The organism is Profundibacter sp. (genome assembly GCF_965277155.1).
Lineage (GTDB): Bacteria > Pseudomonadota > Alphaproteobacteria > Rhodobacterales > Rhodobacteraceae > Profundibacter.
The window spans coordinates 171,159-226,452 of record NZ_CBDIBV010000014.1; the positions used below are offsets into that span (position 1 = coordinate 171,159).

At 56.9% G+C, this 55,294-nt stretch carries 59 protein-coding genes, 1 tRNA gene, 1 pseudogene and 1 riboswitch (1 of these 62 running past the window's edge); of the genes and pseudogenes, 33 read left to right on the plus strand and 28 right to left on the minus strand.

The window, feature by feature from the left end:
• Positions 1–11 precede the first annotated feature (11 nt).
• On the minus strand, positions 12–1,055 hold the full coding sequence (locus ACQY4M_RS21680; RefSeq protein WP_428539221.1) for an IS5 family transposase: 1,044 nt from the start codon (positions 1,053–1,055) through the stop codon (positions 12–14).
• A 60-nt stretch (positions 1,056–1,115) separates the two neighbouring features.
• Here ACQY4M_RS21680 and ACQY4M_RS21685 point away from each other — a divergent pair, with 60 nt between their 5' ends.
• Together ACQY4M_RS21685 and dacB are read left to right on the plus strand one after the other, a co-directional pair.
• Entirely contained in the window at positions 1,116–1,397 is a 282-nt protein-coding gene (locus ACQY4M_RS21685; protein ID WP_428548684.1) for a plastocyanin/azurin family copper-binding protein, read from the plus strand.
• A gap of 190 nt (positions 1,398–1,587) precedes the next feature.
• Entirely contained in the window at positions 1,588–3,039 is a 1,452-nt protein-coding gene (gene dacB / locus ACQY4M_RS21690; protein ID WP_428548687.1) for a D-alanyl-D-alanine carboxypeptidase/D-alanyl-D-alanine endopeptidase, read from the plus strand.
• 2 nt (positions 3,040–3,041) lie between these two features.
• Here dacB and ACQY4M_RS21695 read toward each other — a convergent pair whose 3' ends face one another.
• On the minus strand, positions 3,042–3,413 hold the full coding sequence (locus ACQY4M_RS21695; protein WP_428549047.1) for a tellurite resistance TerB family protein: 372 nt from the start codon (positions 3,411–3,413) through the stop codon (positions 3,042–3,044).
• A 173-nt stretch (positions 3,414–3,586) separates the two neighbouring features.
• On the opposite strand from ACQY4M_RS21695, the gene ACQY4M_RS21700 reads away from it, so the two are divergent.
• The 5 genes from ACQY4M_RS21700 (at position 3,587) to ACQY4M_RS21720 (ending at position 9,324) form a co-directional block, all read left to right on the plus strand.
• Complete coding sequence (locus ACQY4M_RS21700) at positions 3,587–5,164, plus strand: lysine--tRNA ligase (RefSeq protein ID WP_428548690.1); 1,578 nt, start codon at positions 3,587–3,589, stop codon at positions 5,162–5,164.
• A gap of 10 nt (positions 5,165–5,174) precedes the next feature.
• Positions 5,175–5,765, plus strand: a complete 591-nt coding sequence (locus ACQY4M_RS21705; RefSeq protein WP_428548693.1) for a class I SAM-dependent methyltransferase — start codon at positions 5,175–5,177, stop codon at positions 5,763–5,765.
• Positions 5,766–5,961: 196 nt separating this feature from the next.
• Positions 5,962–8,253: a glycosyl hydrolase family 28-related protein gene (locus tag ACQY4M_RS21710; RefSeq protein WP_428548696.1), complete on the plus strand. Its 2,292-nt coding sequence runs from the start codon at positions 5,962–5,964 to the stop codon at positions 8,251–8,253.
• A 123-nt stretch (positions 8,254–8,376) separates the two neighbouring features.
• Positions 8,377–8,982 (plus strand): rhodanese-like domain-containing protein, encoded by a 606-nt coding sequence (locus ACQY4M_RS21715; RefSeq protein WP_428548699.1) that lies wholly within the window; start codon positions 8,377–8,379, stop codon positions 8,980–8,982.
• Between the two features lie 21 nt (positions 8,983–9,003).
• Positions 9,004–9,324, plus strand: a complete 321-nt coding sequence (locus tag ACQY4M_RS21720) for an antibiotic biosynthesis monooxygenase family protein (RefSeq protein WP_428548702.1) — start codon at positions 9,004–9,006, stop codon at positions 9,322–9,324.
• On the opposite strand, the gene ACQY4M_RS21725 is transcribed toward ACQY4M_RS21720, so the two are convergent.
• Complete coding sequence (locus ACQY4M_RS21725) at positions 9,315–10,019, minus strand: hypothetical protein (protein WP_428548705.1); 705 nt, start codon at positions 10,017–10,019, stop codon at positions 9,315–9,317. The genes ACQY4M_RS21720 and ACQY4M_RS21725 overlap by 10 nt on opposite strands.
• Before the next feature lie 58 nt (positions 10,020–10,077).
• Entirely contained in the window at positions 10,078–10,746 is a 669-nt protein-coding gene (locus tag ACQY4M_RS21730) for a hypothetical protein (protein ID WP_428548707.1), read from the minus strand.
• Positions 10,747–10,839: 93 nt separating this feature from the next.
• On the opposite strand from ACQY4M_RS21730, the gene ACQY4M_RS21735 reads away from it, so the two are divergent.
• The 3 genes from ACQY4M_RS21735 to ACQY4M_RS21745 all read left to right on the plus strand — a co-directional run bounded on the left by ACQY4M_RS21735 (position 10,840) and on the right by ACQY4M_RS21745 (position 12,619).
• Positions 10,840–11,883, plus strand: coding sequence for an IS5 family transposase (locus ACQY4M_RS21735; RefSeq protein ID WP_428539263.1), 1,044 nt, complete (start codon positions 10,840–10,842; stop codon positions 11,881–11,883).
• A 65-nt stretch (positions 11,884–11,948) separates the two neighbouring features.
• A complete protein-coding gene (locus tag ACQY4M_RS21740) occupies positions 11,949–12,110 on the plus strand; it encodes a hypothetical protein (RefSeq protein ID WP_428548710.1) in 162 nt (53 codons plus the stop codon).
• Between the two features lie 101 nt (positions 12,111–12,211).
• Entirely contained in the window at positions 12,212–12,619 is a 408-nt protein-coding gene (locus ACQY4M_RS21745; RefSeq protein ID WP_428548713.1) for a universal stress protein, read from the plus strand.
• Positions 12,620–12,683: 64 nt separating this feature from the next.
• Here the strand turns inward: ACQY4M_RS21745 and ACQY4M_RS21750 are convergent, their stop codons facing one another.
• Entirely contained in the window at positions 12,684–13,058 is a 375-nt protein-coding gene (locus ACQY4M_RS21750; protein ID WP_428548716.1) for a hypothetical protein, read from the minus strand.
• 141 nt (positions 13,059–13,199) lie between these two features.
• Positions 13,200–15,338 carry an excinuclease ABC subunit UvrB gene (gene uvrB, locus ACQY4M_RS21755; RefSeq protein ID WP_428548718.1) on the minus strand — a complete coding sequence of 713 codons (2,139 nt, stop codon included), beginning with the start codon at positions 15,336–15,338 and terminating at the stop codon, positions 13,200–13,202.
• 452 nt (positions 15,339–15,790) lie between these two features.
• On the opposite strand from uvrB, the gene ACQY4M_RS21760 reads away from it, so the two are divergent.
• From ACQY4M_RS21760 to ACQY4M_RS21770, 3 genes are all read left to right on the plus strand, one after another.
• A complete protein-coding gene (locus ACQY4M_RS21760; RefSeq protein WP_428548721.1) occupies positions 15,791–16,102 on the plus strand; it encodes an ETC complex I subunit in 312 nt (103 codons plus the stop codon).
• A 43-nt stretch (positions 16,103–16,145) separates the two neighbouring features.
• A tRNA-Arg gene (locus ACQY4M_RS21765) sits at positions 16,146–16,222 on the plus strand.
• A gap of 25 nt (positions 16,223–16,247) precedes the next feature.
• Positions 16,248–16,946, plus strand: a complete 699-nt coding sequence (locus ACQY4M_RS21770; RefSeq protein WP_428548724.1) for a phosphatase PAP2 family protein — start codon at positions 16,248–16,250, stop codon at positions 16,944–16,946.
• On the opposite strand, the gene ACQY4M_RS21775 is transcribed toward ACQY4M_RS21770, so the two are convergent.
• The 3 genes from ACQY4M_RS21775 to ACQY4M_RS21785 all read right to left on the minus strand — a co-directional run bounded on the left by ACQY4M_RS21775 (position 16,925) and on the right by ACQY4M_RS21785 (position 19,199).
• Complete coding sequence (locus ACQY4M_RS21775; RefSeq protein WP_428548727.1) at positions 16,925–17,971, minus strand: YeeE/YedE family protein; 1,047 nt, start codon at positions 17,969–17,971, stop codon at positions 16,925–16,927. The two genes, ACQY4M_RS21770 and ACQY4M_RS21775, sit on opposite strands and share 22 nt — an antisense overlap.
• Positions 17,972–18,291: 320 nt before the next feature.
• Positions 18,292–18,648 carry an ArsR/SmtB family transcription factor gene (locus ACQY4M_RS21780; protein ID WP_428548730.1) on the minus strand — a complete coding sequence of 119 codons (357 nt, stop codon included), beginning with the start codon at positions 18,646–18,648 and terminating at the stop codon, positions 18,292–18,294.
• Positions 18,649–18,812: 164 nt separating this feature from the next.
• Positions 18,813–19,199, minus strand: a complete 387-nt coding sequence (locus ACQY4M_RS21785; RefSeq protein WP_428548733.1) for a hypothetical protein — start codon at positions 19,197–19,199, stop codon at positions 18,813–18,815.
• Between the two features lie 118 nt (positions 19,200–19,317).
• Here ACQY4M_RS21785 and ACQY4M_RS21790 point away from each other — a divergent pair, with 118 nt between their 5' ends.
• From ACQY4M_RS21790 to ACQY4M_RS21835, 10 genes and pseudogenes are all read left to right on the plus strand, one after another.
• A complete protein-coding gene (locus tag ACQY4M_RS21790) occupies positions 19,318–20,361 on the plus strand; it encodes an IS5 family transposase (protein ID WP_428539227.1) in 1,044 nt (347 codons plus the stop codon).
• Between the two features lie 194 nt (positions 20,362–20,555).
• Positions 20,556–21,293, plus strand: coding sequence for a cytochrome c biogenesis CcdA family protein (locus ACQY4M_RS21795; protein ID WP_428548736.1), 738 nt, complete (start codon positions 20,556–20,558; stop codon positions 21,291–21,293).
• Between the two features lie 17 nt (positions 21,294–21,310).
• Complete coding sequence (locus tag ACQY4M_RS21800; RefSeq protein WP_428548739.1) at positions 21,311–21,880, plus strand: thioredoxin family protein; 570 nt, start codon at positions 21,311–21,313, stop codon at positions 21,878–21,880.
• A gap of 169 nt (positions 21,881–22,049) precedes the next feature.
• Positions 22,050–22,523 (plus strand): sulfur oxidation c-type cytochrome SoxX, encoded by a 474-nt coding sequence (soxX, locus tag ACQY4M_RS21805; protein ID WP_428548742.1) that lies wholly within the window; start codon positions 22,050–22,052, stop codon positions 22,521–22,523.
• Positions 22,524–22,560: 37 nt separating this feature from the next.
• Positions 22,561–22,977: pseudogene (soxY, locus tag ACQY4M_RS21810) on the plus strand (thiosulfate oxidation carrier protein SoxY); the annotation flags it as partial.
• A gap of 19 nt (positions 22,978–22,996) precedes the next feature.
• Positions 22,997–23,326 carry a thiosulfate oxidation carrier complex protein SoxZ gene (gene soxZ / locus ACQY4M_RS21815; protein ID WP_428548745.1) on the plus strand — a complete coding sequence of 110 codons (330 nt, stop codon included), beginning with the start codon at positions 22,997–22,999 and terminating at the stop codon, positions 23,324–23,326.
• Between the two features lie 30 nt (positions 23,327–23,356).
• Positions 23,357–24,229, plus strand: coding sequence for a sulfur oxidation c-type cytochrome SoxA (soxA, locus tag ACQY4M_RS21820; RefSeq protein ID WP_428548748.1), 873 nt, complete (start codon positions 23,357–23,359; stop codon positions 24,227–24,229).
• 134 nt (positions 24,230–24,363) lie between these two features.
• On the plus strand, positions 24,364–26,061 hold the full coding sequence (gene soxB, locus ACQY4M_RS21825; RefSeq protein ID WP_428548751.1) for a thiosulfohydrolase SoxB: 1,698 nt from the start codon (positions 24,364–24,366) through the stop codon (positions 26,059–26,061).
• Positions 26,054–27,280, plus strand: coding sequence for a sulfite dehydrogenase (gene soxC, locus ACQY4M_RS21830; RefSeq protein ID WP_428548754.1), 1,227 nt, complete (start codon positions 26,054–26,056; stop codon positions 27,278–27,280). Before soxB ends, soxC begins: the two co-directional genes overlap by 8 nt.
• Complete coding sequence (locus ACQY4M_RS21835; protein WP_428548757.1) at positions 27,264–27,869, plus strand: c-type cytochrome; 606 nt, start codon at positions 27,264–27,266, stop codon at positions 27,867–27,869. The genes soxC and ACQY4M_RS21835 overlap by 17 nt, the downstream gene beginning before the upstream one ends.
• Positions 27,870–27,872: 3 nt before the next feature.
• On the opposite strand, the gene ACQY4M_RS21840 is transcribed toward ACQY4M_RS21835, so the two are convergent.
• The 12 genes from ACQY4M_RS21840 to ACQY4M_RS21895 all read right to left on the minus strand — a co-directional run bounded on the left by ACQY4M_RS21840 (position 27,873) and on the right by ACQY4M_RS21895 (position 38,903).
• Positions 27,873–28,166, minus strand: a complete 294-nt coding sequence (locus tag ACQY4M_RS21840) for an ArsR/SmtB family transcription factor (RefSeq protein ID WP_428549050.1) — start codon at positions 28,164–28,166, stop codon at positions 27,873–27,875.
• A gap of 166 nt (positions 28,167–28,332) precedes the next feature.
• Positions 28,333–29,418 (minus strand): Zn-dependent alcohol dehydrogenase, encoded by a 1,086-nt coding sequence (locus ACQY4M_RS21845; protein ID WP_428548760.1) that lies wholly within the window; start codon positions 29,416–29,418, stop codon positions 28,333–28,335.
• Between the two features lie 45 nt (positions 29,419–29,463).
• On the minus strand, positions 29,464–30,687 hold the full coding sequence (locus tag ACQY4M_RS21850; RefSeq protein WP_428548763.1) for a TCR/Tet family MFS transporter: 1,224 nt from the start codon (positions 30,685–30,687) through the stop codon (positions 29,464–29,466).
• Positions 30,688–30,742: 55 nt separating this feature from the next.
• Entirely contained in the window at positions 30,743–32,065 is a 1,323-nt protein-coding gene (locus tag ACQY4M_RS21855) for a class-II fumarase/aspartase family protein (RefSeq protein ID WP_428548766.1), read from the minus strand.
• Positions 32,066–32,893 (minus strand): 3-keto-5-aminohexanoate cleavage protein, encoded by an 828-nt coding sequence (locus tag ACQY4M_RS21860; RefSeq protein ID WP_428548769.1) that lies wholly within the window; start codon positions 32,891–32,893, stop codon positions 32,066–32,068.
• Positions 32,894–32,896: 3 nt separating this feature from the next.
• Positions 32,897–33,499, minus strand: coding sequence for a protocatechuate 3,4-dioxygenase subunit alpha (gene pcaG, locus ACQY4M_RS21865; RefSeq protein WP_428548772.1), 603 nt, complete (start codon positions 33,497–33,499; stop codon positions 32,897–32,899).
• Positions 33,499–34,221, minus strand: coding sequence for a protocatechuate 3,4-dioxygenase subunit beta (gene pcaH, locus ACQY4M_RS21870; protein WP_428548775.1), 723 nt, complete (start codon positions 34,219–34,221; stop codon positions 33,499–33,501). Before pcaH ends, pcaG begins: the two co-directional genes overlap by 1 nt.
• A complete protein-coding gene (gene pcaC / locus ACQY4M_RS21875; protein ID WP_428548778.1) occupies positions 34,218–34,598 on the minus strand; it encodes a 4-carboxymuconolactone decarboxylase in 381 nt (126 codons plus the stop codon). Before pcaC ends, pcaH begins: the two co-directional genes overlap by 4 nt.
• Positions 34,591–35,385: a 3-oxoadipate enol-lactonase gene (gene pcaD / locus ACQY4M_RS21880; RefSeq protein WP_428548781.1), complete on the minus strand. Its 795-nt coding sequence runs from the start codon at positions 35,383–35,385 to the stop codon at positions 34,591–34,593. Before pcaD ends, pcaC begins: the two co-directional genes overlap by 8 nt.
• Complete coding sequence (gene pobA, locus ACQY4M_RS21885) at positions 35,385–36,554, minus strand: 4-hydroxybenzoate 3-monooxygenase (RefSeq protein WP_428548784.1); 1,170 nt, start codon at positions 36,552–36,554, stop codon at positions 35,385–35,387. Before pobA ends, pcaD begins: the two co-directional genes overlap by 1 nt.
• Positions 36,555–36,726: 172 nt before the next feature.
• The gene (locus ACQY4M_RS21890; protein WP_428548787.1) at positions 36,727–37,923 is read right to left on the minus strand and encodes an endonuclease/exonuclease/phosphatase family protein; all 1,197 of its coding nucleotides are present in this window, start codon (positions 37,921–37,923) and stop codon (positions 36,727–36,729) included.
• A 5-nt stretch (positions 37,924–37,928) separates the two neighbouring features.
• A complete protein-coding gene (locus ACQY4M_RS21895) occupies positions 37,929–38,903 on the minus strand; it encodes a threonine ammonia-lyase (RefSeq protein WP_428548790.1) in 975 nt (324 codons plus the stop codon).
• 165 nt (positions 38,904–39,068) lie between these two features.
• On the opposite strand from ACQY4M_RS21895, the gene ACQY4M_RS21900 reads away from it, so the two are divergent.
• Complete coding sequence (locus ACQY4M_RS21900) at positions 39,069–39,800, plus strand: substrate-binding domain-containing protein (RefSeq protein WP_428549053.1); 732 nt, start codon at positions 39,069–39,071, stop codon at positions 39,798–39,800.
• A gap of 156 nt (positions 39,801–39,956) precedes the next feature.
• Here the strand turns inward: ACQY4M_RS21900 and ACQY4M_RS21905 are convergent, their stop codons facing one another.
• From ACQY4M_RS21905 to fabA, 5 genes are all read right to left on the minus strand, one after another.
• Positions 39,957–40,646: a haloacid dehalogenase type II gene (locus ACQY4M_RS21905; RefSeq protein WP_428548793.1), complete on the minus strand. Its 690-nt coding sequence runs from the start codon at positions 40,644–40,646 to the stop codon at positions 39,957–39,959.
• Between the two features lie 110 nt (positions 40,647–40,756).
• Positions 40,757–41,551, minus strand: a complete 795-nt coding sequence (ppk2, locus tag ACQY4M_RS21910) for a polyphosphate kinase 2 (RefSeq protein ID WP_428548796.1) — start codon at positions 41,549–41,551, stop codon at positions 40,757–40,759.
• A gap of 154 nt (positions 41,552–41,705) precedes the next feature.
• The gene (locus ACQY4M_RS21915; RefSeq protein ID WP_428548799.1) at positions 41,706–42,494 is read right to left on the minus strand and encodes an enoyl-ACP reductase FabI; all 789 of its coding nucleotides are present in this window, start codon (positions 42,492–42,494) and stop codon (positions 41,706–41,708) included.
• A gap of 6 nt (positions 42,495–42,500) precedes the next feature.
• Entirely contained in the window at positions 42,501–43,727 is a 1,227-nt protein-coding gene (gene fabB, locus ACQY4M_RS21920) for a beta-ketoacyl-ACP synthase I (protein WP_428548802.1), read from the minus strand.
• 10 nt (positions 43,728–43,737) lie between these two features.
• On the minus strand, positions 43,738–44,250 hold the full coding sequence (gene fabA / locus ACQY4M_RS21925; RefSeq protein ID WP_428548805.1) for a bifunctional 3-hydroxydecanoyl-ACP dehydratase/trans-2-decenoyl-ACP isomerase: 513 nt from the start codon (positions 44,248–44,250) through the stop codon (positions 43,738–43,740).
• Positions 44,251–44,425: 175 nt separating this feature from the next.
• Between fabA and irrA the strand changes: the two genes are divergently transcribed.
• Positions 44,426–44,842: an iron response transcriptional regulator IrrA gene (gene irrA, locus ACQY4M_RS21930; RefSeq protein WP_428548808.1), complete on the plus strand. Its 417-nt coding sequence runs from the start codon at positions 44,426–44,428 to the stop codon at positions 44,840–44,842.
• A gap of 103 nt (positions 44,843–44,945) precedes the next feature.
• Here the strand turns inward: irrA and ACQY4M_RS21935 are convergent, their stop codons facing one another.
• Positions 44,946–45,611, minus strand: a complete 666-nt coding sequence (locus tag ACQY4M_RS21935) for an NnrU family protein (protein WP_428548811.1) — start codon at positions 45,609–45,611, stop codon at positions 44,946–44,948.
• A gap of 184 nt (positions 45,612–45,795) precedes the next feature.
• Here ACQY4M_RS21935 and ACQY4M_RS21940 point away from each other — a divergent pair, with 184 nt between their 5' ends.
• Positions 45,796–46,641: a universal stress protein gene (locus ACQY4M_RS21940; protein ID WP_428548814.1), complete on the plus strand. Its 846-nt coding sequence runs from the start codon at positions 45,796–45,798 to the stop codon at positions 46,639–46,641.
• 17 nt (positions 46,642–46,658) lie between these two features.
• Here the strand turns inward: ACQY4M_RS21940 and ACQY4M_RS21945 are convergent, their stop codons facing one another.
• Positions 46,659–47,528 (minus strand): hypothetical protein, encoded by an 870-nt coding sequence (locus tag ACQY4M_RS21945; RefSeq protein WP_428548817.1) that lies wholly within the window; start codon positions 47,526–47,528, stop codon positions 46,659–46,661.
• A 115-nt stretch (positions 47,529–47,643) separates the two neighbouring features.
• Between ACQY4M_RS21945 and miaB the strand changes: the two genes are divergently transcribed.
• From miaB to ACQY4M_RS21980, 7 genes are all read left to right on the plus strand, one after another.
• Positions 47,644–48,951, plus strand: a complete 1,308-nt coding sequence (miaB, locus tag ACQY4M_RS21950; protein WP_428548820.1) for a tRNA (N6-isopentenyl adenosine(37)-C2)-methylthiotransferase MiaB — start codon at positions 47,644–47,646, stop codon at positions 48,949–48,951.
• A gap of 101 nt (positions 48,952–49,052) precedes the next feature.
• Positions 49,053–50,054, plus strand: a complete 1,002-nt coding sequence (locus ACQY4M_RS21955) for a PhoH family protein (RefSeq protein ID WP_428548823.1) — start codon at positions 49,053–49,055, stop codon at positions 50,052–50,054.
• A complete protein-coding gene (gene ybeY / locus ACQY4M_RS21960; protein ID WP_428548826.1) occupies positions 50,044–50,559 on the plus strand; it encodes an rRNA maturation RNase YbeY in 516 nt (171 codons plus the stop codon). Before ACQY4M_RS21955 ends, ybeY begins: the two co-directional genes overlap by 11 nt.
• A 24-nt stretch (positions 50,560–50,583) precedes the next feature.
• Positions 50,584–51,465, plus strand: a complete 882-nt coding sequence (locus ACQY4M_RS21965) for a hemolysin family protein (protein WP_428548829.1) — start codon at positions 50,584–50,586, stop codon at positions 51,463–51,465.
• Positions 51,449–52,975 carry an apolipoprotein N-acyltransferase gene (lnt, locus tag ACQY4M_RS21970; RefSeq protein WP_428548832.1) on the plus strand — a complete coding sequence of 509 codons (1,527 nt, stop codon included), beginning with the start codon at positions 51,449–51,451 and terminating at the stop codon, positions 52,973–52,975. Before ACQY4M_RS21965 ends, lnt begins: the two co-directional genes overlap by 17 nt.
• A gap of 34 nt (positions 52,976–53,009) precedes the next feature.
• A riboswitch (SAM-SAH riboswitch) is annotated at positions 53,010–53,060 on the plus strand.
• Between the two features lie 6 nt (positions 53,061–53,066).
• Positions 53,067–54,248: a methionine adenosyltransferase gene (gene metK, locus ACQY4M_RS21975; RefSeq protein WP_428548835.1), complete on the plus strand. Its 1,182-nt coding sequence runs from the start codon at positions 53,067–53,069 to the stop codon at positions 54,246–54,248.
• Positions 54,249–54,465: 217 nt separating this feature from the next.
• Positions 54,466–55,294, plus strand: the 5' portion of a protein-coding gene (locus ACQY4M_RS21980; protein WP_428548838.1) for a cytochrome b/b6 domain-containing protein. Its footprint extends 89 nt past the window's final position; 829 of the gene's 918 nt are visible here — the first part of the coding sequence; the start codon lies at positions 54,466–54,468; the stop codon falls past the right edge of the window.

Genomic DNA, 55,294 nt, shown 5'->3' on the forward strand with positions numbered 1-55,294 from the left:
GGGGTTTGGGGCTATGCGATTGCGGGGGTTTGCGGGTTGAGGGTGATCCTGTTTGCGGCCTTGAGCAGGTTTTGCGCGATGGCGGCCATGACCATCTGGGCATGCACCCTGGCGCGCCCGAAATATCTCGCCCGCTGCAGGCCGAAGAGGCGTTTCATCGTGCCGAAAGTCTGCTCGATGCGGAAGCGGCGTTTCGAAATCAGCCGGTTGAAGCGTTTCTCCGATTGCCGCAGGGGGCGGCCGCGCGCTGCCTTGCGCAGGATGCCGTCGCGGTATTTGCCGCGCAGCATCTGGCGGTTGGCCTTGCTCGCATAGGCCTTGTCGGCCAGCACCCGCTGCGCCTTTGCGCCCGCGATCATGGTGGCGAATTCGGGGCTTTCGGCGGCATTGGCGGGCGTGGTGTGCACCTTGTCGATAAAGCCCTCTTCGTCGCAGCGGGCAAAGCCCTTGTAGCCGAGCGTGCTCTTGCGGCCCTTCTTGACCCAGCGGGCATCAGGGTCGGCGCTGAAATGCAGCTGTGCCCCGTCGGGTGAGACCTCGGGCGGATCATCCGGCGTCCCTTCCCTTGCCCCGTCCTCTGCCCGGTCCTGCGGGGCGTCGATATGGGTGCGCGGGCGCGCCGCCGCCGCGATCAGGGTCGCATCAATGATCGCCGCCTCAGCCTCTTTCAGCTTCAGCCCATGCGCCTCGATCTGGCGGCAGACCTCGGCCAGCAGCTCATCGTAAACGCCACCCCGGACCAGCGCATTGCGGAACCGGCAGTGGGTCGTCTCATCCGGCACCGACGCGTGCAGATCGAGCCCGCAGAACAGCATGAAATCCAGCCGCACCTTCAAGGCCCGCTCCAGCTTCGGGTCGCTCAGCCCGTGCCACTGGCCAACCAGAAGACACTTGAACAGAACCAGCGGATCATAGCCCTGAGGCCCGATCCCCGAGCGCCCCAGACCGCGCCGCAGGATCGGCAAAAACGAGTTCCAATCCATCAGCGCGTCGATCTTCGACAGAACGTCATCCGCGCCGATCCGTGCCGCCGCTTCGTGCAGGAAAAGGTCCATCTATTCACCCCAGAGATTTCCCGGCTAGCTTACCAAAACGGCCAACCCGGGGGAATCCCGATGTTATGCAGAGGTCTTTTTGATGTTATTAACGCTTCTACAGATTCCGAGCATGAAATGGTTGTGACCAAGCTGTCAGGGCCTGACGGGACTTTGCCTTATGATACCGATGCAATGCGTGTGGATGAAGAAGCCGCGGGCAGCAAAGGTGAAGTATCGGAACTGCCGGCAGGTGAAAAAGGCGCGTTGACGGTGACGCTGGAACCGGGAACATATGTTCTGTATTGCAACATTGCTGGCCATTATGCCGCCGGTATGTGGACGGAAATTACTGTAAAGTAGACCGCTCACTAAACAATCGCGGCGGATGCTTCGCCGCGATTGCAGTTTAATAGCAAAGTATTTTGCAAAAACCTCTTTGTTTTTGGACACTTAATCACCGTAACGCAAATCTGTATTGTTCTTGGTATGAGGGTTTGTTTATATCCCCTTTATGAAGGGTCAATTTTCAAGACGGTTTATTCTGGGGGCTTTGCTGGCCAGTGCAGCGGATGTGGCATGGGGGGGTGCGCCCAGGGTTTCGATCCGGCCAACAGCACGGGCCGGGGATTTTCATAAACGGGCGGTGAAGGGGGCCGACGCCCTGATCGCGGCGGCGCGGTTGGGGGGCAAAGTTGCCTTTGTGGTGGCAGATGCCAAGACGGGGTTGATTTTGGAAGCCGCCAATCCGGTGCTGCCGCAACCGCCTGCCTGTGTGACCAAGACGATTACATCGCTTTATGCGCTGGATACGCTGGGCGCTGGTTTTCGGTTCAAGACGCGGTTGATGGCGACAGGGCCGGTGGTGAACGGGCGCCTGAAAGGGGATCTGGTGCTGGTGGGCGGGGGTGACCCGACGCTGGACACAGATGATCTGGCAGATATGGCGGCGGCGTTGAAACAGGCGGGGGTGCACGAGGTTTCGGGCAAGTTCAAGGTGAATTCCAGCGCGCTGCCCTTTATCAAGCAGATTGACAAAAGCCAGCCGGATTATCTGGGATACAATCCGGCGGTTTGCGGGTTGAACCTGAATTTCAACCGTGTGCATTTTGAATGGAAACGCAGCGCCAGCGGCTATGATGTAGCGATGGATGCGCGGACCAAGAAATATCGCCCCAGCGTGCGGATTGCCAAAATGCGTGTGGTGGATCGGGATTTGCCGATCTACACCTACAAGGATTCCGGCGGGGTAGACAATTGGACCGTGGCACGGCGCGCGTTGGGGCGCAATGGCAGCCGCTGGTTGCCTGTGCGAAAACCACACCTGTATGCGGCCGAGGTTTTTCAGACCATGGCGCGGTCGCAGGGGATAAGCCTGCCGCGTGCGGTTGAGGCCAAGGGAGCCACCAAAGGCACGGTTCTGGTGGAACACAAAAGCGACGAGTTGCAAGTTTTGCTGAAAGCTTTGCTGAAGTTTTCAAACAATATGACAGCCGAAGCGATTGGCATGACCGCAAGTGCGGCGCGCGGGGGCACTGGTGGGTCGCTAAAAGCATCGGCCAAGAAGATGACGGATTGGACGGTCAGCCATACAGGGGCGCGCAAATCCAAGTTTGTGGACCATTCCGGATTGGGCACGGGTTCGCGGCTGACGGCGGGGGATATGGTGTCGGCGCTGGTGCGGCAGGGGCCGAACGGGTCACTGGCGCATTTGCTGAAACCGATTGCGTTGCGGGATGCGAACGGGCGGGTGATCAAGGAGCACCCGATCAAGGTGCATGCCAAAACGGGGACACTGAATTTTGTGTCGAACCTGGCGGGCTATGTGACCGCGCCGGATGGCACACAACTGGCATTTGCAATGTTCATGGCCGACGAAAGACGCCGCGCAGGGGTGGCCAAATCGGACCGCGAGGCGCCGCAAGGGGCCAAGTCGTGGAACAAGGCGGCCAAGCGATTGCAGCAGGCGCTGATTGAAAGATGGGCGACTTTGTACGGGACGTAAGGTTACGGCATCACATGCCGCGCGCGGGCACCGCGCTCGATCGCGGCGGCGTGCAGGCGGTCGATGTTGAATTCGTAGCGGATTTCCTCGAGCAGGCGCAGTTCGGCCTCTTTCAGTTGCCCGTCGGCGGCGGCCACATCGCAGGCCAGCGCATAGGCGGTTTCATACAGCCGTTCGGGCAGGTCATTGCGGATCAGGCCGAACAGGGCATCCAGTCCGTCTTCTTCGCCAAACAGGTCGAACACGGTTTGCGAGACCGTTTTCACGCGATCCATATCATAGCCCGCAAACACCGGCAGGTGGTTGACGATGGCCTGAATGGTCACAAGTTCCGAGGTGCGGATGTTTTCATCCGAGGCCGATACGGCGATCATCACGGCGACAAGGCAATCCTGCGGGGTCAGCGAATGTGGGATCTGGTTCACGATATAATCCTAAATATGGGGTATTCTGCGGGGTCAGAATATTGACGCGGGCGGGGCAGGGCAATAGGGACGTTTGCAAAGACGGGTGTAATTGCCCAAAACCTGCCGAGAAAGTGAAACAAATGTCCGAACTGCGTGAAGCCGCGATGAATTCCAAAGCCTGGCCCTTTGAAGAGGCACGCCGCGTTTTGAAACGGCTGAACGGCAAGACGCCGGAAAAGGGGTTTGTTTTGTTCCAGACCGGCTATGGTCCGTCGGGGCTGCCGCATATCGGCACCTTTGGCGAAGTGGCGCGCACAACGATGGTGCGCCGCGCGTTCGAGGCGTTAAGCGATATACCAACCAAGCTGATCTGTTTTTCCGACGATATGGACGGGTTTCGCAAGGTGCCCGGTAATCTGCCCAATCAGGAAATGCTGGCCGAGGATCTGAACCTGCCGCTGACCAGGGTGCGCGATCCGTTTGGCACGCACGAGGGGTTTGCCCAGCACAACAACGCGCGGCTGTGTGCATTTCTGGATGGTTTCGGGTTTGAGTATGAATTTGCATCGTCCACGGATTATTACACAAGCGGCAAGTTTGACGAAGCTCTGCTGACAGCATTGGAGCGGTTTGACAAGATCATGGAGATCATGTTGCCGACACTGGGGGCCGAGCGGCAGGCGACCTATTCGCCGTTCCTGCCGATTTCGCCCAAGACCGGCCATGTGCTGCAGGTGCCGACGCTGGAGCGCAATGTGGAAAAAGGCACAATTGTTTATGAGGAACCGGATGGAGAGCGGGTCGAAGTGCCCGTGACCGGCGGCCATGTGAAATTGCAGTGGAAGCCTGACTGGGGCATGCGCTGGGCCGCGCTGGGGGTCGATTACGAAATGTCGGGCAAGGATCTGATCGACAGTGTGACGCAATCCAGCAAGATTTGTGCGGCACTGGGCGGGCGGCCTCCTGTCAGCTTGTCGTATGAATTGTTCAACGACGAGCAGGGCCAGAAGATTTCCAAATCCAAGGGCAATGGTCTGACGATGGAAGAATGGCTGGCCTATGCGCCGCCCGAATCCTTGCAGTATTTCATGTATCTGAAACCGAAAACCGCCAAGCGGCTGTATTTCGATGTGATCCCCAAAGCGGTAGATGAGTATCACCAGCAGTTGCGGGCCTATCCGGCGCAGGATCTGAAGGCGCAGTTGAACAATCCTGTCTGGCATTTGCACGAGGGCAATCCGCCCGAAAGCAAAATGGTGGTGCCCTTTGCGATGTTGCTGAATCTGGCCAGCGTTGCCGCGGCCGAGGACAAGGACGCCCTGTGGGGGTTTATCAAGCGCTATGCGCCGGATGCCAGCCCAAAAACCCATGCCGATCTGGATGCCGCAGCGGGCTATGCAGTGAAGTATTACAACGACTTTGTGAAGCCGCAGAAAACCTATCGTCTGCCCGACGATAAGGAACGCGCCGCGATGCAGGATTTGCTGGAGCGTCTGAAGGCGTGGGACGGTGGTCTGGATGGCGATGCGCTGCAATCCATGGTGTTTGCGGTGGGCAAGGAACACGGATTCGAGCCGCTGCGCGACTGGTTCAAGGCGCTATACGAGGTGCTTCTGGGGGCGTCCCAAGGGCCGCGTTTTGGCGGGTTCATCGCGTTATACGGTGTGGATGAAACTGTGGTGCTGATTGAAAAGGCGCTGGCGGGCGGATTGGTTTAGGGCTGCGTAAATGGCACAAGAAGACCGGCTGAAGTGGGACGCGAAATATAGCAATGGTGATCACCTGATTGAAAAGGGTGAAGCCAGCTTCATGCTGAAGCATTTCTATGACAAGGCACCGGAAAAGCGGGCGCTGGATGTGGCCTGTGGCACAGGGCGCAATGCGCTGTTTCTGGCGGAACACGGGTTTATGGTGGATGCGCTGGATATTTCACCGGTGGGGTTGCAGCGGTTACAGGACCATGCGGAGCAGATTTCAGGGGTTGGTAAGGTAAATTGCCAAGCTGTTGATCTTGAGGATTATTCCCCGCCTAAAGAAAATTATGGTTTGATTGTTGTCACCAATTATCTGAATCGCCCACTGATCCCGAAACTGGCACAGGCTTTGCGCGGTGACGGGATACTGGTGATTGATACTTTCATGGCCGACCCCCGGAATGGGTCACAGGATTTCAACCCTAATTATCTGTTGCGACCGGGGGAACTGCCTGAATATTTTGACAGCAGTTATGAAGTTTTGGCATTCGAGGACGCTCGGGAAGGTCAATGTAATAATGCTTTGCTGAAACAGGCAATTGCGGTGCGGAAAATTCCGAGCTGATCCTGCAATTGCACCCTACCGAACGCAATGGTTAAGGCTGATTAACCCTGCTTTGATACATCTATCCCCAATTCGGGCCAAAGGGTCCGGACTTTCAAGAAACAACTGAAATTTGAGCGGATTGATGGCGGCCAGTGGCCCCATTCGCGGTGCTGTATGTCAGCGCGCGCTTCCGGATATGTGGAAAGGGGTTAGGATGAACAAAGCGATCACCGACGGGTTGGTTTTTACACCGCCAGAGTTTGCCAGCGGGTTGAATGTCTGGTCCAGTCAGGACGGGCTGGCGGGGCAGGATACATATGCGGGGGCGGCCAATGCGGCCTTTGTGCCAGCGGATGCTGATTTTTCCGGCTGTCTGGAGCTGGAGAAAACCACGGCCACACAAAAGCTGCGCTATATGGGGCAGACGCCGATCCTGCCGGGGTGCTATTTGCGCATCACCGTCAAGGTCAAGGCGATGAGCGGCAACCTGATGGATGTGCGCATAGCCGGTTGGGCCGGGGATGCGGCTGACAATCATGTGCCGGGACTGGTCGAGGTCGGGCCAAGTGTGACGCTGACCTCTTATGGCGAGGTGGTGACCGTTTCGGCGATTGTCGGCACGGGTGCGCGCAACGGTGTGGACATGCAATGGGGCAGCGCGCCGGTTTACGGGCATTTCGGGCTGGATTTGACGGGGCCGACCGGCGGGGTGATCCGCATTGACGATTTCCAGATCGAGGACATCACCGGCGCGTTCCTGCGCGATATGATGGATTGGGTCGACGTCAAGGATTACGGGGCGATTGGTGACGGCGTGACCGACGATCAGGCCGCGTTCGAGGCGGCGGATGCGGCTGCGAACGGGCGGCGTGTATTGATTTCTGCGGGCACCTATTATCTGGCGGATCACGTGACCTTTGAAAACCCTGTGCGGTTTGAAGGCACGGTGACGATGCCGGTTGCCAAGCGGCTGGTGCTGCGCAAGAATTTCGATCTGCCAACTTATATAAACGCCTTTGGTGACGAGGAACTGGCGATCAAGAAAGCGCTGCAAACGCTGCTAAACTATTCCGACCATGAATCTTTGGATATGGGCGGGCGTCGGGTGGAGCTGACCGCGCCGATTGATGTGCAGGCGGCGGTGGCCAACCGCGATACCTTTGAATCGCGTCGGGTGCTGCATAACGGGCAGTTCAATATCATTGCCGGACCTGCGTGGGATACGGATGTGGTGACGTCAACCGCGACCTATTCTGCGGCGGATCCAAAAACCCTGACAGCGGTTGCGAATGTGGCCAATATCAAGGTCGGCTCACTGGTGGAAGGTGCTGGTGTCGGCCGCGAGGTTTATGTGCGTGCTGTGAATATCGGCGCGGGCACTGTGACGCTGAACCATGCATTATTCGGGGCGGCGGGGACGCAGACCTATACGTTCAAGCGGTTCAAATACGCGCTGGATTTTGGCGGGTTCGTCAAGATGAGCCGGTTTGAATTGGAAGAGGTTGAACTGCTGTGCAATGGCGATGCCAGCGGGGTTATGCTGCCGATGGATGGCCGGATGTTCCAGATCCGCAGCAGTAGTATTTCGCGACCGAAGGACCGGGGGATTACCTCGGCGGGGATTGGTTGTCAGGATATTCACATTGATGGCAACCAGTTTTTGTCGAACGAAATGGGATTGCGGGCACAGGATCGCACCACGGTGATGCTGAATGTGAACAAGAACGACGCGAAAATCCGCAACAATCAGGTGCACCGTTTCGCCCATTTCGCGGTGATTGGGGGCACTGGCACGATCATGACCGGCAACCACTGGTATCAGGGCGACAATGAAACCGCCGGTCTGCGCACCGCCGGGGTGGTGTTTACCAGCCGGACTGTGAATACGATTGTCGATGGCAATTATGTCGACAACGCATTTATCGAGATGACGAACGAACATGATGCCAACCCCGATCTGGTATCCGGGTATTCCTTTGGCGGGCTGACGGTTACAGACAATATTTTCATGGCCAGTGATGCGGCCAACTGGTTTAGCTGGATTGTGGTTACCCCTTACGGAACAGGCCACACAATCGACGGGCTTACCATCACAGGCAATTCGTTCCGTTCCGTTGCGGGGACGATCACGCGGGCGGACAGGGTGGATACGACGCATGCCGATCTGGATTACTGGTCATTCCGCAATATCCTGTTTGATGGCAATACGTTTCACGGTGTGAACGAACGGGTGCAAAGCCCGACCACGGTCGAGTTCAGCCAGAACACCAATGCGACGACATGGAAGGTGCCCTTTGCCCCGCATCTGCCGTTTGGCGGATTGGCGCGGCGGGTGACTGCTATTGTGGCGGATGGGCAGATTACCTCGGGCACGGCAACGCGGGTGGATGTGATGCCTTATTCCGAGCGTACCAAAGGGGCCAATTTTGACGAGGTTTGGCTGAATTGGCCGGTGGCCTGTCGTGGCAAGGTTCAGGTAACAGCGCGGGTGGACCGGCCTTTGTAATTCCAAAGGTATTTTTTGACTTTGCAAGCGGGGCACAGAAATGTGCCCCGTTTTCATGTGTTTGCTTGACCTGATTGCCCGACTGGCGCAGCTTTGTGGCGCGTGGATAATTTGGAGGATGATATGCGGGTATTGAAGGGGATGGTTCTGGGGGCGGTAATGGCCTTGCCAGCGGTCGCGATGGCGGGGGGCAAGCCGGTGAATATCCGGCCTGATGTTGCTACGGTCACGGTTGAAACCGGTGCCGGTGCGGTGGAAATCGGCCGTGTTCAGGATAATGACAATCATCTAACCGGTGATTGGGCCAAGACATCCCGCCCATGCCCTTTGTTTTGCATCCAGCCAATATCACCCGCCGAAGGGGTGGCAACCATTGGCGAGTTGGAGATCATGAATATGCTGCAACGCGATGACGCGGTTGTTGTCGATAGTCGTGTTGCCAAATGGTATTATAACGGCACCATCCCGGGCGCACTGCATATTCCCTATACGGAAATATCCGACCGGCTGGATGAACTGGGATGCGAGCCGGATTTCGACGGATGGATTTGTGATGATGCCAAACCTGTGGCATTGTTCTGTAATGGGCCGTGGTGCGGGCAATCCCCGACAGCGATCCGTGCGATGATTGGGGCGGGGTATCCGGCTGATAAGATATTTTACTATCGCGGCGGGATGCAGGTTTGGCGTATGCTGGGTTTGACCGTGATCGAACCAAAAGATGGATAACCCTTAGGCGGAGGAATACATATGCCAAATATTACCAAAGGCGGCGCGCCGCAAACTGTGATCACCACATTCGATGTCACCCCGGGAACCTGTGCCGATTTGCAGGAATTGCTGCAGGAAGCCTATGACGAGGTGATCCGCAAACAGCACGGATTTATTGGCGGGGCGATCCATGTGAACGACGCCGAGACCCGCATCTGCAGTTATTCCCAATGGCAAAACCGCGAGGATTTTCAGGCCATGTTGCGCACCCCCGAAATGCGGCGGCGTAATCGCAAGATCAACGAGCTGTGCAAAGGGTTCGAGCCGGTGATGTATGACGTGGTGGCGTCCTACGATTGAGACCGTTTAAGCGAGCGCAGGGCCAGATCGGCCTTGCCCTTGGTCAGCCATGAAAAGGCAAAGGCCCAGATGCCTATCGCCTCGATCCAGAAGATGATTTTCCAGTCAGAGACCAGGCTTTGCATTTCAGGGCTACCTTTTAGTTTGAAATAGGAAAAGAGCAAAATCAGCACGGTGGAAACGGCTATGATATGACCGCACCAGATGTATATCCGGCGGCGCACGGGTCTGGCGGTTTTCGGGAATTGCACATAGCAGAATATGGCTAGACAGACGAAAAACACCGTTGCGCTGGAATAGTGGAACAGCGGGCTGATATTCAGTCCCAGTGCCTGTTGGGAAACGGTTTCAATGGCATCGCTTTCATTCGGAAACAGCGCAACACCAAAGGCGGCAATACCTGCGGTTGTCGCAACCAGATCATCCGAAACCCGCTCGTTCGGCCTGCGTTTATACCCTTTGTAGGACACCAGAAAGATACCGATGGCAAACAGGCAACCGACAAAGATGTCGCGCAGTTTTGTGTGGTAGAAATCACTGATGGACGGTTCCAGTCGCGCATTTGACAGCAAGCCCCCGATGATCAGCATCAGTGGCAATAACACCCCCAATATCCCCAGCGCACGGCGCACCCTGTGGTATGACAACACAAGGTCATGGTTGTTGTTGGTCGATGTGTCGGGTGCCTCTGGCATGGGCTGGACCTGCTGAAAAACCTGATTTCTAGCGTTCCCAGCCCGTCATTTCAAGGTTTCAAAACCGTTTCCAGAACCCCAGCTTCAGGTTTTGGCTGTCATCCCCTGTCAAACCGTAAACAAACCCGATCTCGATATGCGTCCCTTTTTGACGCCGCATCTGCCATATCAGCGAGGGCGAGAATTTGGCGTAGGCAGAGGCATCGGGGACCTTGCCGGTTTGCAACTGCCAGATCAGCATGATACGCTCGGATGGTTTCATCCCCCATGTAAAATCAGCCTTGTAGGTGGCGCCGGATTGTCCGGGCACGGTGATTGAACTGTCCAGAACCCAGGCCGCCGACATGTCGACTGCCAGCCAGCCCCGTTGCAACCCGCGCCCCCAAGAGGCACCTATTTTGGCCAGTTTCTGATTGGTTGTGGTGCCCCAAGGGTTCGGGATGCTTTTCACCCCCAGCCCGAAACTGACCGCCAGACGGGCAGGGCGATCGGCCTTGCCCAGCGGGGTGCGCAGGAACAGATACCCCTCGGACGGGGTGCCGGTTGCCCCCAGGGTTCCGTCAAACCCGACCGTCAGCCGATCGGTCAGCCCGTATTCGGCATATAGGGATGTTCCGGTTGCATAGCGGGTTTGCGGGGCTGTTGATATTTCGTTTGCGAAGGACAGGAACAGCTCGCCTTTGTCGCGGGGCCAGGCCCCTGCATGGGCAAGGGTCGGCAGAAACAAAATAAAGGGAACCTCTAAAAATCCCCCAAAATCCGGCCTGACGGGGTAGAATCGTCATCAGGATGAAAATGATTCGACCGACGGGGTTTTGTCATGGGTCATATGGGATTTTTTGATCTTTCCAGCCGATACGCGGGACTGGACAAATCTGGTGATCCGCTGGTGTTGCTCAACGACATGGTGCCGTTCGAGGATTACCGGGACGAGCTGAAGGCCATATGGCGCACGCCGCCCGAACAGCGCAAATCCAACGCTGGCCGCCCGCCTTGGGATGAGGTGCTGATATTCAAGACGATGGTTTTGCAGCAGCTCTACAACCTCTCTGACGATCAGATCGAGTATCAGATCCGCGACCGCCTGTCGTTCATGCGGTTTCTCGGCCTTGGCATTGAAGACAGCGTACCTGACGCCAAGACCATCTGGGCCTACCGTGAAAGGCTGGCCGGGGCCGGGAAGATGAAGGAGCTGTTTGACAAGTTCGATGCCTTTCTGCGCGAAAAGGGCTATCTGGCGATGGGCGGGCAGATTGTTGATGCGAGCATCGTTCCGGCGCCGCGCCAGCACAACAAAAGGGACGAGAACGAGAAAATCAAGGCGGGCGAAACGCCTGAAGAGTGGGAGGAAAAACCCCACAAGAAGCGCCAGAAGGACGTGGATGCGCGCTGGACGAAGAAGCACGGCAAGAGCTATTACGGCTACAAGAACCACATCAATGTCGACCGGCGGCACAAATTCATCCGCGCTTATGATGTCACCGATGCCGCCGTGCATGACAGCCAGGCGCTTGCCGGTCTGATTGATGCGAGCAACACCTCATCGGACCTGTGGGCCGACAGCGCCTATCGCTCGCAAAAGATCGAAAGCGAGCTGGAAGAGCGGGGGCTTCACAGCCATATCCATCACAAGGGCAGGCGCGGCAAGCCGCTTGGCGAGCGCCAGCAAAAGGCCAACCGGAGGCGCTCGAAAGTGCGGGTCCGGGTCGAGCATGTATTCGCTTTTCAGGAGCGCTCCATGGGCGGCAAGCTGATCCGCTCCATCGGCCTGAAGCGGGCGCGATTTCGCATCGGGATGATGAACCTGGTCTACAACATGAAGCGCTTCGTCCAGTTCGAATGCGGCCTGGCGGCGCCGGGATAAGGGTTCATGGGGTGAGGTGTGCCTGAAATACCCAAAACCGGCTTGAAACCGGTGAAAATGGGTTTATGATCCGAAGCAATCAGGCGGGACAGGCGAAAAACCGTCCACCCCGCCGCGAAGAAGGCGAAAACGGGAATTTACAGAGGTTCCCTAAATATCAACAAGATACGCATTTATTAACCCTCGCTCTGATCCGCCCCGCCGACAGGGTGCCGCGAAAATGGTAAACAAGGTGTTAATCCGGACGGGATTCACGGTTGATGTGCATCATGGCAACAGGATGTGGCGGATTGCTATAATGCGGGCGAACAATAAAGGAGACGTCCTCATGTATAAAAACATCATCGTACCCGTCGCACTTGACCACGGCCATGATCCGGCCGAGGCCATTGGCATTGCCAAAGCCCTGCTGGCCGATGGCGGCAAGATTACCCTGCTCAGTGTGATCGAGCCGATCCCCGGTTATATTGCAACCTATATGCCCGAGGGGCAATTGGAGAAGAACCGGCAGGAAACTCTGGAAAATCTGCAATCGGATGCCGGTGGGGACGAAAGCATTGATACCCGTGTGATCATGGGCCACCCGGGCAGCGCGATTGTGGACCATGCCAATAGCAACAATGTCGATCTGATCGTTATCGCTTCGCATAAACCGGGGTTGCAGGATTTCTTCCTTGGCTCGACCGCTGCACGGGTTGTGCGGTATTCCAAATGTGCGGTGCATGTGCTGCGATAGGGCGGGATGATAAGGTAGCGGTGGGCGAACCTGCGGCTTTGCCGCAGAACCGCCCACCCTACGGTTATTCCGGAAACTGGATGCGGCAGTTCGCGATTGCCGCGTCCATCTTGCGCCTTTCGGCGGGCAGGCGGCGTTTCAATTGCGCCAGTTTGCGCCGTTCCTCGGCCACGTCGATGGTGACGGGGGTTTCTTTGGTGCGGTATTCGGTGTGGAAGCAATTGTAGGGTTTGCCATCCGCATCATAGCAGGTATCGATCACCTCGTAGGGTTCCTGACTGCGATGGATGGCATAGCCGCGGGCGATGTTGCCTTGGGTGGTGCTGATCAGGGTTTGCATCGTGCGCACCTGACTGCTGGCGGTGTTGATACACTGTTCCTGCGGGGTGGCGCAGGCGGCAAGGATAGCAAGGGCGGGAAGGGCGAGGTATTTGAGCATTGGGTATCGTCCGGTTGGGGTGTGCGTCCGAGCGAGAGTATTGGGGATTTGGCGGGGGATGTCAAATGGTGGGGTGGTGGGCGAACCTGTGGTGGGCGAACTGCAGCTGCGCCGCAGAACCGCCCACCCTACACCAGTGCTCTACCTCTTCCCCCACTTCCGGCTACTCCCCGCCTTACCCGCCGTTGACCGCCCTCCGGCTGCGCTTGCGGCCTCGACAGCGGATTGCCGCGCTAGCGGGTCGTCGGCGATGGCCAGTTCCACCGCTTCCAGACGGCGCACTTCGTCGCGCAGGCGGGCAGCTTCTTCGAACTCCAGATTTTCAGCGGCTTTGCGCATGTCGCTCCGCAATGCCTCCAGATGGGTTGCAAGGTTCTCGCCGATCAGCGGTTTGTCCACGGTCGCGGTGATTCGGGACATGTCGGTGTCGCCGTCATACAGCCCTGACAACACGTCGCCGATATTCTTTTTCACCGTCGCGGGCGTGATGCCGTGTTCTTCGTTATAGGCGATCTGGCGGGCGCGGCGGCGTTCGGTTTCCTTCATCGCACGCTCCATGCTGCCGGTGATCCGGTCGGCATACATGATCACGCGCCCCTCGACATTTCGTGCCGCACGCCCGATGGTCTGTACCAGCGAGGTTTCCGAGCGCAAGAAGCCCTCTTTGTCCGCATCCAGAATGGCGACCAGACCACATTCGGGTATATCCAGACCTTCACGCAGCAGGTTGATGCCGACCAGCACGTCGAAGGCGCCCAGCCGCAGGTCACGCAGGATTTCGATGCGTTCCAGCGTGTCGATGTCACTGTGCATGTAACGCACGCGGATGCCCTGTTCGTGCAGGTATTCGGTCAGGTCTTCGGCCATGCGCTTGGTCAGGGTGGTGACCAGCGTGCGCATGCCCTTGGCCGCGACTTTGCGCACCTCGTCCAGCAGATCATCGACCTGCATTTCCACGGGGCGGATTTCAATCACGGGCTCCAGCAGGCCGGTGGGGCGGATCACCTGTTCGACAAACACGCCGCCTGATTGTTCCAGCTCCCAGTTTTGCGGGGTGGCGGATACAAAGATGGATTGCGAACGCATCGCATCCCATTCCTCGAATTTCAGCGGCCGGTTGTCCATGCAGGACGGCAGGCGAAAGCCGTGTTCGGACAGGGTGAATTTACGCCGGTAGTCGCCTTTGTACATGCCGCCGATCTGGGGCACGGAAACGTGGCTTTCGTCGGCGAAAACGATGGCGTTGTCGGGGATGTATTCAAACAGGGTGGGGGGCGGTTCACCCGGGGCGCGGCCGGTCAGGTAGCGGGAGTAGTTTTCGATACCGGCGCAAAAGCCCGAGGCTTCCAGCATTTCCAGATCGAACCGCGTGCGTTGCTCCAGCCGCTGCGCTTCCAGCAGCTTGCCTTCGGCGTTGAAATGCTCCAGCCGCACGCGCAGTTCTTCCTTGATGTGTTTGATGGCCTGAAGCAAGGTCGGGCGCGGGGTGACGTAATGCGAATTGGCGTAAACCCGCACCTTGTCCAGCGTGGCGGTTTTGGCGCCGGTCAGGGTGTCGAATTCGGTGATCCCTTCCAACTCATCGCCAAAGAAGGATAGCCGCCAGCCGCGATCCTCAAGGTGGCTGGGCCAGATTTCAAGGCTGTCACCGCGCATACGAAAGGTGCCGCGGGCAAAGGCGTTATCATTGCGTTTGTATTGCTGGGCGATCAGCCCCTGCATGATTTCGCGCTGGTCGTATTCTTCGCCAGTCACCAGATCCTGCGTCATGGCGGTATAGGTTTCGGGCGAGCCGATGCCGTAGATGCAGGACACGGATGCCACGATGATCACATCATCGCGTTCCAGCAGGGCGCGGGTGGCGGAATGGCGCATCCTGTCGATTTGTTCGTTAATGGCGCTGTCTTTTTCGATGAAGGTATCGGTGCGGGGCACATAGGCCTCGGGTTGATAATAGTCATAAAAGGACACGAAATATTCGACCGAGTTTTCAGGGAAGAATCCCTTCATTTCGCCATACAGCTGCGCGGCAAGGGTTTTGTTCGGGGCAAGGATGATCGCGGGGCGCTGTGTTTCCTCGATCACCTTGGCCATGGTGAAGGTTTTGCCGGTACCGGTCGCGCCCAGCAGCACCTGATTGCGTTCGCCCGAATTGATGGCTTCGCTCAATTCCCTGATCGCGGTTGGCTGATCGCCGGCTGGTTCAAACTCGGTATGCATGACAAAGCGTTTGCCGCCTTCGAGTTTTTTGCGGCGCGGTTCCGTGGTGTTTTGCTGCATGGCGTGATTCCTATCTGGGCCGCCAGTTTTGATCTGTTTTTGTTCTTCTGCAAGGGGGTGGTTCGGCACAGCGAAGATTTCCCATGTTTTTAAGGCAAAAGGGGGGAAGTTTTATCAAATAGTTAAAACTATAGGAAGATTTTTATCCATTTAGCCACAACCCAAGGGGTATTTTATTGTTGCCAGTTAGAAAAACTATGCTTAACGTGAGGGGGCAAGCAGAAGAACTGATTGTCGATCAAGCGCACACCCACCCCACCCTCGCTCCCTAGCACTTGATCGGCAATCGCTTGTTTTTCCCAGTACGGTGCAGGCGATGTGGTGATTTACCGGTGGGTTTGTGCGTGGCGATCCGATAAATTCGAAAACCGCAATAGGCAGGTCAATGTATGCTTGCGTATGCCACCAATTTTCGGGATAACAGGGCAACTGAATATCGGAGACTCAGGATCATGCTTGCGCGGATATACCAACCTGCCAGAAATGCCATGCAATCGGGCACAGCCAAAAGCCGTCAATGGGTGCTGGAATTTGCCCCCGAAGCCGCGCGCTGCATCGACCCCTTGATGGGCTGGACCAGTTCTAGCGATATGGATTCACAAGTGCGGTTACAGTTCGACACCAAAGAAGCCGCAATTGAATATGCCCAACAGCATGGTATTGACGCGCAGGTGTTCGAACCACACAAGCGCAAGCCGGTGGTCCGCCCCGGCGGTTACGGCGAAAACTTTGCCACCAACCGGCGCAGCGTCTGGACCCACTAGGGGTTGCTTTTTCGCGTCCTTTCTCGCAGTAAGCCATGAAATTGGTCCCGTAGCTCAACTGGATAGAGCACCTGACTTCTAATCAGGGGGTTGCAGGTTCGAGTCCTGCCGGGATCGCCAATGTGTCTACCGGAGAAGGCCTAATATGGTTCAGCCCCCCATTCGCATCAATCGCGTGCGGCATTTGATCGTTTCTGTTGTGCTGCTGTTTGTTGTGGTGCTGGGGTTGGAAAACACCGGTCTGGATATGGCATTCCAGCATTTGCTGTATCGCAACGGCGCGTGGCTGGTGGATTATTCCCAGCCGGTGATCCGGTTATTTTTCTATGACGCGCCGAAAAAATTGCTGGTGCTGTATGCCATCCTGATCCTGCTGGCGCTGGTGCTGTCGTTTGTGATCAAACCCCTGCGCCGGTTTCGCACCCGCAATAATCTGTTCATCCTGCTGTGCCTGCTGCTGGTGCCTGCGGTGGTCGGGCTGGGCAAAAAGGAAACCCATGTGCATTGCCCCTATCAGTTACAGGAATTCGGCGGCGTTGTGCCCTATGTGACGCTGTTTGAAGCCAACAAATACGAAACCCCGGGGCGGTGTTTTCCGGCGGGCCATGCCTCGGGCGGGTTTGCGCTGTTGTTGTTCGTGATGATCGCGGCAACACGCAGACAGCAGATGGCGGCACTGGCGGGGGCGATGGCGCTGGGCTGGGCGATGGGGGGATACCAGATGGTAAACGGGCGGCATTTCCTCAGCCATACGTTAACCACCATTGTGCTGGCCTGGATCGTTATCCTGCTGGTGCATATGGCGCTATTTGGCCGGCGTTATTATTCCGGTTCGAACCCGTGAATCAGGTGGCGCAGGCCAATCAACCCGCCGGCTGCAATCGCAGCTAATGTGACAGGGCCGGAATAGGCCAGTGTTGCAAACGCCGACAGCCCCTGACCCACCGAACAGCCCAAGGCGGTAACGCCGCCGATGCCCATCAGGGCCGCACCCCCCACCTGACGGCCCAATTCGCGCGGGTCTTCGCAGGCTTCCCATTTGAAATCGCGTTTGATCGAGGAGCCGATGAAAGCACCGGCGATCACCCCCAAAACCGAGCCAACGGAAAACACCAGACCACCGGCCGAGGACGTCATCAGCCAGATCAGGGTGCGACCCAGCGGGGCAGTGAAGGTATAGCTTTCGGGCATCACTTCGCCAAAACTGATGTCGTTCAGGTATGATGTGCCCCAAAAGCCAAAGGTGATGGCAAACCCTACGGCAACCGACCAGAATATCTGTTCGTGATTGTTGCGCAGCTTTTCATAGGATAACGCCCACAGGATCAGCACCGTGGCAAAGGCAAGCGCGATGGCAAAGGGGGCGATACCGGTGGCCTCGCCCAAAGTGTAGGCGATCGAGCTGATCCCTTCGGAAGGTTCTTCCTTTATTAGAAACAGACGCGGTGCAGCCAGAGGCCCGTTCAGGGTGATGAAGCTGAAGATTGCCATCACCACCAGCACCACCAAGGCGCGCAAATCGCCGCCGCCAAAACGGGTCAATGCGGAATAGCCACAGTTGCCCGCCATCGCCATGCCATAGCCAAACAGCAAACCGCCGAAAATACTGGCCAGCGGGTTCCATTTGACCTGATGGTAGAAGGATAGCGAGAAATCGAAAATTCCGGCAGCGTTCAGGGTAAAAACCCCTATGATTGCCGTGCCAAGGGCCATGCCCCACATCCGCAAACGGGTCTGGTCTTCTCCATAGACAGCAGTTTCCAAGGCGCCAAGCGAACAAAAATAGCCCATCCGCCCGGCAAGGCCCAATATAATGCCGCCAAACAGCCCGACAAGGGCCGCTTGAGCACCAAATGGCAGCAAATCCATAGTATCCTCCCGCGTGCCGGTTTTCCGGTCTGTTCTTGGATAAGGATATTTGTGCGCCAGACAGGCACAGGGGTTCAAGGAAAATCGTCTCGTGCACATCCAATCTAACCAGAATAGTGCATTCATCGCACAACCCGAGGCAGTGTTCGCACTCGCAAATGCGTTCGGGGTGCGTGGTGAATGCGGTTCGGTTGGATTTGCACTAAAAGGTTCTGGAAAAAGGAAAAACCCGCAAGGGCAAATCAGGCCCGCACGGGTTGATAGCACCATTTCAATTGGCGAATTCTGTTGTTTGGTCGGGTGACCGTCCGCGTGGCAGGCTATTCCTGTTCCGTGCCGCAGAACAGGTTATAGACCAGATCGATTGCCTGGCGGGCCTTTGTATCGCCCAGCTTGTAATAGATCGTTTTACCTTCACGCCGGTATTTGACCAGCCCTTCCAGCCGCAGCCGCGCCAGTTGCTGGCTGACGGATGCCTGTCGCGATGACAGCAGTTTTTCCAGCTCGGTTACCGTCTTTTCACCCGAAGACAGATGGCACAGGATCATCAGACGCCCTTCGTGCCCCAAGGCCTTTAGAAAAGACGAGGCTTCGCTTGCGCGCCCGCCCAATTCATCGGTATCGACGCCGTCTTTGCTGGCGGCCGTGTTGTTAAAACCGGTTAGTGTCGCTTCCATTGGAACGCTCCTTACTCTTTAGAACCCGGGTTCGTCATTTGGCCATTTAAAGGCCATTTCGTTAACCGAAACAAAGGGGTTCCCTCTGAATACGGTATTTTTAGCACCCCCAGAACCTGTCCTTTGGGCAGGTGTGCAATAATCAGCGCGTTGTTCTCTTAACTTCATGCGCCCGGATCCCTTTGCAGGTCTTCGGGCAGCTTTTTAATCATGGTTTCCATGAACCACCAGAAAAATTCATCACTTCGATAACCTTCGATCCGGCCAACTTCCTGACCGTCATTCAACAGGATGAATGTCGGTGTATAGATTGGTGGAGAATTTAACGTTATGCCCTTTTCAAGCGGGTCGTGAATTTTCACTTTTACCAGCGGTGCAATGCGTCCTTCGGCTGTTTTCGGGTAAATCGGCCCGATCTCGGCCTTCCATCGTTCGCACCACGGGCAGCCGTCCTGTTCAACCATCATCAGGCGAACATCTGCGATAACCTGCTGAGATGTAAGGAAAAAACCAAACATCAATCCAATTAACAGGGTCATTATCCGCAGCATAAAACGGCATCCTTGCGTTACATAGACATATGGGAACCTCTAAAAATCCCCCAAAATCCGGCCTGACGGGGTAGAATCGTCATCAGGATGAAAATGATTCGACCGACGGGGTTTTGTCATGGGTCAGATGGGATTTTTTGATCTTTCCAGCCGATACGCGGGACTGGACAAATCTGGTGATCCGCTGGTGTTGCTCAACGACATGGTGCCGTTCGAGGATTACCGGGACGAGCTGAAGGCCATATGGCGCACGCCGCCCGAACAGCGCAAATCCAACGCTGGCCGCCCGCCTTGGGATGAGGTGCTGATATTCAAGACGATGGTTTTGCAGCAGCTCTACAACCTCTCTGACGATCAGATCGAGTATCAGATCCGCGACCGCCTGTCGTTCATGCGGTTTCTCGGCCTTGGCATTGAAGACAGCGTACCTGACGCCAAGACCATCTGGGCCTACCGTGAAAGGCTGGCCGGGGCCGGGAAGATGAAGGAGCTGTTTGACAAGTTCGATGCCTTTCTGCGCGAAAAGGGCTATCTGGCGATGGGCGGGCAGATTGTTGATGCGAGCATCGTTCCGGCGCCGCGCCAGCACAACAAAAGGGACGAGAACGAGAAAATCAAGGCGGGCGAAACGCCTGAAGAGTGGGAGGAAAAACCCCACAAGAAGCGCCAGAAGGACGTGGATGCGCGCTGGACGAAGAAGCACGGCAAGAGCTATTACGGCTACAAGAACCACATCAATGTCGACCGGCGGCACAAATTCATCCGCGCTTATGATGTCACCGATGCCGCCGTGCATGACAGCCAGGCGCTTGCCGGTCTGATTGATGCGAGCAACACCTCATCGGACCTGTGGGCCGACAGCGCCTATCGCTCGCAAAAGATCGAAAGCGAGCTGGAAGAGCGGGGGCTTCACAGCCATATCCATCACAAGGGCAGGCGCGGCAAGCCGCTTGGCGAGCGCCAGCAAAAGGCCAACCGGAGGCGCTCGAAAGTGCGGGTCCGGGTCGAGCATGTATTCGCTTTTCAGGAGCGCTCCATGGGCGGCAAGCTGATCCGCTCCATCGGCCTGAAGCGGGCGCGATTTCGCATCGGGATGATGAACCTGGTCTACAACATGAAGCGCTTCGTCCAGTTCGAATGCGGCCTGGCGGCGCCGGGATAAGGGTTCATGGGGTGAGGTGTGCCTGAAATACCCAAAACCGGCTTGAAACCGGTGAAAATGGGTTTATGATCCGAAGCAATCAGGCGGGACAGGCGAAAAACCGTCCACCCCGCCGCGAAGAAGGCGAAAACGGGAATTTACAGAGGTTCCCATATGATAATATGTTTTGACCATGCGGACAAGGACAACACAACATGTTTGATGCGACATTCGGCGGGGCACTGCTGCAGGGATTGATTGCTTTCTTTTCACCCTGTGTGCTGCCTATGGTGCCGTTTTACTTTAGCTACATGGCCGGCATTTCGATGTCGGAACTGCAAAGCGACGACAGCATCGCACCGGGGGCGGCAAGGCGGCTGGTGATCTCGGCATTGTTTTTTGCGCTGGGGGTAACCACGATCTTTTTCCTTTTAGGGATGGGGGCGACTGCGGCAGGGCAAACCGTGCGGATTTGGAAAACCGAACTGACCTACGCGGCAGCAGCGATCATATTCGTGTTCGGTCTGCATTTTCTGGGTATCCTGCGGGTGCCGTTCCTGTATCGCGAGGCGAAATTCGAAAGCAAGGCGGACCCTTCAACCATCGTCGGGGCCTATGTGATGGGGTTGGCCTTCGGGTTCGGATGGTCGGCTTGTGTTGGTCCGATGTTGGCCAGTATCCTGTTTTTGGCCTCGATGAAAGATTCAGTGATGCAGGGCGGGTTGCTGCTGATGACATTCGGTCTGGCCATGACCTCGCCCTTTGTCCTGGCCGCGTTTTTCGCCAAACCTTTCCTGCGCTGGATGGCCCGAAATCGTAAATATCTGGCCTATGTCGAAAAAGTGATGGGGTTGATGCTGATCCTGTTTGCTATTCTGATGGTGACCAATACCCTGAATGTTATCGCCAATTTCATGATCGAAATGTTCCCGTGGTTCCAGACCATCGGCTAGCACTGAAAGGATACCCCATGCGTTTTCTCGGATTTGTATTTGCGGCTTTGATGACGGTTTCAATGCCTGTGGCGGCCGTGGAAATGGGCGATGACGGCTTGCATAAACCGACATGGTTGCAAGACACCTTCAAGGATGTCCGCGAGGATCTGGTGACAGCCAATGAGGAGGGCAAGCGCCTGTTGATCATCTGGGAGCAACGCGGCTGTATCTATTGCAACAAGATGCACACCGAGATTTTCCCGCAACCGGAAATTGACAAGCTGCTGCGCGAGAAATTTTTTGTGGTGCAAATGAATCTGTTTGGCGATGTCGAAGTCACCGATTTGGACGGCACGGTTCTACCCGAACGGGAGATGGCGGCGCGCTGGGGGATTATTTTTACCCCGACAATGATGTTCATGCGCGATGGCGAAACCGACGAAGATCTGGCCAGCGAATTTGCCGCCGCAACCATGCCGGGTGCCTTTGGCAAATACACCACGCGGCACCTGATGGAGTGGATTCTGAAAAAAGGCTATGACGGGGACGAACCATTTCAGAAATATCACGCAAGAATGCTGAAAGAAGAAGGTGTCATCGAATAATCGCGCGTGGCAAAAAAATTATAATCTTCGATTTTACCTGTGTTTATTAGGGCTTCGCGCAAGAATCTTGCTTAGATACATTCACACATGCTAATTTAATGTTGCAGGGGTGCGACATTTTGTTCTACCCTTTGGGTTCGGAGGACAGAATCCAATGGGAGGAAACATAATGAAGCCAGCTGTTTTAGGCATGGCCGCCTTGATAGCAGCAACGACTGCACTATCCGCAGCCGAAGTTGAACCGGGCAAAGTCGTCTTTGCCGAAGATGGATCCGTAGCAATGTCTTTGACGGGGGTGCCGGGCGATCCGGCCGCCGGTCGCAAAGCGATAGGATCCAAGAAAATTGGCAACTGCGTTGCCTGTCACCAAATCACGGAAATGAGCGATGTGCCGTTCCACGGGGAAATCGGGCCGTCGCTTGATGGCGTGGGCGAACGGTATACCGAAGCCCAGATCCGCGGCATCGTAACCGATGCCAAGCACACCTTTGCGGATACGATCATGCCGTCCTTTTACAAGGTCGACGGATTTATCCGCCCTGGCAAGCGCTATACCGGCAAGGCCGCCGATGATACTTTCGGACCTTTGCTCGAAGCGCAGCAGATCGAGGATGTTGTCTCGTATCTGGTGACACTGAAGTAATTCCCGCAAGGGATGCGTAAAGACTAACAGGAGAAAATTTATGGAATTAACGAGACGCGATGCGATGGCAATCGGTGCTTGCGCGTTGGCCGCAACAGCGCTGCCGTTTCAGGCATCCGCCGCAACCGAAGCCGCGATGGCCTTTACCGGGGGTGCCGAACCCACCGAAGGCGGTGTCACGCTGACAACACCGGAAATCGCCGAAAACGGGAACACCGTTCCGATTGCGGTCGATGCGCCCGGTGCTGTTGCAATCATCATTATTGCTGAAGGCAACCCGGATCCGAAAACTGCAGAAGTGACTTTTGGCCCGATGTCCGGTGCCCAGTCCATTTCGATGCGTATTCGGTTGGCCGGAACCCAGAACGTTGTTGCAATCGCCAAGATGGCCGACGGCAGCTTTGTTCAGGCTTCGAATGCAGTAAAAGTAACAATCGGCGGCTGCGGCGGCTAACCCCAGGAGGAAACGAAAAATGGCATCTGGTGTAAAACCCCGTGTTAAAGTCCCTAAATCGGCAGCAGCCGGTTCAAGCATCACAATCAAAACCCTGATCAGCCACAAGATGGAATCGGGGCGTCGCAAAGACAAGCAGGGCAACCTTATCCCGCGTTCGATCATTAATCGCTTTACTTGCGAATTTAATGGTCAACAGGTGGTTGAAGTTGCGATGGAGCCGTCGATCTCGACCAATCCATTCTTTCAGTTCGACGCCAAAGTTCCTGAGTCAGGCGAGTTCAAGTTCACTTGGTACGATGATGACGGCTCTGTCTATGAGGCAGCCAAATCCATCGAAGCGACCTAAGGGAACAATAAAACAACAGGGAGGATTAAAATGAAAAACAAATCGCTAAATGGCGTATTTGGTTTGGTCGCTGTTACCGCACTTGCAGTCGGGACTGTTTCGGTTTGGGCCGAAACAGCGCCAAAGCCTGCAAATCTGGTGGTGAATGACGAAACTGAAATGGTAACCGAGGCCAAACCGGCCGAAGGTATCTCGCATCTTGCAACCGCCTATGACGGCTGGCGTTTTCGGGCGTCGGAAACACAGGCCGTCCAATCGGATGATTTCGAAAACCCCGGTATGATCTTTGTCGAACAGGCGTTGGACAACTGGAACAAGGTTGACGGCACCGAAGGCAAATCCTGTGCATCCTGTCACGGTGCCCCCGAGGACAGCATGGTTGGTGTTCGCGCCAGTTATCCCAAATGGGATGAAACCATGGGTAAAGTTGCCACAATCGAGATGGAAATCAACAATTGCCGCACGACCCGTATGGGGGCCGAGCCCTGGAAATACACCGGTGGCAAGATGACAGCGATGAATGCGCTGATCTCGACGCAATCGCGCGGTATGCCCGTGAATGTGGCCATTGACGGACCTGCCCAATCGGCATGGGAGCACGGCAAAGAGATGTATTATACCCGCACTGGCGAGCTTGAGCTGTCCTGTGCCAGCTGTCACGAACAGCACTACGGGGATAAGATCCGCGCCGAGACCCTAAGTCAGGGCCAGATCAACGGCTTTCCGTCCTATCGTTTGAAAAACGGCAAGCTGAACAGCATCCATGCCCGTTTCAAGGGCTGTGTTCGCGATACCCGTGCCGAGACCTACAAGCCGGGCAGCCAGGATTTTGTCGATCTTGAACTGTATGTCGCATCGCGCGGCAACGGGCTTTCTGTGACCGGACCTTCGGTTCGTAACTAAAGGCTAATTATTGCGCCCCGCCCTAACCAGCGGGGCGCATTGCTATTTGTTTGTCCATTTATAATAACTTTGCGGGGCGCGAGGGCATTTTGCCCTCTGGTCCTGCGTGACAGTGAACCAAGGGAGAGTACAATATGATTTCGCGTCGCGATTTCTTGCAGGCAACAGTAGCGGCTTCGGCCATTTATGGCGCATCGGGCGTTGGGAATTGGGCCAAACTGGCCGCACAACAGGCGTTAACGCAGGATCAACTGCTGAATTTTGACACCTTCGGCAATGTTACCCTGATCCACATCACCGACATCCACGCCCAGATGAAGCCGACCTATTTCCGCGAACCTGAAATCAATCTGGGGCTGGGTGATGTGAAGGGTCTACCGCCGCATGTTACGGGCGCCGATTTCCTGAAAATGTTCAACATCAAGCCCGGCACCCCCGAGGCCTATGCCCTGACCTATGTCGATTTCACATCATTGGCCAAAACCTATGGCAAGATGGGTGGCATTGACCGGATTGCAACCGTGGTAAATGCCATCCGCGCCGATCGTCCCGATGCGCTGCTGCTGGATGGTGGTGATACGTGGCATGGCTCCTACACCTGTCTGAAAACCCAAGGGCAGGATGTTGTGAACCTGTTCAACCGCCTGAAACCCAACGCAATGACGTTTCATTGGGAATTCACGCTGGGGTCCGAGCGAATTCGCGAGATTATCGACGGTCTGGAATTCCCTGCGATGGGGCAGAACATTTACGACAACGAATGGAACGAACCCTCGGAAGACTTCGTTGATTACGAATTCTTTGAACGTGGCGGCGCCAAGATCGCCGTGATCGGGCAAGCCTTCCCCTATATGCCGATCGCCAACCCCGGCTGGATGTTCCCCGAATATTCATTCGGGATCCATGACGAGCGAATGCAGGAAATGGTTGACGAAGTGCGCGCCGCCGGTGCCGATCTGGTGGTTTGCCTATCGCACAACGGGTTTGACGTGGACCGCAAGATGGCCTCCAAGATCAAGGGCATCGACATCATTCTGACCGGCCACACCCACGACGCATTGCCCGAACCTGTGTTGGTCGGGGAAACCATGCTGATTGCATCGGGATCGAACGGTAAATTCGTGACCCGCCTTGATCTGGACGTGCGCGATGGTCGACTGATGGGTTTCCGCCACAAACTGATCCCGATCTTTTCGGATGTGATTGCGGCGGAACCGGAAATGGCTGCAGCCCTCGAGGCCGAACGCGCGCCCTTCAAGGACGAGCTGGAAGAGGTGATCGGCAAGACCGACAGCCTGCTTTATCGTCGCGGTAATTTCAACGGCACATGGGATGATCTGATCTGTAACGCGCTGATTGACGAGCGCGAGGCCGACATCGCCCTTAGCCCCGGTTTCCGCTGGGGACCAAGCATGATGCCCGGTCAGGACATCACCCGCGAAGACCTGTATAATGCCACCGCGATGAGCTATCCGAATTCCTATCGTTCGGAAATGTCCGGCGAGCAGATCAAGATCATTCTGGAAGACGTGGCCGACAACCTGTTTAACCCTGACCCCTATTACCAGCAGGGCGGCGACATGGTGCGCGTTGGCGGTATGGGTTATCATATCGACGTTTCCAAACCGCAAGGGTCGCGTCTGTCGAATATGACCATGTTGAAAACCGGCGAAGCGATTGATCCGGCGAAAAACTATGTGGTGGCCGGTTGGGCATCGGTGCGTGAAGGCACTGAAGGGCCAGCAATTTTTGATGTGGTTGAAAGCTTTATCAAGAACAAGGGCACGGTACATGTTGATCCGAACAAATCGGTCATGGTGACGGGTGCCTGACACGCCGGACAAAACCCCCAGCCGCCGCGCGTTTCTAACCGCAGGCGCGGCGGCTGGCGGGGCTATGCTGACGGCAGGCCCCACCCTTGCCGGTGGCGATCCGGCGATCACCGGAATGCAGCCGTGGCGGCGTGATCTGGGTGATCCGATTGATGATGCGCCTTACGGGATGCCATCACCGTTTGAAGCCGATGTGATACGCGGGCGAGTCGAATGGCTGACCCCCGACGCCTATACCGCGATCAACTTTACCCCCCTGCACGAACTGGACGGCATCATCACCCCGAACGGGCTGTGTTTCCAGCGCTCGCACGCCGGCGCAGCACAGATTGATCCGGCAAAATACCGGCTGATGATCAACGGGCTGGTGGATCGTCCTTTGGTGTTCACCTTGCAGGATCTGATGCGTTTCCCGCGTGAAAACCGCACATATTTTCTGGAATGTGCTGCCAATTCCGGCATGGAATGGCGCGGGGTGCAAATGGACGGGGTGCAATTCACCCACGGCATGATCCACAATGTCGAATATACCGGCGTGCCGCTGCGATACCTGCTGGACGAAGGATCGGATGCGGCGGCGATGAGCCGCTCGATCCCGCTGGAAAAGGCGCTGGACGATTGTCTGGTCGCCTTTAAAATGAATGGCGAGGCTTTGCGCCCCGAACAAGGTTACCCCGTGCGGCTGGTTGTGCCGGGCTGGGAAGGCAACATGTGGGTGAAATGGCTGCGCCGGATCGAGGTCGGGGACAAACCGTGGCACCACCGCGAGGAAAGCAGCAAATATTCCGACCTGATGGCGGACGGGCGCACGCGCCGGTTTACCTGGGAAATGGATGCCAAATCGGTGATCACCAGCCCCAGCCCGCAAGCACCGGTGCTGCATGGCAAGGGGCCGCTGGTGGTGTCCGGTCTGGCGTGGTCGGGGCGGGGCACCATCCCGCAGGTCGACATCACGCTGGATGGCGGCATCAACTGGGTCAAGGCGCGCCTGTCAGGGCCGAGTTGCGATAAATCCCTGCACCGGTTCTATTACGAATTCGATTGGGACGGGCGCCCCCTGCTGCTGCAAAGCCGTGCCCATGACAGTACCGGATATGTGCAGCCGACCAAGGACGCGCTGCGCAAATTGCGCGGGGTGAATTCGAACTACCACAACAACGGCATCCAGACATGGCACCTGCAAAGCGACGGGAGGGTCGAGAATGTCGAGGTTTCCTAGCCTGCTGATGGTGCTTTGTTTCGCTATGCCGGTAACGGCCGAGCCTTTGGGTCTTGGTCGTGTGGCGGAACCCGATGAAATTGCCGCATGGGACATCGACGTGCGCCCTGACGGTTTGGGCCTGCCTGCAGGCAGCGGTAGCGTGGCCATGGGCGAAGAAGTGTTCATTGAAAAATGCGCGGCCTGCCATGGTGATTTTGCCGAAGGGGTCGGGCGGTATCCGGCGCTGGCGGGGGGCTTGGATACCCTGCAGGATGAACGCCCCATGCGCACGATTGGGTCATTCTGGCCTTATCTTTCAACCGCTTACGATTTTATCAACCGGGCGATGACGGTGGGCTATGGCGAAGCGGCCAGCGATGACGAAATTTACGCCATCCTTGCCTATCTGCTATATTCAAGCGATCTGGTGGACGAGGATTTCGTGCTGAGCCGTGAAAATTTCACCAGCATCCACCTGCCCAACGAGGGTGGTTTCTACATGGATGATCGCGCGCAAACCGAATTGCCTCTGTTCACCCATGACGCTTGCATGAGCAACTGTAAAACCGATGTGGAAATCACCGCGCGGGTGCCGGGTTCGCAGTAGCGCCTATTCCGGCGGTTGGTAATTGCAAAACAGATTGTAGACCAGATCAATCATCTGCCGCGCTTTATTGTCAGCCAGCGCGTAATACATGATTTTCCCGTCACGACGGCAGGAAACAAACCCTTCCAGACGCAAGCGGGCCAGTTGCTGGCTGACGGCAGCCTGACGGGTGGACAAAAGCTGTTCCAGCTGGGTGACAGATTTTTCGCCCGAGGACAAATGGCACAGGATCATCAGGCGCCCTTCGTGGGACAGCGCCTTTAGGAAACTGGCGGCGGCCTCGGATTGGCTGATCATGTCGTCCGGATTTACCGGAACGTAGTGATCATCATTTAATGCGTTTGCTGTAGAAGGCAAAATTCCTACCCTGCTTATAAAAAACCGTTCATATTCGCATATTAGCATGGCAAAAATAAAAAAGCGAGAATATCGCGCGGGATGGCGGGAATTTGCTGTTAGCGGTCTATTTAAACAACACAACATTGCGCCGCGCGGCCCCTGTGCGGGTGTCTTTGATGGCATCGTTGATCTGATCCAGGGTCCAGCGGCCTGAAACCAGCTCATCCAGTTTCAAGCGGCCTTGTTGATACAAGTCCACCATCCACGGAATATCGCGTTTCAGCACCACATCGCCCATTTTGCAGCCCAGCATCTGCTGGCCGGTGGCGGCGGTGATAACGGGTTCATATGTGGCCTTGTCGCCGGAATGGGGCATGCCGACCATCACCAGTTTACCACCCATCGTCAGGTATCGGGCCGCGGTGTCATAAACAGCCGTTGCACCAACGGTAACAAATACCGCATCGGCCATCTTGCCACCGGTCAGTTTGCGCACAGCCCCCCAGGGTTTGGGATCACTGGCCAGAATACCGTGGGTCGCGCCAAATTCCATTGCAACGTCCAGCTTTTCCTCAAGCATATCTATCGCAATGATTTTGGCCGCGCCGGCAATCCGCGCGCCCTGAATGGCGTTCAGGCCCACACCGCCCGCGCCAATCACAACAGCCGTTTGCCCCGCCCGCAGGCCCGCTGTATTCACCACGGCGCCAACTCCGGTGATGACGCCACAGGACAACAGACAGGCCGCATCCATCGGCATGTCGCCCGGGATCGGGGCAATCTGGCTGGTATCGACCACCACCTTTTCGGCAAAGGCCCCACATTCCAGCCCCTGCGCAACCGGCCCGCCTTCAAGCGTGGTCAATGGCCCTTCCATACGGGGAAGGTTGTTACAGATCACCGGCTTGCCGGTAGAACAGGGCACGCATTCACCACAAGACCGGATCAGCGTGACAAGCACCGTATCGCCAATCTGCACGCCCTTCACCCCATGGCCAATGGCAGTAACCCGCCCGGCAGCTTCGTGGCCATAAACCGCAGGCAAATGCCCGCCCCAGCCGCCATCCATAAAGGAAATGTCGGAATGACAGATGGCGCAGGCTTCCAGTGCCACTTCGACTTCGCCTGATTTCGGCGCGCGTAACTCCAGTGTTTCGATGCTTAACGGCTGGCCGAATTCATGGGCAACGGCGGCGCGGATTTTGGTCATGGGGCTCTCCTTGGTGTTCAGGGCGAGGGGAGCGCAAATCACGCCCTATGGCAAGGGGTGTTCTGTGGTTTCCTGTCCGGTGCGGGCCAGATAGATGCCGACGCAAACCGCAATCAGCCCCAACGACAGGATAAACGGTGCGCCCGGCATGTAGAACGGGGCGCGGGCGGATATGAAATAGCTGAACGTCTGGGTCATTAGGATGGGCGACAGGATGGTGCCGATCGATCCGACACTGCCCAGCAACCCCTGCAATTCGCCCTGCTGGTTGTCAGCGGCGGTGCGTGACATAATAGACAGCAATGCGGGGCCGGAAATCGCCCCCAGCGCGGTGACAGGTGTCAGGGCCAGCACGATCCAGCCGTTCGGAATCAGGGCGATACCCAGAAATGACAGCATATTGATCAGCAGCCCCAACAGCAGTGTGCGCTCTTCGCCAAGACGGGCAATGATATGACGGATCAGCAGGCCCTGCACGATGGCGATCGAGATACCAAAAGTCGCCAGCGAATAGCCCACCATCAGCCCGTCCCAACCAAACCTTTCACGGGTGAAATAGGCCCAGACGGCCGGATAGACGAAAAAGGCGATGGAATAGAGCAGATGCACCGTCAGCAGTGCTTTTAGCCCCGGCAGGCGGGCGATATGTTTGAACGCCCCCAGCGGGTTGGCGCGGCGCCATTCAAACGGGCGGCGAATGGCGTCGGTCACGGTTTCGGGCATCACGAAATAGCCGAAGGTGAAATTGGCGGCGGCCAGCATGGCGGCAGCATAGAATGGCGCACGGGGGCCAAGGGTGGATAACACCCCGCCAATAAGCGGGCCGATGACAAAGCCAATGCCAAAGGCGGCACTGACAAGGCCGAAGTTCTTGGCCTTGTCCTTGGCCGTGGAAATATCGGCCATGAAGGCGGTGCCGGTGGATTGGGTGGCGGCGGTGATGCCGGCCACAATGCGCCCTGCCAGCAGTATCCAGATGCTGCCGGCAATGGCCATCACCAGATAATCCAGTGACATGAAAAACAGCGATACCAGCAGCACACGGCGGCGGCCAAACCGGTCTGACAGGTTGCCGATGGTGGGCGAAAACAGGAACTGCATCACCGCGAAACTGGTTGCCAGCACCCCGCCCCACATCGCCGCCGAGGCCAGATCGGTATGGCGAAGTTGCCGGATTAGGTCCGGCATCACCGGCATGATCAATCCAATGCCCATGGAATCGATCACCAGCGTGATCATGATGAAAAGGATAGGCAGGCGGGTTTTCATTGTCAGGTCCGGTATGTTGCGCGTCCCTGACGGCTATCAAACTGAACCGAATAGTTCAATATGCTTTTGCAGCCTTGGCAAATGTGCGGGCCTGCGCAGGGGCCTCGCCCAACTGGTTTTCGGGTGTAAACAGGGCGGCAGGATTATCGGGCCATTTGGCGCGGGCCAGATCGGGCAGGGGGGTGGCGTCGGTTTTTGCCTGCTGGCACAGGGCTTTGACCTCGGCCTGCGTTTGCGGGCGGGGTTGGGTTTTGGCCAGCTCGAAACTAAGGGCCTCGGCATAGATCAGGCCCAGCCCGTCGTCGATATGGGTAAGCATCCGGTCGGGATCAGGCGTGATATTGCCCGACAGATCACCCGTTGCGGTCAGGGCGCGCCCTGTGGCCATGGTGATTTGGCCAAGGTTCATCCATTCCACAAACCACGCCGCCCCGTCGCGTTGCTGGCGGTGGATTTGCGCGCCCTGAAGGGCCGCGTTCAGGGCCGTGACCTGACGCGCCAGCGCCACCAGCAGGGACGGCAACACCGGATTGGATTTCTGCGGCATGGTCGAAGATGATCCGCCGCCACCCAGCGAAACCTCGGCAATGCCCGATTGGGTCAGCAACAGTAAATCCTCGCCCATCTTGCCAAGGCTGCCTGTCACCAGCGCCAGCCATCCGGAATAGTCGGCGATGCTGTCGCGGGTGCTGTGCCACGGGGTGTCGGTGGCCGTTAGCCCCAGCGCCATGGCCATTTTGCGCCGCAGCTCCGGCGCTTTTTCCAGTTGTGAAGCCGTGCCAGCAGCACCGAACAGGCTGATCCGCAGCAGGCGCGGGCGCAACTCGGTGAGCCGTTGAAAATGGTCAATCAGCGGCATCCCCCATGTGGCCACTGTGGCCCCGAATGTTGTGGGCGAGGCAATCTGCCCATAGGTGCGCCCCGCCATCGGCAGATCGGCATGGGTTTCGGCCAGCGTGCCCAGGGCTTTGATAATGGCTTTCAGGCGCTCCTCGAACAGCGCCAGCACCTGTTTTAGCCGCAACACCAAAGCGGTGTCCATGATGTCTTGCGAGGTTGCGCCCCAGTGGAAATACTGCGCGTGTTCCGGTGCCTCCGTTGCGGCGTGAAAGGCCTTGACCAGCGCCGGAACCACTACCGCGTTGATACCGGTTTCGGCGGATAAACCGGCGGGATCGATCTGTACCTCCATCACCGCGCGTTTGATAAAGGCGGCAGAGTCGGACGGGATCACCCCCAGTTCCCCCTGCGCCTGCGCCAATGCCCCTTCGACCAGCAGCATCGCGCGCACTTCGGCGCTATCGGAAAACAGGCGGGCGATGTCGTCATCACCAAACAACCCGCGCATCATGGCGCTATCAAAGGGGGTAACGGCCATCTAACCCTCCAGCCCAAGGATAGCGCGGGCCTGTTGCGGTGTGGCGACAGGACGGTCGTATTTGGCGCAAAGATCAGCAGCACGGGCGACCAATGCGGCATTTGAAGGGGCCAGTGTGTGCCGGTCCAGCCGGATGTTATCCTCAAGCCCCGTGCGGGTGTGGCCACCGGCGGCGATGGACCATTCGTTGATCCTGATCTGCCCTGCACCGACTCCGGCCCCGCACCACTGGGCATTGGGGGCAAGGCGGCTCAAAGTCCGAATGTAGAAATCGAACACCTCTTTATCCACTGGCATGGCGTTTTTTACGCCCATCACGAATTGCACATAGAGCGGGGATTTCAGGCGGCCATCCTGTGCCATCGCAACAGCCTGAAAGATGTGGCTTAAATCAAAGACCTCGATCTCGGGCTTGATGTCGTATTTCAGCATCTCGCCCGCCAGCCAATCGACCAGATCAGGCGGGTTTTCGTAAACGCGGGTGGGGAAGTTGTTGGAGCCAACGGTGAGCGAGGCCATATCGGGGTGCAGGGGCAGCATACCGCCGCGTTCCGCGCCTGCACCCGAGCGCCCGCCAGTGGAAAACTGCACGATCATATCGGGGCAATGGGTGCGGATGCCCTCCATCAGCAGGGCAAAGCGGTCAGGATCGGAAGTGGGCGAGCCGTCATCATTACGCACATGGCAATGGGCGATGGACGCGCCAGCCTCGTACGCCGCATGGGTGCTTTCGATCTGTTCGGCGATGCTGACAGGCACCGCCGGATTGTCGGATTTTTGCGCCACCGATCCGGTGATCGCCACGCAGATGATGCAGGGGTTTGTCATCGCTTAAATATCCAGAAACACGGTTTCATCCTGCCCCTGTATGCGGATATCAAAACGGTATGTCACGCCTTTGTCGTTTTCCGCGCGGGTGGCAATCAGGGTCTGGCGACGGTGGGTCTGTTCGATCAGGTTCAGCACGGGGTCATTACTGTTGTCACAATCGTCAAAATACATCCGCGTGTTCAGGCCAAGGTTGATGCCCCGCGCGACGATCCACAGGTTGATATGCGGGGCCTGCGTGGTGCCACCCCGGCCTGCTGTGGCGCCCGGTTTGATGGTGTCAAAACCCCAAAGACCGGTGTCAAAATCGGTGATCACCCGCCCCCAGCCGCGAAAGCCGTCCTCGACCCCGCGCCCGTCCTCGGGGTGGGCATAATGGCCGTTCGCATTGGCCTGCCACGCCTCGATCAGCACATCTTTTACCGGTGCACCCGTGCCGTCATATACGCAGCCCTCGACGCGGATGCGTTCGCCTTTGGCGTTTGGTCCGGCGATGTCCCAGCCCAGTTCCTGTTTGAAAATGTCAAAACCGGCAGCACGCGGGGCGAGGCCGATGTGCACATATGGGCCAGCGGTTTGCGACGGGGTTTCTTTCAGGTATTTCATCAGTTCCCCTCCAGCCGGTTTTCAAACAGGGTCGAACGCCGCCCGCGTAGCACGATGTCGAACCGATAGGCGATGCTGTCCAGCGGCACGCTGGCATTCATGTCGAGTTTGGCGACCAGTTGGTCAATCGCCTCGGCATCCGGCACGGTCTGCACGATCGGACATTTGGCAATCAGCGGATCGCCCTCGAAATACAGCTGGGTGATCAGCCGTTGCGCAAAACCCGCGCCGAAGATTGAAAAATGGATATGCGCGGGCCGCCAGTTGTTGACCCAGTTGCGCCACGGATAGGCGCCCGGTTTCACGGTGCGGAAATAGTAATAGCCGTCGTCATCCGTCATGGTGCGCCCGCAGCCGCCGAAATTGGGGTCAATCGGTGCAAGGTAGGTATCCTTTTTATGCCGGTAGCGCCCACCGGCATTGGCCTGCCAGATTTCCACAAGGGTATTGGGCACGGGGCGGGCGTTTTCGTCCAGAACACGGCCATGCACGATGATGCGCTCGCCAATCGGATCGCCGCCGTGGCTGTAGTTTTTCAGCAGATCGTTGTCCAGCGGGTCAATGTCTCTGTGACTGAACACAGGGCCGGTGATTTCCGATAGCGAGTTTTCCAGCGACAACAGCGCGTATTGCGGCGAACGGGTGACGGATGTTTTGTAGTTTTCCGATTTCGCAGGCGGGTGGTGCAGGCGGTCGCGCATGTAGTATTCGGCGGGTTTCATATCTCGACTCCCATTTCGGCGTAAGTGGCCTTGGCGATTTTCAGGGCGTGGTTGGCGGCGGGAACACCGGCATAGATGGCGACATGCATGAAGGCCTCGCGCACCTCATCTGGCGTGGCACCCGTATTGGCCGTGGCGCGAATGTGCAGGACGAGTTCATCCCAGTGACCACCGGCGGCCAGCAGCGCCAGCGTGATCAGGGATCGGTCACGTTTGCTGATGGTGTCGGATGCCCAAAGGGTGCCCCATGCGCCCTCGGTAATCATTTCCTGAAAGGGCGCATCAAACGGGGTTTTGGCCAGTTCGGCGCGGTCCACATGGTCATTGCCCAGCACCGCGCGGCGCGTTTCCATGCCTTTGTCATAGCGTTCAGACATGGCCTTGCTCCTCTAGAAAAGTAGTCAGGACGGCGGCGTATTCCTGGGGTTGTTCGACACAGGGCAAATGGCCTGCACCACGGATCAGATGGAATTTCGACCCCTTCATCAGATCGGCGGTTTCGCGCACCAGATCGGGCGGGGTGGACCCATCTTCGGACCCCGCAATCGCCAGTGTCGGCAGGGTCAGCCGCGCGGTGCTGTCGAACAGATCGGTTTCGGCAATCGCGGCGCTACAGCCCAGATACCCGTCAACCGGCGTGCGGCACAACATATGCCGCCAGCCCGCCAGTTCGACCGGATTTTCCCGCCGCCAGCGGGGCGACAGCCAGCGTTCCAGAATACCTGCTTCCAATGCGGCAATCCCGCCCTTGCGCACGGCCTCCATCCGGTCCTGCCACATCGCAGTGGTGCCGATTTTGGCCGCTGTGTTGGACAGCACCAGCCCGCGCACCAGATCCAGCCGCTCCGCCGCCAGACCTTGCGCAATCATGCCGCCAATGGACAGGCCGACAAAGATGCAGTTTTTCACCCCCAGATGGTCCAGCAGTGCCGCCGCATCCCCCACCAGATCACCCATAAAGTAATCACCATCGGGCGCGCCGGTCAGCCCGTGCCCGCGTGTATCGTAACGGATCAGGCGCAACCCCTTTGGAAGATACGGCATCAACTGGTCCCACAGCCGAAAATCCGTTCCCAGCGAGTTGGAAAACACCACAGCCGCGCCGTTCGGGTCGCCCTGATCGGCGTAGTGCACTGTAATTCCGTTCAATTCCGCCATCTGCATCAGTACGCCAACCCCACATAGTTTTGCGCCAGCACCTTTTGTGCGGCCTCGTTTTCGGCCAAAAATTCCTGATCCGCGCGCTGCATTTTCAGATCAAACGCGCTTTGATCGGGGAAGCGGTGCAGCAGATTTGTCATCCACCAACTGAACCTTTCGGCCTTCCAGATACGGGCCAGCGCGCGGTCGGAATAGTGCGCAAGCCCATCAATATCCTTGTCATGATAGGCGGCAATCAGGGCGTTATACAAATAGTGAATGTCGGATGCAGCCGTATTCAACCCCTTGGCACCGGTCGGCGGCACGATATGGGCCGCATCCCCGCATAAAAACAAACGGCCCCAGCGCATCGGTTCGGTGACGAAACTGCGCAAGGGCGCGATGGACTTTTCAATCGAGGGGCCGGTGATCAGCCGCTCGGCCACCTCGTCGGGCAGGCGGCGTTTCAATTCATCCCAAAAGGCCGCGTCACTCCATTTTTCCACCCCGTCGGACAAAGGCACCTGAATGTAATAGCGCGACAGGTTCGCGTGGCGCATGGAACACAGGGCAAAGCCGCGATCCGAACTGGAATAGATCAATTCGTGATGCACCGGCGGGGTTTCCGACAGCACACCGAGCCAGCCAAAGGGGTAGGCCTTTTCATAATCACGGCGGATCTTGTCAGGGATGGTCGGGCGGCTGGCCCCGTGAAACCCGTCACAGCCGGCGATGTAATCGCAGTCGATCCGCTGCTCGCCCTGACCGGCGTCATAGGTGATGTAAGGCGCATCCGTATTAGCATCGTGGATTTGCACATTATCGGTATTGAAAATGATCTGCCCACCCATCGCCTGCCGCGCGTCATACAGATCGCGGGTCAGCTCGGTCTGGCCGTAAACCACAACCGAGGTGCCGGTCAGTGCCTTGAAATCAATGCGGAACTGGGTGTTTCCGTAGGCAATGCAGGTGCCATCATGGGTGAAACTTTCGGCATCCATCCGCGTGGCCACACCGGCCTCGCGCATTAGATTGACAAAGCCGACCTCAAGCACCCCCGCCCGAATGCGACCCAGCACATAGTCGCGGGTTTTGCGTTCCAGCACTACGGTATCAATGCCCTTGCAGTGCAATAGCTGACTTAGCAACAACCCCGAAGGGCCGCCGCCGATAATGGCAACTTGCGTGCGCATCTGTTTTCTCCCTGTTCGGGGGCAGTATCAGGGAAAGTAGTTTGCATTGTCAACTAAATGCGTAATAAAAAGCCCCGGCTGCACGTTGGGAGGGGACGCGCGAGCCGGGGCCAGATAACCAGGCTGAGTTCAGATTACCATTTTTAGGCGAATTTACCTAGTCGGGTATTCCTTACCCCGCGTCAAACAGTTGCATATGTGCCATGATCTGCCCGTGGTCCGAGGCCAGTTTGTTATAAGGCGCCTCGTCATGCGAGCCATCGGTGATGTGATCGTTATAGACGCTGAAATACTCCATTTCACCCATACGGTTGTTGTTGTCAGGGTGGAAATGGCGGCTCATCAATATCTGGTCGATGCTCTCGTAAACGCCGCCAAAGGCCGAAGTATAGACCATATCCCGCATGGATTTGCGCACGAACAGCTTTTCCGCGGAATGCAGGCGGACACGCTCGATTTCGCCCCGAATTTGCTTGTCTTCCTCCTCGGTATAGCGGTCATTGGGCGATTTTGCATCATGGCGCAGCATCCAAGTGTAGTTCTTGAACGGTATTTCGCCGGAAATAATTTCGCTACTGACCGCATTTTCATTGTCGTTGAAATCACCCAGCACCATCACCGGATGGCCGTCTTCCAATTCGTCAATTATCAGGCGGCGCAGCACCCAGGCTTCGGCCATGCGGCGCAGACCTGCCCGCAATGATCCCAAGGCACGACCGGAGGCGTCATAACGGGTCAGGTCGGCTTCGGGAGCAAAATCGGCACCTTCGGGGGTAATGAATTCCCCCAGTTTTGATTTCAAGTGGCAGTTGAAAACCGTGATCACGCGGTTGCCGATGGGGATGCGCACCTTCTGGATCGGGCGTGACAGGCGGGAAACGGTGTAATAACCACCATCCCCGCCGCCCAGATCCTGCATAGGAATTTTCATTTCCGGTTCAAGCTGTTGAATGACCACGGGTTTGCCGCGAAATCCAAAGCGTGACAGGATTGCAAGGCCGGGGCGGCGTTGGCCGGGTTCGCCATCATTCACATTAGGGGCAAAGGCAACAGCGGCATCGGTATAGGGGCTATAGGCCAGTTTGCGGAAAATCGCCTTTTTGGCATAACGCTTGTTGCGGTCGGGGATCGTGACTTCGTTGGTGGCAATGCCGCGCCGGTCTGCTTCGGCAATCACGGCCTTCAGGGCGTCTTCCTCGAAAATCTCCTGAAAACCGACAATATCGGCGTTTAGTTTTACTACCTGATCGGCCATCCAGTCTTCTTTCCATGCGTATTCCTCGGGGGTGTAGTGCATGAATTTGTAATACTCCCGATCTGCCCCGATCAGGTTTTTGACGTTGAAACTGGCAATCGTGAAACGGGTCATTTGCGTTACTTTCCGTATTTTGCAAGAGCTTGCGAGAATAGCGCGGCATCGACATTTCCGCCAGAGGCAACAACGATTACTGTGTCACTTTGCAGTGTGTCGCCGTGGAACAAGGCAGCCGCCAGTGCAGATGCCCCGCCCGGCTCAATCACGATTTTCAGGCGGGTGAAGGCCTCGGCCATGGCGTGCAGGCAATCGTCATCCGACACCACCAACCCCGCACCGCACAGGCGGTGTAGGATGGGGAAGGGGATGATGCCCGGCGACGGGGTGATGATGGCGTCACAAATCGACCCTGTGGTCGCGGGGTTCTGTTCGATCTTGCCGGATCTTAGGGAACGGGCCACATCGTCAAATCCTTCCGGCTCGACCGGATGCACCTTCATATCGGGGGCTTTGGCCTCGAGTGCCAAAGCCACGCCAGAGGTCAGACCGCCACCGCCACAGGGCACGAGAACCTCGGCTTGTGTTACACCCATTTCGGCGGCTTGTTCCGCAATCTCAAGGCCAACCGACCCTTGGCCCGCGACCACCAGCGGTTCGTCAAACGGCTTGATCAGGGTCAGCCCCCGTTCCCCTGCCAGACGTTCACCAATCTCGTCACGGTCCTCGGTGGCGCGGTCATAAAGGATGACTTCGGCGCCCAATGCTTTGGTGTTGTTGATCTTTAACTGTGGGGCGTCCGAGGGCATGACGATCACTGCGGTGGTGCCATGTTCCTTGGCTGCCAAAGCAACCCCCTGGGCATGGTTGCCCGAGGAAAAGGCGATCACACCTTTGGCGCGGACCTTGGGGTCAAGTGCAGACAGGGCAGACCACGCGCCGCGGAATTTGAAGCTTCCGGTGTGTTGCAGGCATTCCGGTTTCACAAGCACGCGGCGGCCCGCGATTTCATCCAGAAAGGGCGAGGACAACAGCGGGGTGCGGCGGGCTTTGCCGTCAATCCGTTTTGCAGCGGCTTCGATCATGTCGATGTTCATTTTAATGTTCCTTTTTGCCATCATTTGTCCAATTGTTAGCATTAGCATGCCATGAAGTTTCCTGAATGTAGAGGGAAACCCGCAAACTGAACCAGAGTGATGTGAAACACACGCCAGTGTGATAGAAGCGGAGAGATTAAAACAGCGTCCGTTGGTGTGAGTAATATGGGACCCTTGATCCGAGGGCCCGCAAAACTCAATCAAACGGGTAAAACAATGCGTTTTTCATTTCCAATTCTGGCAATTCTACTGACCACATCAACCGCAGTTATGGCGCAGGACAGTTCATTATATGACCCCGCGATCAAGCACATGCCCAAGGACGGTGTTGTCAAACTATACGGGGCGGGTGGTCCGCACACGGCTTTTGCCAAGGTTGCGGCGGCATGGGAGCAGAAAACCGGACAGAAGGTTGAGATCATTGCCGGACCTGAAAAGAAATGGTCACCATTGGCCCAGGCAGATGCAGACATCCTGTGGGGAACGTCTGAGCAATCGATGACGGCGTTTCTGGAAACCTACAAAACATTTTCGTCGGATCAGGTTGAACCTATCTATATCCGCCCTACCATCATTGCTGTCAAAGCTGGCAATCCGAAGCATATTTCAGGTTTTGACGATCTGTTGAAGCCAGGGATGAAGATCGTCGTGACCGAAGGGGCGGGACTATATAACACTTCCGGAACCGGAGCGTGGGAAGATGTTGCCGGACGTCTGGGGCGACTTGATGATGTGTCCGCCTTTCGCAAAAACATTGACGTATTTGCCAAAGGGTCGGGGGCAAGTTATCGGGCGTTTTTGTCATTGGATGCGGATGCCTGGATCACATGGCCAAACTGGCCAGCATCAAAAGACGAGCTGGAGCAAGTCAGTATAGCGCCAGAACGGACCGTTTAGCGAGATGTGAATGTTGCGCTGTCGCCTGATGCCGATCCTGAAGCACAGCAATTTCTTGACTTTCTGCTGACAGAAGAGGCGCAAAAGCTGATGCTGACAGAAGGGTGGGTTCGTTAAGATTAAAGATTGTGGCGACCAGTGGTTTTCTGGCCGCCATTAGTTCAATGAACCGGCAAGTTGCGGGATGGTGGTTAGGTCGGGCAGGCTGTGCGCCGGTTGCCACGGCAGCCGGTCCATCGGTTCGCCGGCGCGGTTGACCCATGTGGTTTGAAAGCCGAAACCGGTAGCATGGGCGGCGTCCCAGCCGTTTGAGGATACGAACAAGACCTGATCTGATGTGCAGGAAAACCGTTCATTCACAAGGGCATAAACGCTTGCATGTGGTTTGAACACGCCCACGGTTTCAACCGATAGAACGTCATCCAGCAAATCACCGATACCGGCCGATTTCACAGCACCATCCAGCATATCGGGTGATCCGTTTGACAGGATGGCGGTGTTCATTCCGGCCTGTTTCAAAGCGCCCAGCATAGCGGGGACTTCCGGATAGGCGGATAGTTCCCAATAAAGCGCCAGCAGGCGTTCGCGCAACTCGGGATCGGTCAGATTGTTGGCCTCGAGCGCCCAGTCCAGACCGTCCTGCGTGACGGCCCAGAAATTGGTGTGGGCATCGGCCACAGCGCGTAGCCAAGTGTATTGCAACTGTTTCAGGCGCCAGTCATTTGCCAGCTTTTGCCAGACCTTGGCAAAATCCGCACGACCGGGCTCGGCGGCGACTTGACGGGCAGCGGCGGCGACGTCGAACAGGGTTCCGTAGGCGTCGAATATGCAGGTGGTTATGGGCATGACGTGTCCTCTGTTTGCGGGCAAACAGTGACACAGCGCAGTTCATCTGAAAAGGGGGATTTGGGCGGGCTGATTTTCGTGTAGTGAAATACAGCCCGCCCGAACCGCTACTATAACTTGCTGTGAACTTCCGCAACGAAGGTCTGGTCATCCATTGGCGGGCGTACATATCCCTGCACAACGGGGCGGTCCTCGAGCACGATGGGTTCGGGGGTTGTGTCCTCGTAGGGGATTTGACCCAACAGGTGGGTGATGCAGTTGATCCGCGCGTGTTTCTTGATGTCGGAATTGACCACATACCACGGGGCCTGCTTGATGTCGGTATGGGCGAACATGATGTCCTTGGCTTTGGAATATTCCACCCAGCGGTTGCGCGATTCCAGATCCATCGGTGACAGTTTCCAGCGTTTGGTCGGGGTGATTAGACGTTTCTGGAATCGGCGTTCCTGTTCTTCGTCCGACACCGAAAACCAGTATTTGATGATCTTGATACCCGAACGCACCAGCATGCGTTCAAATTCGGGGCAAGAGCGCAGGAAATCCTGATGTTCCTCTTCCGTGCAAAACCCCATCACCTTTTCCACGCCGCCGCGGTTGTACCAAGAACGATCAAAGATCACCATTTCACCGGCGGATGGCAGGTGTGCCACATAGCGCTGGAAATACCACTGGGTTTTCTCGCGTTCGGTCGGGGCGGGCAGGGCCACCACGCGGGTGATGCGCGGGTTCATCGGTTCGGTGATGCGTTTGATGGTGCCGCCTTTACCGGCGGCGTCGCGCCCCTCAAAGATCACCACGACCTTCAGGCCTTGGGATTTGATCCATTCCTGCATTTTGACCAGTTCGATTTGCAGGCGGGCCAGTTCGGCCTCGTATTTACGGTTGGAGATCTTTTTCTCGGCCATTTGGACACTTTCTTTGAAACTCGCGCGTTACCCGTGCGAGGCTAAATCAAAGAAGCGGATTGGTCGAATCCTAAATTTCCGGAGGCTCATCGCTCCCTTGTGGTCGCTCTTCGCGGTACAAGCGAGGAAAGCCGTAAGGCTTGAGGAGCGTCAGTTAAAGGTTTTCCGGCTGCGCCATGCCCAGCACATGATAGCCGCCATCCACATGGATGATTTCGCCGGTGGTGCAATTGCCTGCATCTGACGCCAGATAAACGGCGGTGCCGCCGACGGCTTCAAGAGTGGCATTGGAGCGCAGAGGGGCGTTGGCTTCGGTGGCACGGTAGGTCTTGCGCGCCCCACCAATGGCCGACCCGGCCAGCGTTTTCATCGGGCCGGGGGAAATGGCGTTGACGCGGATGCCGTCGGGGCCCAGGTCATTGGCCAGATAGCGCACGGCAGATTCCAGTGCCGCCTTGGCCACGCCCATCACGTTGTAAAACGGGGTCACGCGGTTTGAGCCCTGGAAAGTCAGCGTCAGGATGGTGCCGCCATCGTTCATCAATGGGGCTGCGCGGCGGGTCACGTCGATCAGGGAATAGCAGGAAATATCCAGCGAGTTTTTGAAGTTGGCGCGCGAGGTGTTAACGAAACGGCCGGTCAATTCGTCCTTGTCCGAATAGGCAAGTGCGTGGACGACGAAATCAAGGCTGCCCCATTGCGATTTGATTTGCTCAAAGGCACGGTCCATCGAGGCGTCATCGGTAACATCTGCATCTACCAGAATGTTTGATCCAAGGGATTCAGCCAGCGGTGCAACCCGTTTGCCGAAGGCCTCGCCCTGATAGGTAAAGGCCAGTTCCGCGCCTGCCCCCGCCATCGCTTCTGCAATGCCCCAAGCGATAGACCGCTGGTTCGCAACCCCCATGATCAGGCCGCGTTTCCCTTTTAACAAATCCGACATAAATAATTACCCGTGATACTTGCTCATCGCGATGGTGCCGTTGGTGCCGCCAAAGCCAAAGCTGTTTGAAATGACTGTGTCCAGACCTGCGTTTTCCACAAATTCGGTGCAGATTTCGTCCGGGTGAATTTCGGGGTCCAGTTCGGTGATATTGGCTGATGGGGCGATAAAGTCGCCATTCAGCATGATCAGCGAGTAGATGGCCTCGTGCACACCGGCGCCGCCCAGACAGTGGCCGGTGACAGATTTGGTCGATGTGATCGGCGGCACATTGCCTTCGCCAAAGACACGGCGCACGGCGTGGACTTCGGTGACGTCGCCCGCCGGGGTCGAGGTGCCGTGGGCATTGATATAGCCGACCTTGCGGTCCCCAATTGTGTCCAGTGCCAGTTTCATCGAGCGTTCAGCCCCTTCGCCCGAAGGTGCAACCATATCGTGGCCATCCGAAGTGGCGCCATAGCCGGTGACTTCGGCGTAAATCTTGGCGCCGCGGGCCAGCGCGTGTTCCAGTTCTTCCAGAACCACAACGCCGCCACCACCGGCAATCACAAACCCGTCGCGGGTGGCGTCAAAGGCGCGGCTGGCTGTTTCGGGGGTGTCGTTATATTTGCTGGACATCGCACCCATCGCGTCGAACAGACAGGACAGGGTCCAGTCCAGTTCCTCGCCGCCGCCAGCGAATACGATGTCCTGTTTGCCGAACTGGATCTGTTCAACCCCGTTGCCGATGCAGTGCAGGGAAGTGGTGCAGGCAGATGTGATGGAATAGTTCACGCCCTTGATTTTAAAGGGGGTCGCAAGGCAGGCCGAGTTGGTCGAGGACATGCAGCGGGTGACCATGAACGGCCCCATACGTTTGGGCGCGCCTTTTTCTTTTACGATCTTGTGGGCGTTGAAAAAGTTGGATGTGGACGGGCCGCCGGACCCCATGACAAGGCCGGTGCGCGGGTTGGAAACATCGCTTTCCTCAAGGCCGCTGTCGGCAATAGCCTGTTCCATCGCGATATAGTTATAGGCTGCCCCCGGCCCCATAAAGCGCAGCTGGCGTTTGTCGATATGCTCGGCCACATCAATTTGTGGCATACCGTGGACTTGTGACCGGAACCCGTTTTCGACGTAATCGGGCGCAGCAACGATGCCGGATTTGCCCGAGCGCAGGGCTTTGGTGACTTCTTCGACGTTGTTTCCGATCGAGGAAACGATGCCCATTCCGGTAATGACGACGCGACGCATGGCGTTCTCCTTAGTCTTTCGCGGCTGCAAGGCCGACTTTGAGGTCTTTTACGGCATAGATTTCTTCGCCATCAGCAAGGATGATCCCGTCCGCTACACCCAGTTTCAGGCGGCGGTCGATGACGCGGGTGAAGTCGATCTTGTAGGTGATCATTTTGGTTTCGGGGGTGACCATACCCGAGAATTTGACTTCGCCGACACCGATGGCAAACCCTTGCCCCTGCATACCGCGCCAGCCGAGGTTGAAGCCGGTCAACTGCCACAAGCCGTCAAGGCCAAGACAGCCGGGCATCACCGGATTGCCGGGGAAATGGCAGGGGAAGAACCAAAGATCGGGGTGGATGTCGAATTCGGCGATGATGTGGCCTTTGCCGTGGGCGCCGGCGTCGCCGGATACATCGGTGATCCGGTCCATCATCAGCATCGGCGGCAGCGGCAATTGCGCGTTACCCGGGCCGAAAAGTTCGCCGTTGGCGCATTTAATCAGATCGTCTTTGTCAAAACTTGTTGGAAAATCGGCCATTCAGCCCAGCCCCCCGTTAGATATTACATGTCCCTTACGGGCCTTCTATCATTGGGGGGTAAATGGTGGCAAGGGCTGGCTGCTGCAAGGGGGTGATATATAATGCGAGTGATTTGCAATTGAAATTGCCGCCAAAACCCCTTTATATACTCTGTGTAACAAAGGATGCGCGATTATGACGGTTATAGCTGCGGAACGTGGAAAAGAATGGCTGAGCGGGGCGGGATTGCGCCCGACGCGGCAGCGGTTGTCTTTGGCCGGATTGCTGGTCGGGGACGGGCAGGACCGGCATGTCACCGCCGAAAGCCTGTATGCGTCGGTTTTGCGATCGGGCGAAAAGGTGTCACTGGCAACGGTTTACAACACGCTGCGGGCGTTTTGTCAGGCCGGTCTGATGCGCGAGATCATGGTGGACGGGGCGAAAAGTTACTTTGACACCAATATGTCGGACCATCCGCATTTCTACTGGGAAGACAGCGAAGAATTGATGGATGCCCCCAGCGAACAGCTGGAAATCTGCCGCCTGCCCGAAGCGCCCAAGGGAGCCGAAGTAAGCAAGGTGGATGTGGTGATCCGGCTGCGGCGCAAGTAAACCCCTGAAAAATGGAGGCCCTTGCGGGCCGCTTTATGTCTCGGCCCCGTAAAGGGGCCTCGGGATTGCCTGCGGCGCGGATATTTGGGCCATTTGGAAGAGGTCAGGGCAACGGGCTGATGCCGATCACCGGTTCGTGCAGATACAGCAGGGCAAGGTAGAGCGCTGTGCCAAGTGTAAGGCGGACCAACCCGCGGCGGGTGATTTTGAAGCTGCGTTTTGTATTGGACAGGCGTTGCCATTCGTTCGCCCCCAGAATACGGCGGGCGCGTTTATTGATGATGCGCATACCCAGAAGCGAAAATCCGGCAAACAGGCCAAAGACGATGACATGGGCCAGGTCACCGTTCGGGACCATATGTGCCAGCGACCAGATCAGCAGAGTGACAAGCAACGGGTGATGAATCCAGCCGATCAGGCCGGGATCATTCGGATCAAACCGGTCATTGTTGCAGCCGCCAAAGGACAGCGGATTGGGTTGGCACAGGGTCATTGTGAAGATCAGCGTGGCAAAATACATTGCCGTCAACGGGATGTTGTTTTGCCAGGGTTCCCACCCCCAAAGCTCGACGTATGGCGCGCGGCCAGCGGCGATGATGATCCATGTCAGGATGGCTGTGGACAGGGCGGAATAGGCCAGTGTGAAACCGACCGGCCCAATCATTGCGACAATGCGTGATTTCACGGCCGGGCGTGTCGGGATCGAGTGGGACACGAAGAACACCACGAATGCGGCGATGAATTCCCCCCAGTCTGACAGAAGTTCCATGTGATTTTCCTGTTCGGTTGCCGTGCCTCTAATCAGGGATTGGGGCTGTGTTTTTCAAGGGCGAAATGGCCGGGCGGCGCATTTGTCACAAGGGGGTATCATATTCATATAAATTGACAAAGATCATACCTGTTGCAGTGTGGATTATGTATTGAAGGGCAAATTCCCAAAAAGGAGAAATCCCGTGTCTTACAAAGATTTGCTTGTCCATCTGGATGATACCGATATTTGCGCCGAACGTGTGGCGGCTGCTGTGGCATTGGCCAAGCGCGAAGGCGCGCGGCTGACCGGCATTGCGCTGGCGCTGGAATCGACGATTTCCACCTATATCGGCATTGATTTTCCTTCCAGCCTGACTGACGCGCAGCAAGAGATTGTGCAAAAGGCGGCAAAAAGTGCGGTCGAGAAATTCGAGGCCGCTGCCATCGGGGCGGGCATTGAATTCCGCAGCTGGATTGTGGCGTGTCCGGCCTCTAAGGCGCCGGCGCGGTTGGCGTTTTTTGCACGGCATGCAGACCTGATTTTTGTTGGCCAGCCCAATCCGAATGAAAAGGGCAAGGCATTTCAGGAAAACCTGCTGGAGGCGGTTTTGCTGAATACCGGTCGCCCGGTTTATGTGGTGCCTTATATCGGGCGCTATGAAGCCAAGGTGCGCAAGGCCGTGATTGCCTGGGACGGCAGCAAAAAGGCCGTTCGCGCGGTGAATGATGCGATCCCGATGCTGAAGGCCCGCAAAGAGGTGGTTGTTCTGGTGATCAACCCGAAAAAGCGCAGCGAAGAGTTTGGCGGTCAGCAGGGCGAGAACCTTGTCGATCATCTGGAACGGTATGGCATTAACGCGAAGGTGGCGACGGTGGTTAGCCCGGATTTATCAGTGGATACCACGATCCAGAACTACATTTCCGATTCCGGTGCCGATTTGCTGGTGATGGGGGCTTTTGGCCATTCACGCCTGCGGGAAAAGGCATTCGGCGGGGTGACGGATTCGATCCTGCACCAGATGATCGTGCCGGTGTTGATGTCTGAATAGGGGGTTCGGGGTGGTAGTCAGAACCACTGCCCCGGTTCCATCAGTCCCAGATCCATAAGCTGCTGGGAATTCCATTCGAATTTGGCCGAGTTGTGCCAGTGGAAGGTTTCGATGTCATAGGTCGAGCCGGGGTTGTGTTTTAGGGCTTTGGCAACGCGGAACGAACAGATCGCGGCGGTGATATTGTGGTGCCATTCGCAGGAATAGGTGTTGTATTCTTCGTCGTTGAAGGTGTGGTCGGGGCGCAGTTCCAGCCCCTTTTGGGCACGAAACAGGGCGATGCGGTCGATCTTGCGACGCTCCCACGGGATGTGTTCCTCGAACCGCCAGCGCAGACCGCCGTAGAAATCCAGTTGCCGGTCTTTTGGTTGATGATTGTTGGCTGCATCCTCGCGGGCAAGGGCATAGTAGCCGGATTTGTCCAGAAATGCGTTTTCCAGTGATACCGCATCAGGGGACTGGTTCAGGTCGCTTGCATATAGATCAACCGCATAGGTCAGGATGCTGGAGCGGCGTTCTTCGGTATGAAAGGCAACCATTTCGCCAACCGTGCGGGATTCGCAGAACGGATAGAACAGGTATTCGGCGTTGAAACAGTAGTATAGCCAGATGCCCGGGGCTGCCTTTATGATGCTGTTGACGGCGGTGGTCAGCGCATTGTCGGCAGACATGTCAAAGGGGATCAGGTGGATGTTGTCTTCGTTCTCCGGCGTTGGTTCCAATCCTTCGGTGGCAAACACCAGCACCGATTTGAATCCCAGTTGCAGGTGGTGCTGGATGGTGCTGTCGACTTCGGTCGCATCCTCGACCAGAATCATGGCAACCGGCCCTTTGGCCAGCGCCTGTTTTCCCCTGTTCAGGAAATCTGCCAGATCATTGTAACGCATTGCCTGCACCTTTTACCCCGTCTTGTCGCCAAAATCGGTTAAATTGCACTTCATTGCAAGCCTTGCCAAGCCGGTGTAGAGGTGCGACGCGAAATTCCTAAATTTGGTGTTCCCGATGTCGAACCAGAAAAAGCTGTATATCAAGACCTATGGCTGTCAAATGAACGTCTATGACAGCGAGCGCATGGCCGAAGCGCTGGGCGCGTCCGGCTATGAGCAGGTCGAGGCGCCCGAGGGGGCAGATATGATTCTGCTGAACACCTGTCACATCCGCGAGAATGCCGCCGAGAAGATATATTCAGAGTTGGGGCGCTATAAGAGCATCAAGGCGGAAAACCCCGATCTGAAAATCGGCGTGGCCGGATGTGTGGCACAGGCCGAAGGCGAGGAAATCATGCGTCGTCAGCCGATGGTCGATCTGGTGGTTGGCCCGCAGACCTATCACCGTCTGCCCGACATGATGAAACAGGTGGAAGCAGGGGAAAAGGCGCTGGACACGGATTTTCCGCTTGAGGATAAATTCGAACACCTGCCGGACCGCCCTTTGCCGCGTCGTGCGCCGTCGGCGTTTTTGACGGTGCAAGAGGGGTGCGATAAATTCTGTGCCTTTTGCGTTGTGCCCTACACCCGCGGCGCCGAGGTTTCGCGCCCGCCTGAACGGATTATGCGCGAGGCCTGCGAGTTGATCGAACGCGGGGTGAAGGAGATCAATCTGCTGGGCCAGAATGTGAACGCCTATAATGGTGGTGGCTGGACGCTGGCGCAACTGATCTGGGCGTTGAATGATGTGGACGGGCTGGAGCGGATACGGTTCACCACCAGCCACCCCAACGACATGTCCGATGATCTGATTGCGGCGCATGGCGAGTGTAAAAAACTGATGCCCTATCTGCATCTGCCGGTGCAATCGGGCAGTGACAAGGTGCTGAAGGGAATGAACCGCCAGCACACTGCCGAATACTATATACGCCTGATCGAGCGTATCCGCGCGGCGCGGCCCGATATTCTGGTTTCGGGTGATTTTATCGTCGGCTTCCCCGGTGAAGAGGATTCGGATTTTGAAGCAACGCTGGATCTGATCCGCGAAGTAAACTACGGGCAGGCCTATTCGTTCAAATATTCCGCCCGTCCGGGCACCCCTGCGGCGGAACGCAGTTTCGTGCCGGCCGAGGTGGCGAACGCGCGTTTGCAGCAGTTGCAAGCCCTGCTGACCCAGCAACAACGCACCCTGCAAGAGGCGATGGTTGGGCAGGAGGTGGACGTTCTGTTTGAAAAGAAGGGCCGCCTTGCCGGACAGATGATCGGCAAAAGCCAGCATTTGCATGCGGTGCATGTGGCGGGGCCGGATTTGCAGGCCGGTGAAATCCGGCGGGTTCGGGTGGTGAACAGCGAAACAAATTCGCTGGGCGGCGAATTACTGTAGGCGAAAAAGTAACCCTGTTGTGAAATGATCCGATTGCACCTTGCGCGTATGCGTCCAAGTTGGCACCATCGCGGGGCAAGTTTTGATAAACGGAGATTTGATTGGCCATAAGCGCAGCAACACCGCCGGACACCCCGAAAGAGGTTCTGCTGGAATTTTCCGACAACCGTCTATTGATCGACCTTTGTGGCGAATATGACCGCAACCTTGCCCATATCGAACAACAGTTTTCCATTCAGATTGCACGCCGTGGCAACCGGCTGGCATTGATTGGCGAAGAGGATGCGGCCCTTGCCGCTGCCCGCGTGCTGAACGCGCTATATGCGCGGCTGGAAAGCGGTCGGCCGCTGGAAATGGGCGATGTCGAAGGCGAAATCCGAATGGGGGATTCCGCGATGATCGACGAGGCCCCGGATGGCGGTCAGATTGAAATGTTCAAGGGCGGGCCTGTGGAAATCCGCACCCGCAAAAAATTGGTCGAACCGCGCACAGAGGCACAGAAGGCCTATGTCAAATCCCTGTTTGGAAATGAGCTGTGTTTTGGCATCGGTCCGGCGGGCACTGGCAAAACCTATCTGGCAGTCGCGGTCGGGGTGAACCTGTTTCTGGACGGCAAAGTTGATAAAATCATCCTGTCGCGCCCCGCGGTCGAGGCGGGCGAGCGGCTGGGCTTTTTGCCCGGTGATATGAAGGACAAGATCGACCCCTATATGCAGCCGCTATATGACGCCCTGTCCGATTTTCTGCCCGGCAAACAGGTGGCCAAATTGATCGAGGACAAGCGCATTGAAATCGCGCCGCTGGCGTTCATGCGCGGGCGCACCTTGTCCGAGGCATTCGTGGTGCTGGACGAGGCGCAGAATGCCACCTCGATGCAGATGAAAATGTTCCTGACCCGTCTGGGCAAGGGCAGCCGGATGGTGATCACGGGGGACCGCTCGCAAGTCGATTTGCAGCGCGGTGTCGTCAGTGGTCTGCACGAGGCCGAGCGACTGCTGAAGGGGATCAAAAAGATCGACTTCAACTATTTCACCGCCAAAGACGTTGTGCGCCACCCACTGGTGGCCAAAATTATCGAGGCCTATGACGCCGATGAAAACTGATCTCGTCGAGGTGAATATCGAGGATGAGCGCTGGCAGGCGCTGGATATCGAGGCGCTGGCACAGCGGGCCGGGGTGGCGACCCTGCAACATCTGGGGATTGATCCGGACGGGTTTGAAATTGGTCTGCTGGCCTGTAATGACGCGCGGATTGCCGATCTGAATGCTGATTTTCGCGGTAAAGCGGTGCCGACCAACGTGTTGTCGTGGCCAAGCCAGGAACGCGCGCGACCCGGTGAACACCCTTTGCCGCCAGAACCGGACCCGGGCGGAATGCCGGTGGAACTGGGCGATATCGCAATTTCCTATGATACCTGTGTGCGCGAGGCATCCGGGGTGGGCAAGGAAACAGCCGATCATGTGACGCATTTGCTGATGCACGGGGTGCTGCATCTGTTGGGATATGATCACATATCCGATCAGGATGCCGCGATAATGGAAGGATTAGAGGGTGAAGTGCTTGGCAAACTGGGCATTTCCGACCCATATAGAGTGCAGGACACATGATGTCCGCTGAACTGGAAAGGAAAAATGGGCGACACCACTGACGGCTCCTCTAACGCGGCGCAAAGCGCGCGGGACGGACAAAACAAAGGGCAACGCGGCTTTTTCGGCCGCCTGATGGCTGCCCTTGGCCCCACCAACACAGCTGTTAATGACAGCGAGGCACAGACAGGTCTGGCCGCGCCCGCCACAGATGTGCGCGGCATGCTGAACCTGCGGCGCATGTCGCTAGAGGATGTAGCGGTGCCCAAAGCTGAAATTGTGGCGGTGCCCGAGGACATCAAAAAAGATGATCTGGTGCAGTTGTTTCGCAAAACCGGCCTGACGCGGATACCGGTTTACAAGGAAACGCTGGATACACCTGTGGGGCTGGTGCACCTGAAGGATTTCGCGCTGAAACACGGGTTCAACGGATCCGGCGGGCGGTTCAGCCTGAAGAAACTGCTGCGTCCACTGCTGTTTGCGCCGCCGTCGATGCCGATCGGGGTGTTGTTGCAAAAGATGCAGGCGGACCGGATTCACATGGCGCTGGTGATTGACGAATACGGCGGGGTGGACGGTTTGGTGACGCTTGAGGATCTGGTGGAACAGGTGATCGGCGAGATCGAGGATGAACACGATCTGGAAGAAGACCAGTTCTGGATCAAGGAAGGGCCGGGGTGCTATCTGGCACAGGCGCGCACACCACTGGAGGAATTCGAGGCCGAGATCGGGCGCCGCTTGGTGGACGAGGAAGAGGAAGAGGAGATCGACACATTGGGCGGTCTGGTGTTCCTTCTGTCCGGCCATGTGCCCGCAAGGGGTGAAGTGGTGGTGCATCCGGACGGACCGGAATTCGAAGTGGTCGATGCCGACCCGCGCCGGATCAAACGCTTAAGGGTACGATTGCCGGATGCCAAAGGTGACTGACTTGTCGGGTTGGTCCACGCGGCGCAAGATGTTGCTGGCTCTGGTTGGCGGTGCACTGACGGGTCTGGGGCAGGCGCCTTTCGGGCTGGTATGGCTGGCGCTGATCGGGCTTGCTGGCGGGTTCTGGCTGTTTCAAAACACGGTGACAACACGGCAAGCAGGCTGGATCGGCTGGGCCTTTGGCGTTGGCTATTTCGCGCTGGTTCTGAACTGGATTGTCGAGCCGTTTCTGGTGGAACCGGAGGTTTACGGCTGGATGGCGCCTTTTGCCCTGATCGGAATGGCGGCCGGAATGGCGCTGTTCTGGGCGCTGGCGTTCTGGCTGGCGCGCTGGCAGGGCAGCAGTATCGCCTTGGTGGTGTTCTGGGCCGGTGCCGAAGTGTTGCGCAGTGTGATCCTGACGGGGTTTCCGTGGGGGTTGCTGGGGTATGTCTGGCTGGACACCGGTGTGGCGCAGTTTGCCAGCCTGATAGGCCCGCATGGATTAACCTTGCTGATATTGGCGGGCATCTGGATGCTTATCACAGCGTTGGAGCATCGCAAGCGAATGGTCTTGGTGCCGGTCGTGGTGGTTGTGGGCGCGGGGCTGTTGTATCTGGGCAATGGACAGGCGGCTTCCAAATTGCTGTATCTGGCCAAGAACAACGGCAAATATGAAAAAAAGTATGTCCGCATCATCCAGACCAATGCGCCGCAGCATGAAAAATGGGACCGCGAGATGATACCGGTTTTCTTTGACCGCAATTTGCAGTTCACGGCGGCCGTGACTGGGCGAAAACCAGATCTGATTATCTGGCCCGAAACCTCGGTCCCTTATCTGCTGAACAGCGCCGAAGGGGCATTGGAATTGATTGCCGATGCGGCAGACGGGGTGCCGGTGGTGCTGGGGATGCAGCGGCGTGGCGAGGCGGGGCAGTATTACAATTCGCTGGTGGTGTTGGGGGCCGATGGCGTCGTGGCGGATGTTTATGACAAAAGCCATCTGGTGCCCTTTGGTGAATATATGCCTGGTGGCTGGCTGGCCGCGAAACTGGGCCTGACCGGTCTGGCCGCGCAGGGCGGGTTCGGGTTTGGCTCGGGCGACGGGTTGCGGCTGGTGGACATTCCGGGGCTTGGCCGTGCTTTGCCACTGATTTGTTACGAGGCGATTTTCCCCGAGGAAGTGGGGGGTGTTACCCCGCGCCCCGACTGGCTGTTGCAGATCACCAATGATGCGTGGTTCGGCAATCTGACCGGCCCGCAACAGCATCTGGCACAGGCACGGTTTCGGGCGATCGAACAGGGGCTGCCAATGGTGCGCGCCGCCAATACCGGCATTTCTGCTGTGATTGATGCACGCGGGCAGATCACCGCGAAACTGGGGCTGGGGGTTGCCGGATATCTGTATGCACCGCTACCACACGGTTTGCCCCCGACGTTATATTCCCGCACAGGTGATTTGCCGGTTACCCTGTTGCTGATTGTCGCCGCAGCCGCGTTATTGCTAAAAAGACGCAGGTTTATTGGTTGACCCCGCCGTGCCTGCCCCTTATCGGGGATGGATCAAACCGCCACAACGGCTTCCTGACGTGGCGGTGTAACTTATCACTGGAGCACTATTCATGTCCCGTCAGAACTTTACCTTTACCTCGGAATCCGTTTCCGAAGGCCACCCCGACAAGCTGTGCGACCGCATTTCAGACGCTGTTCTGGATGCCTTTCTGGCCGAAGAGCCGGAAGCCCGCGTTGCCTGCGAAACATTTGCGACCACAAACCGTGTGGTCATCGGCGGCGAGGTTGGCCTGTCGGACAAATCCAAGCTGAACGAATATCTGGACAAGGTCGAACAAATCGCCCGCGATTGCATCAAGGATATCGGTTACGAGCAAGAGCATTTCCACTGGAAAGATGTTGAAGTAACAAACCTGCTGCACAGCCAGTCCGCACATATTGCCCAAGGTGTGGATGCTGCTGAAGGCAAGGACGAAGGCGCTGGTGATCAGGGCATTATGTTTGGCTATGCGGTGGATGAAACACCGGAACTGATGCCGGCCCCGATCCAGTATTCCCACGCGATCCTGCGCCGTCTGGCCGAGGTGCGCAAAGACGGCACCGAGCCGACATTGCGCTCGGATGCGAAATCGCAGATTTCGCTGCGCTATGAAGACGGTAAGCCGGTCGAGGTGACCTCGATCGTGCTGTCGACGCAACATTCCGAAGAATGTCAGACATCGGACGACATCCGCGCCATTGTCGAGCCTTACATCCGCGAGGTTCTGCCGTCGGGATGGATTACCGAGGCCACAAAATGGTGGGTCAACCCGACGGGCACTTTTGTGATTGGCGGCCCTGACGGGGACGCCGGCCTGACCGGCCGCAAGATTATTGTCGATACTTATGGTGGCGCTGCACCACATGGTGGCGGGGCGTTTTCAGGCAAAGACCCGACCAAGGTTGACCGTTCGGCCGCCTATGTTGCCCGCTATCTGGCGAAAAACGTGGTGGCATCGGGACTGGCGAAACGCTGTTCGATCCAGTTGTCCTATGCCATCGGTATTGCGCGGCCTTTGTCGATATACTGCGATACATTCGGCACCGGCGAAGTGCATGATTCCGTGATCGAAAAAGCGATTGATCAGGTAATGGATCTGACACCGCAAGGCATTCGCACCAAATTGCAGATGAACCGGCCAATTTATGCCCGCACAGCGGCCTATGGCCACTTTGGCCGCGCGCCCGAAGCGGATGGCGGGTTTTCATGGGAAAAAACCGATCTGGTCGAAGCGTTGAAAAAGGCTGTGTAACCAAAAGGTAACTCCGATTCCAGCAGGGTTGGTAATGACAAGAGGCGGGCATGATGTCTGCCTCTTGTTTTGTTATTAGGCATTAGGCAATCTTTATACCTGAACGTATAGGCAGGGTCGGATAAACCACAGTTTATAGATTGTTAGACCATCTATTGCCTAGGTGGAGTTGAAAGGATTGCAGTAGGCAATCGAAAATACCATCTGGCAAAATATAATGAATACCTATGCAGAAAATCTGAAAACAGTTGTTGTCTGGGATCCATATGTCCGAATTTTTCATTGGGGACTGGTAGCAAGCATTACAGTTGCCGCCATTACCGGATTTTTACTGGGGCCATACTGGATACCCGTGCATGTGGTCAGTGCTTCCCTTGCTTTGGGGCTGATCCTGCTGCGAATTATCTGGGGGTTTTCCGGTGGTACTTATGCCCGTTTTTCAAGCTTCGTCATGGGCCCGTTTCGTGTTCTGGGGTATTTTGGCGATATGCTGATGGGGCGCGAGACCCGGTATATCGGGCATAATCCGCTGGGCGGGGTGATGGTTCTGGCGTTGCTGGCTGTTGTGATTGTGTTGGGATTTAGTGGTGCAGCCGTGTTGGGCGCGTCATCAAAGGCGGGGCCGTTGGCATTTGCCATTCCCTATAAGGACAGCCGTTGGCTGCGGGAGATTCACGAAACGCTTGCCTTGGGGCTGATGCTGTTGATTGCGCTGCATATCGGCGGGGTGGTCTTTGAAAGTCGTCGCCACAGCGAAAATCTGGCACGTTCGATGGTAACAGGTAGCAAGGAACGTCGTGAGGGTGATATCATTTCTGTCCCGTGTGCCGGGTTGGTTTCGCAGGCTGCCCGTAGCGGTGCAATTTGGCTGGCAGGGGCTGCGGTTCTGATTGCAGGACTGTCATTTCTGCCGGTGCCGCGCCCGCCAGTGGCAGAATATATTTCGCTGGTGGCCGAGGAATGTTCGGCCTGTCACATGCTGTATCACCCCAGCCTGTTGCCGGCAAAAGACTGGGAACGCATCACCGCTACGGTAGTGTCGCGAG

Bases quoted from the DNA above. Each gene is read 5' to 3' on its own strand.
- soxB (WP_428548751.1), top strand. From the start codon at position 24,364: ATGATTTCGCGTCGCGATTTCTTGCAGGCAACAGTAGCGGCTTCGGCC.
- ACQY4M_RS21890 (WP_428548787.1), bottom strand. From the start codon at position 37,923: ATGACCCGTTTCACGATTGCCAGTTTCAACGTCAAAAACCTGATCGGG.
- ACQY4M_RS21740 (WP_428548710.1), top strand. From the start codon at position 11,949: ATGATCCGAAGCAATCAGGCGGGACAGGCGAAAAACCGTCCACCCCGC.
- ACQY4M_RS21790 (WP_428539227.1), top strand. From the start codon at position 19,318: ATGGGTCAGATGGGATTTTTTGATCTTTCCAGCCGATACGCGGGACTG.
- pcaD (WP_428548781.1), bottom strand. From the start codon at position 35,385: ATGCAGATGGCGGAATTGAACGGAATTACAGTGCACTACGCCGATCAG.
- ACQY4M_RS21905 (WP_428548793.1), bottom strand. From the start codon at position 40,646: ATGCCCATAACCACCTGCATATTCGACGCCTACGGAACCCTGTTCGAC.
- ACQY4M_RS21725 (WP_428548705.1), bottom strand. From the start codon at position 10,019: ATGCCAGAGGCACCCGACACATCGACCAACAACAACCATGACCTTGTG.
- ACQY4M_RS21855 (WP_428548766.1), bottom strand. From the start codon at position 32,065: ATGGCCGTTACCCCCTTTGATAGCGCCATGATGCGCGGGTTGTTTGGT.
- fabA (WP_428548805.1), bottom strand. From the start codon at position 44,250: ATGGCCGATTTTCCAACAAGTTTTGACAAAGACGATCTGATTAAATGC.
- ACQY4M_RS21835 (WP_428548757.1), top strand. From the start codon at position 27,264: ATGTCGAGGTTTCCTAGCCTGCTGATGGTGCTTTGTTTCGCTATGCCG.
- irrA (WP_428548808.1), top strand. From the start codon at position 44,426: ATGACGGTTATAGCTGCGGAACGTGGAAAAGAATGGCTGAGCGGGGCG.
- fabB (WP_428548802.1), bottom strand. From the start codon at position 43,727: ATGCGTCGCGTCGTCATTACCGGAATGGGCATCGTTTCCTCGATCGGA.
- ACQY4M_RS21700 (WP_428548690.1), top strand. From the start codon at position 3,587: ATGTCCGAACTGCGTGAAGCCGCGATGAATTCCAAAGCCTGGCCCTTT.
- ACQY4M_RS21895 (WP_428548790.1), bottom strand. From the start codon at position 38,903: ATGAACATCGACATGATCGAAGCCGCTGCAAAACGGATTGACGGCAAA.
- ppk2 (WP_428548796.1), bottom strand. From the start codon at position 41,551: ATGGCCGAGAAAAAGATCTCCAACCGTAAATACGAGGCCGAACTGGCC.
- pobA (WP_428548784.1), bottom strand. From the start codon at position 36,554: ATGCGCACGCAAGTTGCCATTATCGGCGGCGGCCCTTCGGGGTTGTTG.
- soxX (WP_428548742.1), top strand. From the start codon at position 22,050: ATGAAGCCAGCTGTTTTAGGCATGGCCGCCTTGATAGCAGCAACGACT.
- soxA (WP_428548748.1), top strand. From the start codon at position 23,357: ATGAAAAACAAATCGCTAAATGGCGTATTTGGTTTGGTCGCTGTTACC.
- ACQY4M_RS21785 (WP_428548733.1), bottom strand. From the start codon at position 19,199: ATGCTGCGGATAATGACCCTGTTAATTGGATTGATGTTTGGTTTTTTC.
- ACQY4M_RS21705 (WP_428548693.1), top strand. From the start codon at position 5,175: ATGGCACAAGAAGACCGGCTGAAGTGGGACGCGAAATATAGCAATGGT.
- ACQY4M_RS21965 (WP_428548829.1), top strand. From the start codon at position 50,584: ATGGGCGACACCACTGACGGCTCCTCTAACGCGGCGCAAAGCGCGCGG.
- ybeY (WP_428548826.1), top strand. From the start codon at position 50,044: ATGAAAACTGATCTCGTCGAGGTGAATATCGAGGATGAGCGCTGGCAG.
- ACQY4M_RS21860 (WP_428548769.1), bottom strand. From the start codon at position 32,893: ATGACAAACCCCTGCATCATCTGCGTGGCGATCACCGGATCGGTGGCG.
- uvrB (WP_428548718.1), bottom strand. From the start codon at position 15,338: ATGCAGCAAAACACCACGGAACCGCGCCGCAAAAAACTCGAAGGCGGC.
- ACQY4M_RS21745 (WP_428548713.1), top strand. From the start codon at position 12,212: ATGTATAAAAACATCATCGTACCCGTCGCACTTGACCACGGCCATGAT.
- ACQY4M_RS21915 (WP_428548799.1), bottom strand. From the start codon at position 42,494: ATGTCGGATTTGTTAAAAGGGAAACGCGGCCTGATCATGGGGGTTGCG.
- ACQY4M_RS21775 (WP_428548727.1), bottom strand. From the start codon at position 17,971: ATGGATTTGCTGCCATTTGGTGCTCAAGCGGCCCTTGTCGGGCTGTTT.
- ACQY4M_RS21680 (WP_428539221.1), bottom strand. From the start codon at position 1,055: ATGGACCTTTTCCTGCACGAAGCGGCGGCACGGATCGGCGCGGATGAC.
- ACQY4M_RS21840 (WP_428549050.1), bottom strand. From the start codon at position 28,166: ATGATCAGCCAATCCGAGGCCGCCGCCAGTTTCCTAAAGGCGCTGTCC.
- pcaG (WP_428548772.1), bottom strand. From the start codon at position 33,499: ATGAAATACCTGAAAGAAACCCCGTCGCAAACCGCTGGCCCATATGTG.
- ACQY4M_RS21720 (WP_428548702.1), top strand. From the start codon at position 9,004: ATGCCAAATATTACCAAAGGCGGCGCGCCGCAAACTGTGATCACCACA.
- ACQY4M_RS21900 (WP_428549053.1), top strand. From the start codon at position 39,069: ATGGGACCCTTGATCCGAGGGCCCGCAAAACTCAATCAAACGGGTAAA.
- ACQY4M_RS21735 (WP_428539263.1), top strand. From the start codon at position 10,840: ATGGGTCATATGGGATTTTTTGATCTTTCCAGCCGATACGCGGGACTG.
- ACQY4M_RS21945 (WP_428548817.1), bottom strand. From the start codon at position 47,528: ATGCGTTACAATGATCTGGCAGATTTCCTGAACAGGGGAAAACAGGCG.
- miaB (WP_428548820.1), top strand. From the start codon at position 47,644: ATGTCGAACCAGAAAAAGCTGTATATCAAGACCTATGGCTGTCAAATG.
- ACQY4M_RS21800 (WP_428548739.1), top strand. From the start codon at position 21,311: ATGCGTTTTCTCGGATTTGTATTTGCGGCTTTGATGACGGTTTCAATG.
- lnt (WP_428548832.1), top strand. From the start codon at position 51,449: ATGCCAAAGGTGACTGACTTGTCGGGTTGGTCCACGCGGCGCAAGATG.
- pcaC (WP_428548778.1), bottom strand. From the start codon at position 34,598: ATGTCTGAACGCTATGACAAAGGCATGGAAACGCGCCGCGCGGTGCTG.
- ACQY4M_RS21695 (WP_428549047.1), bottom strand. From the start codon at position 3,413: ATGATCGCCGTATCGGCCTCGGATGAAAACATCCGCACCTCGGAACTT.
- pcaH (WP_428548775.1), bottom strand. From the start codon at position 34,221: ATGAAACCCGCCGAATACTACATGCGCGACCGCCTGCACCACCCGCCT.
- ACQY4M_RS21770 (WP_428548724.1), top strand. From the start codon at position 16,248: ATGGTTCAGCCCCCCATTCGCATCAATCGCGTGCGGCATTTGATCGTT.
- ACQY4M_RS21850 (WP_428548763.1), bottom strand. From the start codon at position 30,687: ATGAAAACCCGCCTGCCTATCCTTTTCATCATGATCACGCTGGTGATC.
- ACQY4M_RS21710 (WP_428548696.1), top strand. From the start codon at position 5,962: ATGAACAAAGCGATCACCGACGGGTTGGTTTTTACACCGCCAGAGTTT.
- ACQY4M_RS21935 (WP_428548811.1), bottom strand. From the start codon at position 45,611: ATGGAACTTCTGTCAGACTGGGGGGAATTCATCGCCGCATTCGTGGTG.
- soxZ (WP_428548745.1), top strand. From the start codon at position 22,997: ATGGCATCTGGTGTAAAACCCCGTGTTAAAGTCCCTAAATCGGCAGCA.
- ACQY4M_RS21715 (WP_428548699.1), top strand. From the start codon at position 8,377: ATGCGGGTATTGAAGGGGATGGTTCTGGGGGCGGTAATGGCCTTGCCA.
- ACQY4M_RS21750 (WP_428548716.1), bottom strand. From the start codon at position 13,058: ATGCTCAAATACCTCGCCCTTCCCGCCCTTGCTATCCTTGCCGCCTGC.
- ACQY4M_RS21780 (WP_428548730.1), bottom strand. From the start codon at position 18,648: ATGGAAGCGACACTAACCGGTTTTAACAACACGGCCGCCAGCAAAGAC.
- ACQY4M_RS21845 (WP_428548760.1), bottom strand. From the start codon at position 29,418: ATGACCAAAATCCGCGCCGCCGTTGCCCATGAATTCGGCCAGCCGTTA.
- metK (WP_428548835.1), top strand. From the start codon at position 53,067: ATGTCCCGTCAGAACTTTACCTTTACCTCGGAATCCGTTTCCGAAGGC.
- ACQY4M_RS21760 (WP_428548721.1), top strand. From the start codon at position 15,791: ATGCTTGCGCGGATATACCAACCTGCCAGAAATGCCATGCAATCGGGC.
- ACQY4M_RS21685 (WP_428548684.1), top strand. From the start codon at position 1,116: ATGTTATGCAGAGGTCTTTTTGATGTTATTAACGCTTCTACAGATTCC.
- ACQY4M_RS21795 (WP_428548736.1), top strand. From the start codon at position 20,556: ATGTTTGATGCGACATTCGGCGGGGCACTGCTGCAGGGATTGATTGCT.